The organism is Agromyces selenitireducens (genome assembly GCF_052748465.2).
Window position 1 is genome coordinate 676,510 of record NZ_CM188259.1, and the last position, 56,422, is coordinate 732,931.

The following is a 56,422-nucleotide window of genomic DNA, read 5'->3' on the forward strand; positions in this document are numbered from 1 at the left end:
ACCACCATCGATCGTCGCCGCGCCGAGCGCATGATGGTCGCCGCCAACAGCAACTGGGGGCTGCGGCTCACCACGGAAGCGCTCGAACCGGCGCCCGCGCCGGCCGAGCCGGTTCCGGCCACGATGCCGGCGGAGGCGATGGCCGCGGCTTCCTGAGTCCTCGCCGCGGGCCGGAAGGCCCGCGGCGCGGCATCCGCTCGCCGTAGCGTCGGAGCATGGAGATCGTCGACCTGAACGCCGTGGCGCCCTACGACCCCGACCGGTTCGTCGCGAAACCCGTCGTCTCACGGGAGCACGGCAACGTGCGCATCATCCGTCTTGCACCGGGGCAGACACTGCCGCCCCACACGCATGGCGTGTCCGACCTCTTCCTCTACGTCGCCGAGGGCGACGCGGTGCTCGAAGAGAATGCCGGGGAGCGGCCGTTCCGCGCCGGCGAACTCGCCGTGCTCGCGGGCGCCGAGGAGCTGCGCGTGTCGAACCGCGGGAACGGGGGAGTGACCCTGCTGGCCTTCCTCGCGCCGCCGTTCCCGCCCGCGTCGTAGCGGCGGCGCGCCAACCCGCCGACGTCAGGTTCGCAGGAGCAGGAGGCTCGCCAGGTACACGAGGTACGCGCCGACGAACACGCCGCCCTCGATCCGCTGCATCCGCCGGCCGGTGAGGAACACCGGCACGCACGCGATCGTGGCGGCCGCCATCACCGGCAGGTCGATCGCGAGGAGGTCGCGGTCGACGCCTATCCCGCTCTCGGGCAGGAGGGCGGCGATCCCGAACACGATGAGGATGTTGTAGACGCTGCTGCCGAGCAGGTTCCCGACGGCGATGTCGCGCTCACGGCGGATCGTCGCGACGATCGCGGTGGCCAGTTCGGGAGCGGACGTGCCGATCGCGACGATCGTGAGTCCGATCACCGAGACGGGGACGCCGAAGCCCATCGCGAGGTCGACCGCACCATCGACGAGCCAGTCGGCCCCGAGCACGATGATGCCGATGCCGGCGAGCAGGGCCGCGGTCGCCCGGATCGCCCGCGCGCGCGTCGCCTCGGGCGGCATGCGCCGCTCGCCGAACTCCCGGGCGAACTCCGCGCGGATGGCGAGCGACTCGCGCCTCGCCGCGGCGACGACCACGGCCGTGTAGATCACGCCCAGGATCACGAGCACCACGCCGTCCGCACGTGAGACGACCCCGTCGACCGCGAGCAGCAGCAGGATGACGGCGGCCGTCACCATCGCGGGCAGGTCGAGGCGGATCGCGTGCGACCGCAGCGTCAGCGGCCGGATCAGCGCCGCGATGCCCAGGACGAGCAGGAGGTTGAGCGAGTTGGTGCCGACGATGTTGCCGAGCGCGAGCGAGCCGTTGCCCGTCGCGGCCGCGTCGATGCCGATCGCGAGTTCGGGCGCGCTCGTCCCGAGCGACACGACGGTGACGCCGATCACCATCGGCGAGACGCCGAGCCGCGCCGCGAGGTGGGTGCCGCCGCGCACCACCAGCTCGGCGCCGGCGACCAGGGCGACGAGCCCGGCGAGCACGATCCAGATCGACGTCATGGTGCGGCATCCACTCCCGGCGGTCGGGGTCGGGCGATCGGGCGGTCGGTCGGTCGGCTCCAGTCTCGCGCATCGCCACGGAACCGACCGGGGCGAAGGTCCGGCACGTCGTTCGCAGGCGCTTCAAAGCAGATCCGCAGCCCGACGGGCCGGGCGGCCGCCTACCGTCGAGGTATGGGCGAGGGCGGCGGCGGTCGGGCGGGGGGCACTCGTCCGCGCCCCGTTCGCCGTCCGGGCGCCGAGCCCCCGGCGTGGGCGCGGGCGCTCGCCGCGGGCGACGACGCCGGATTCTTCGGTCCCGGAAGTGCCGTGTGGGCCGTCCACGGCGCGCTGCCCACGCTCGTCGCCGGCATCCGCGCGCTGCTGCTGCAGACCCTGCACCCGGGCGCGATGGCCGGCGTGCACGACCACTCGCGGTACCGCGAGGACCCGCTCGGCCGGCTCGACGGCACGATCCGCTGGGTCGCGACGACCTCGTTCGGCGACCGGCGGGCCGCGACCGAGGTGTGCGCGTTCGTGTCGCGGCTGCACGAGCGCGTGGAGGGCACCTACGTCGACGCGCGCGGCGTCGAACGCGACTACTCGGCCAACGACGCGGCGCTGCTGCGATGGGTGCACGACGCCTTCACCGAGGCGTTCATCGGCGCGCACGAGATCTGGGGCGGGCCGATCCCCGGCGGCCCCGACCGGTACGTGCGCGAGTGGGCGCAGGTCGGCCGGCTGATGGGCGTCGCCGACCCGCCGACGACCGTGGCGCAGTTGCGGGGCGAGATGGACGCGTTCCTCGCCGATGCCAAGCCCGACGAGCGCGTCGCCGAGGCCGTGCGCTTCATCCGGCGGCCCGGGCTGCCGGGGCTCACGGGGCGCGCGTATCCGATCCTGTTCGGCGGCGCCGTCGCGTCGCTCGACCCGCACTACCGCGAGCTGCTGGGGCTGCGGCGTCCGTGGTGGCCGGCGATCACGTTCACGCGCGTGCTGCTGTGGGCGGCGACGCGGGTGCTGGGCCGGATGTCGCCGAGCGAGCGCAACGCGCGGGCGCGCATCGCGCGGCTCGAGCGCGAGTCCGCAGCGGGTGGGGAACGCAACCCCTCGCCGGATCGGACGGCCGGCACGTAGCGTGGCCCGCGACCGAGAGGAGCACCACATGCGCACGTACCGGGTCGGCACCTTCATCGGCAGCCTGTCCTCCACGTCCATCAACCGCACGCTCGCGAAGGCGCTCATGCGCGCCGCGCCCGACGACCTCGAGTTCACCGAGATCCCGATCGGCGACCTGCCGCTGTACAGCCCCGACTTCGACGATCACTACCCGCCCGAGGCGACCGCGCTGAAGGAGGCGATCGGGTCGTCGGACGCGGTGCTGTTCGTCACGCCCGAGTACAACCGGTCGATCCCGGGCGCGCTGAAGAACGCGATCGACTGGGCCTCGCGGCCATGGGGGAAGAACTCGTTCGACCACATCCCCGCCGCGGTGATCGGCGCGTCGCCGGGATCCATCGGCACGGCGGTCGCGCAGCAGAGCCTGCGCGGCGTGCTGAGCTACTGCAACGCCCGGCAGATGACCGCGCCCGAGGCGTACATCACCTACCGCGCCGAGGTGTTCGGCGACGACGGCTCGGTCGCCGACGAGAGCACCGAGGAGTTCCTCACCGACTTCATGGGGGAGTTCCGCGATCACCTCGAGCGCGTGCTGACGGTGCTGCCGCGCTGAGCGGCCACGCGACGCAGACGACGGATGCCGCGGGCTCCACCCCCGCGGCATCCGTCGTTCGCTGCACCCGGCCCGACCGGTGGTTCGCACCGACCGGGCCGGGGGTCCTCGTCAGCCGCGGCCCTGCACGGCGTAGGGGTTGAGGATGGCCTCCTCGGTTCCGGGGACGATGCCCTCCTCGGTGGCGGTGGGCTTGCCCGCGTCCGGCGGGAACGACTCGGTCATCGACATCGGCATCGCACCGTTGCGGTAGATGCTGTTGGAGCCGGTGGACGGCTTCCACTCGCCGGGCTCCCAGTCGGGGACGTAGTTGCGGTAGCCGCCCGTGTTCCACTCGACGCGCATGCCGCTCGGCTCGCGGAAGTAGAGGAAGCTCTGCTCGCCGACGCCGTGGATGGAGGGGCCGTACTCGATGTCGGTGCCGTGCTCCATGAGCACGTCGGCCGCCTGGAGGAGTTCCTCGCGCGAGTCGACCCAGAACGCGAAGTGGTTCACGCGACCGGGACGGTCGGAGCTGTCGAGCACGACGCCGAGGTCGTGGGACTTCTCGTTGGTGGTGATCACGCCGAAGACCGTGACGGGGTACTCGTCGAGGGTCGTGTAGGCCATGATGCGGAACCCGAGCACGTCGCGGTACCACTCGGTGAAGGCGCGCACGTCGGAGGCGGCGACGGTGACGTGGTCGAGCTGGCGCGGACCGACGGCGTGCTGCGTGCGCTTCTCGGGACGGTCGGGGAAGATCGACCGGAGCTCCTCGGGCGCCTGGTACCGCTCGACGTCCCAGAACAGCTCCATGGTGTGCCCCCAGGGGCCGGTGAAGCGGTACGCGCGGCCGTGGCCGTGGCCCGCATCGATCCATTCGCCGGTCACGCCGGCGTCCTCGACGCGCTTCGCGGCCTCGTCGAGCGCCTCGGGGCTCGAGGTGCGCCACGCCATGACGTTGAGCGCGGGCTCGGCGCCCTCGGCGAGCACGAGCGAGTAGTTGTAGTAGTCGCCCCACGAGCGCAGGTAGACCTTGCCGTTCGCGCGCGACTGCACGCGAAGCCCGACCTGCTCCTCGTAGAAGCGGACGGAGGCCTCGAGGTCGGGCGTTGAGAGCTCGAGGTACGAGAGGTGGGAGAGGAGTTTGATCATCGTCGATCCTTCGGTCGGAGTGCGGTGATGACGACCGCGTGGTACGGGGTGCCGTTCGGGGGCACGTCTCCACTGTCGGCGCTCGCCGGGTATCAGGGAAGCCGAATCTCTTGATGACGTTCATCGCTCCGATCGATACGGATGCCGCGGGGGCTAGCATGTGCGCATGTCGGGAGGCGCTGCGGATTCGCGCTCGGTCGCGGAGAAGCTCTTCGCGATCGCCGATGCGTTCGCCGGCCGGGAGGACCTCAGCCTCACCGAGATCGCATCGCGCGCCCGGCTGCCGCTCTCGACGGCCCACCGGCTCGTGGCCGAGTGGGTCGAGTGGGGCGGGCTCGTGCGCGGCGACGACGGGCGGTACCGGGTCGGCATGCGCCTCTGGCGGCTCGGCGTGCGCCAGCCGACGGCGCTCCGGCTCCGGCGCATCGCGATGCCCTACCTGGAGGACCTGCTGGAGTCGACCGGCGAGCACGTGCACCTCGCGGTGCGCGAGGGGATCGGCGCCGTCTACCTCGAACGGCTCTCCGGGAAGGGCGCGGTCGCGGCGATCTCGGACGTCGGCTCGCGCCTGCCCCTGCACGCGACCGGCGTGGGCCTCGTGCTGCTCGCGCACGCGCCATCCGAGGTCTTCGACGAGGTGGTCGCGTCGCAGCCGCGGAAGTTCCTTCCGAACACGCTCACCGAGGAGCGGGAGCTGCGTCGCCGGCTCGCGGAGATCCGCTCGTTCGGCCTGTCGACGTCGGTGGAGGCGCTGACGAGCGGCGCGTTCTCGGTGGCCGCACCCGTGCGGGACGCCTCGGGCGAGGTGGTCGCGGCGGTGTCGATCGTCGCGCACGCCGATCGGGTCGGGGAGCCGCAGTTCGCGCTGGGCGTGCGCATGGCCGCGCGCGGCATCTCGTCAGCGCTCGGGTATCGGCCGCAGGGCGAGTAAGTTCTTCCACTGGGTGGAATGTCCGCTGCGGTCCGCCCGGGAAGCGAGGATCCTTGACACGTCCACCCCGACGACGTGAGAGGCATGCCACTTTGCGAACGACCACTTCCGTGGCCATCATCGGCGCGGGCCCCGCGGGCCTGATGCTCGGGCACCTGCTCGCGCAGGCCGGCGTGCCCTTCACCATCCTCGAGGCGCAGACCCGCGAACACGTCCTCGGCCGCATCCGCGCCGGCGTGCTCGAGCAGGGGTCGGTCGACCTCCTCGCCGAGCACGGCCTCGACGCCGACCTCCGCGACCGCGGCCTCACCCACCACGGCATCTACCTGCAGTACGAGGGCCAGCGCCACCACATCGACTTCGTCGACCTCGTCGGCCGGACCGTCACGGTGTACGGGCAGCAGGCGCTCGTGACGCACCTGCTCGCCGAGCACGACCGCATCGGCTCGAACGTCGTCTTCGAGGCGAAGGACGTCGAACCGGTCGGCGTGACCGGCACGCGGCCGACCGTGATCTACACGAAGGACGGCGTCACCGAGGAGCTCGAGTGCGACTTCGTGGTGGGTGCCGACGGCTACCACGGCGTGTGCCGCCGCAGCATCCCCGACGGCGGCATCGAGGTCTTCGAGCGCACCTACCCCTTCGGCTGGCTGGGCATCCTCGCCGACGTGGCCCCCTCGACCGACGACCTCATCTACGCCCTGCACCGCGACGGCTTCGGCATGCACTCGATGCGTTCGCTCGAGGTCTCGCGCCTGTACGTCCAGGTGGCGCCCGACGAGTCCATCGACGACTGGAGCGACGCCCGCATCTGGGACGCCCTGCAGACCCGCCTGGGCGTCGACGGCTGGGAACTCCAGGAGGGACCGATCACCGAGAAGTCGATCACCCCCATGCGCAGCTTCGTCGTGTCGACCATGCAGCACGGCCGCATGTTCCTCGCCGGCGACGCCGGGCACATCGTGCCGCCGACCGGGGCGAAGGGCCTGAACTCGGCCATCGCCGACGTCGCCCTCCTGGCGCGCGCGATCCTCGACCACCGCGCAGGCGACGACACGGGCCTGCAGCGCTACAGCGACCGGGCGCTCGCCCGGCAGTGGAAGGTGCAGCACTTCTCGCAGTGGATGACCGAGATGCTGCACGTCCACCACGAGGTGCCGGATGCCGCGGCGCGCGGCTTCCGCTACCGAAGCCAGGTGGGCCAGCTCGAGTACGTCACCGGCTCGCACGCGGCCCGCCAGAGCCTCGCCGAACAGTACGCCGGCCTTCCCTTCACGACGGAGTGACCATGCAACGACCCGTACCCCAGCCCGAGACGGTCCAGCAGACCATCACCGACGAGATCGTCGAACGGCACCGCACCGAAGCGGATGCCGCGGCATCCGGCGGCCGGTCGATGCCGTCGCACCCGCGGCGCGACTTCGCGCCGTACCGGTCGACCGTGCTCCGGCATCCCACCCACGAACTGGTGCGCGCAGACCCGGAGGAGATCGAGCTCGTCTCGCCCGCCTTCGGCCACACCGATGTCGCGCCCGACGAGTCCGACCTCACCATCCAGCACGCCGGCGAGCCGCTCGGCGAGCGGATCATCGTGACCGGCCGCATCCTCGACGGCGACGGCCGCCCCGTGCGCAACCAGCTCGTCGAGGTCTGGCAGGCGAACGCGTCGGGCCGCTACGTGCACAAGCGCGACCAGCACCCGGCGCCGCTCGACCCGAACTTCACGGGCGTCGGCCGCATCATCACGGGCGACGACGGCTCCTACCGGATCACGACGATCAAGCCGGGCGCGTACCCGTGGAAGAACCACCGCAACGCGTGGCGCCCCGCGCACATCCACTTCTCGTTCTTCGGCACGGCGTTCACGCAGCGGCTGATCACGCAGATGTACTTCCCGGGCGACCCCCTGTTCGCCCTCGACCCGATCTACCAGTCGATCGTCGACCCGGCCGCGCGCGAGCGGCTCGTCGCGACGTACGACCACGACGTGACCGAGCCCGAGTGGGCGCTCGGCTACCGCTGGGACGTCGTGCTCACCGGCCCGAAGTCGACCTGGATGGAACCGGAGGACGCCGACCATGCCTGAGCAGCAGCAGCACCCCCACGACACCGCCGAAGAGGCCTGGGACGCCGAGGACCTGCCCGGCGCCCACGTCCACGCGGGCGCGCACACCGGCGGGTTCGCCCAGACCCCGTCGCAGACCGTCGGCCCGTTCTTCGGGTTCGCCCTCCCGTACGCGGGCGGCCCCGACGTGCGGGCACCGTGGCATCCCGACGCCATCCGGCTCCACGGCGTCGTGTACGACGGCGCCGGTGACGCCATCCCCGACGCGTTCGTCGAGATCTGGGGCGCCGACGCCACGGGCGCGGCATCCGCCCAGCGCGGCTCCCGTGCGCGCGACTCGCACGGCTTCACGGGATTCGGCCGCGCGGCGGTCGACGGCGACGGCCACTACGCGTTCACCACGATCAAGCCCGGCGCGATGCGGGAGGGCTCGGCGCCGTACCTGCTCGTGACGCTCTTCGCACGCGGCGTGCTCCACCACCTGTTCACGCGGGCGTACTTCGGCGACGAGACCGAGGCGAACGCGGGCGACCCGCTGCTCGGCCGCATCGACGAGGCCCGGCGCGGCACGCTCATCGCCGAGCCCGACGGCCCGGGCTCGTACCGGTTCGACATCCGGCTGCAGGGCGAGGGCGAGACCGTCTTCCTCGACTACGGCCAGGAGGGCTGAGCAGGATGGGGCGATGACCGACTGGGGACTGATCGACCCCGGCGCGACCGACACGACCGGCAGCGACGACGACGCCGTGCTCGCCGCGATGGTCGAGGTCGAACGCGCCCTCCTGCGCGTGTGGGGCGACATCCTCGACGAGTCCCTCGACCCGCAGGCCGACGCGCTCGACGCGGCGTCGCTCGACCGCGACGCGCTGCGCGACGGTGTGGCGCGCGACGGCGTGCCGGTCGTGGCGCTCGTCCCGGCGCTGCGCGCGCAGCTCGAGTCGGCGGGGCTCGCGGCCGACCGGCTGCACCTGGGCGCGACGAGCCAGGACGTGGTCGACACGTCGCTCATGCTCGTGACGCGCGATGCGCTGCACGCCGCGCGAGTCTCGCTCGTCGAGGCGGGCCGCCGGCTCGCCGAGCTCGCCCATACCGCGAGGCAGAGCCCGCGCATCGCCAGGTCGCTCGCGCGGCACGGCGAGGCCACGACGCTCGGGGTGCTCGCCGCCGGCTGGCTCGACGGCGTGACCGCGGCGATCGCGGCGATCGAGGCGCTCGAGTTCCCGGTGCAGTTCGGTGGGGCCGTGGGCACGGGTGCGGGTGCGGATGCCGCCGCCGGGCGTTCCGGCGCGGCGGACGACGTCCGCGCCGGGCTCGCCTCCCGGCTCGGGCTCGCCGATCCCGGACGGTCCTGGCACACCGAGCGCACGCCCGTGCTCGCGGCGACCGCCGCCGCCGCGACCGTCGTCCTCGCGCTCGGTCGGATCGCCGGCGACGCGATCCTGCTCTCCCGCGAGGAACTCGGCGAGGTGCGGCTCGCCGGCGGGGGCGGCTCCTCGGCGATGCCGCACAAGCGCAACCCGGTCGACGCCGTCGCGATCACGGCCGCGGCCGTCGAGGCGCCCGGACTGCAGCAGGTGGTCGCGAGCGCGGCGATCGCCGGCGACGAGCGATCGGCCGGCCGCTGGCACGCCGAGTGGTCGGCGTCGCGGCGACTCGCCCGACTCGCGCGCTCCGCCTCCGGCTCCGCGGCACGACTCGTCGCGGGCCTCGAATTCGACGCGCACCGGGCCGCCGCGATCCTCGAACAGGCCGGCGCCGCCGGCAGGCGCCCCGACGCCGACGTGCTGGCCGCGGCATCCGACCGCATCGTCGACCGGGCCGTCGCCCGCTTCACCCGACTCGCCGATCCGGAGGCCTCCCGATGACCGTTCCCCGTCTGCTCGGATCGTTCGCGCCCGGCGCCGCGCCGGGGCCCGCGAACCCGCTGCTCGTGCTGCTGCCCTCGCTCGGCACGTCGGCGGCGCTGTGGGACGGCGTGGTCGCGCGCCTGCGGTCGGACCCGCGCACGGCGGGCCTGCGGATCCTGCGCATCGACCTTCCCGGTCACGGGGTCTCGCCCACCGCGGCCGAGCCGTTCACGATCGCCGAACTCGCCGAGGCCGTGCTCGCCGTGGTCGACGAGGCCGGCGGTGGGGCGTTCCACGTCGCGGGCGTCTCGCTCGGCGGCGCGATCGCCCTCGAGCTCGCGGTCGCCCACCCCGACCGGGTCCGGAGCCTCGTGCTGAGCTGCAGCGGATCCCGCATCGGCACGCCGCAGGGTTGGGCCGAGCGGGCCGCATCGGTGCGGGCCAGCGGCACCGCCTCGCTCGTGACCGGCAGCGCCTCGCGGTGGTTCGCCCCCGGCTTCCTCGAGCGCGAGGGCGGCGGGCCGGGAGCCCGGTCGCTCACCACGCTCGTCGACGTCGACGACGAGTCGTACGCGCGGTGCGCCGAGTCGCTCGCGGACTTCGACCGCACCGCCGACCTCGACGCAGTCGGCGTCCCGACCCTCGCCATCAGCGGCGAGCACGACGCGGTGACGAGTCCCGCCTCGATGGAGGACCTCGCCGACGCCGTCCCGGGCGCCCGGCACGTCGCACTCGACGGGGCGTCGCACCTGGCCGTGCTCGAGGAGCCCGCCGCGGCCGCCGAGCTGATCGCGCAGCACGTCGACGCCTCGGAGCGCGAGGCCGCGGCATCCGTCGCCAACGACCGCGGCATGCGCGTGCGCCGCGGCGTGCTCGGCGATGCGCACGTCGACCGTGCCGTCGCCGCGACCACGCCCGAGACCGCGGCGTTCCAGGACTTCCTCACGCGGTATGCGTGGGGCGACGTCTGGGCCCGCCCCGGGCTGTCGCGCCGCGAACGCTCGATCGTGACGCTCACGAGCCTGACCACAGGCGGGCACGAGAACGAGATCGCGATGCACGTGCGCGCCGCGCTGCGCAACGGCCTCACGCGCGACGAGATCGCCGAGGTGCTGCTGCACACCGCCCTCTACGCCGGACTGCCGGCGGCGAACTCGGCGTTCGCGATCATGCGCGAGGTGTTCGCCCAGCAGGATTCCGCGGCATCCGCCTCGGACGCATCCGCCCCGGACGCACCCGCCCCCGAGACCCCCTGAACCCGGAGGAGACCATGGACAAGACCTTCGCGTCGGCCGAGGAGGCCGTCGCCGACATCCCCTCGGGCGCATCGCTCGCCGTCGGCGGCTTCGGCCTGTCGGGCGTGCCGATCACGCTCATCCGCGCCCTGCTCGAACGCGACGTCGACGAGCTCGAGGTCGTCTCGAACAACTGCGGCGTCGACGGGTGGGGGCTCGGGCTGCTGCTCTCCGAGGGCCGCATCCGCCGCATCATCGCGTCGTACATCGGCGAGAACAAGGAGTTCGCCCGCCAGTACCTCTCGGGCGAGGTCGAGGTCGAGCTCACGCCGCAGGGCACGCTCGCCGAGCGCATGCGGGCCGGCGGCGTCGGCATCCCCGCGTTCTACACCGCGACCGGCGCCGGCACGGCCGTCTCCGACGGCGGGATGCCGCTGCGCTACGCGCCCGACGGATCGGTCGCGCTCACGAGCGAGCCCAAGGAGATGCGGCCCTTCGACTCGTTCGGCAAGAACCGCGAGTACGTGCTCGAGCGCGCCATCCGCACCGACTACGGGCTCGTGCGCGCCGCGGTCGGCGACCGGCACGGCAACCTGCGGTTCGAGAAGTCGACCCGCAACTTCAACCCGCTCGCCGGCATGGCCGGCAAGGTCACGATCGCCGAGGTCGACGAGCTCGTCGAGCCCGGCGAGCTCGGACCCGACGACATCCACCTGCCGGGCATCTACGTCGACCGGGTCGTGCAGCTCACGCCCGAGCAGTCCGCCGACCTGCCCATCGAGAAGGTCACGGTCCGTCCGCGACCGGAGGGGAACTGACATGCCGCTCACCCGCGACGAGATGGCCGCCCGCGCCGCCCGCGAACTCGAGGACGGCACGTACGTCAACCTCGGCATCGGGCTGCCCACGCTCATCCCGAACCACCTGCCCGAGGGGGTCGAGGTCGTGCTGCACTCCGAGAACGGCATCCTCGGCGTCGGCCCGTACCCGTGGGAGGGCGAGGAGGACCCGAAGCTCATCAACGCCGGCAAGGAGACCGTGACGGTGCTGCCGGGCTCGGCCTACTTCGACTCGGCCGCGAGCTTCGGCATGATCCGCGGCGGGCGAATCACGACCGCGGTGCTCGGCGCCATGCAGGTGTCCGCCGGCGGCGACATCGCCAACTGGGCGGTGCCCGGCAAGATGGTCAAGGGCATGGGCGGCGCCATGGACCTCGTGAACGGCGCCGAGCGCGTCATCGTGGTCATGGAGCACGTGGCGAAGGACGGCTCGGCGAAGCTCGTCCAGCAGTGCACCCTGCCGCTCACGGGCCGCGCGTGCGTCGACCGGATCATCACCGACCTGGCGGTCTTCGACGTCACCGACGACGGATTCGTGCTCGTCGAGCTGGCGCCCGACGTCACGGTCGAGCAGGTGACGGATGCCACGGGCGCCCCCTTCGCGGTCGCCGAATCGCTCGCGCAGGAGACCTCGTGACCGAGCTCCGAGACGTCGTCGTCTGCGCCCCCCTGCGCACTCCCGTCGGGCGCATGGGCGGCGTTCTCGCGCCCGTGCCCGCCCTCTCGCTGGCGACGACCGTGCTCACCGCGCTCCTCGAACGCTCGGGCGTCGACCCCGCCGCGATCGACGGCGTCGTCGCCGCCCAGGGGTACCCCACCATGGAGGCGCCCGCGATCGGGCGGGTCGCCGCGCTCGACGCCGGCTTCCCCGTCGAGACGACCGGGTACCAGCTCGACCGCCGCTGCGGTTCGGGCCTGCAGGCCGTGCTCAACGCCGCGATGGAGGTGCAGACCGGCGTCTCCGACGCGGTCGTGGCGCTCGGCGTCGAGTCGATGTCGAACGCGCCGCTCTACACCGTCGAGGGTCGACGGGGCCTCTCCGGCGCGGGGCTCATGCTCCACGACGCGCTCTCGCGCGGCCGCGAGACCGTGGGCGGGCGGCGCTTCCCGACCCCCGACGGCAACGTCGGGTCGGCCGAGCTGCTGCGCGCCGACTACGGCATCTCGCGCGAGGCGCAGGACGCGTTCGCGCTGCAGTCGCACCAACGCGCGGTCGCCGCGCAGGAGTCCGGCGCGTTCGACGCCGAGCTCGTGCCCGTCGAGGTCGCCGGGCGCCGGGGGAGCGTCACGGTCGACCGCGACGAGCACCCGCGCGCCGACACCTCGCTCGAGGCGCTCGGCGGGCTGCGCGCGATCATGGGCCGGCGCGACCCGTCGGCCACGGTGACCGCCGGCAACTCGAGCGGGCAGAACGACGCGGCGGCCGCGTGCATCGTCACGACCGCCGAGCGGGCCGCCGAGCTCGGACTGACCCCGATGCTGCGACTGGTCTCGTGGGCGGTCGCGGGCAACGACCCGCTTCGCTTCGGCGTCGCGCCCGTGCCGGCGGCGAACCTCGCGCTGCAGCGCGCCGGCATCCGCTTCGACGACCTCGACGTCATCGAGCTCAACGAGGCGTTCGCCGTGCAGGTGCTCGCGTGCCTCGCCGACTGGGGGCTCGACGCCGAGGACCCGCGCCTCAACCCGCGCGGGAGCGGCATCTCGATCGGGCACCCGATCGGCGCCACCGGCATCCGCATGCTCGCGACGCTCGCGCACGAGCTGCCCGACCTCGACGGGTCGCTCGCGCTCGAGACGATGTGCATCGGCGGCGGCCAGGCGCTCGCGGCGGTGTGGGCGCGCGCCTGACCGCCCCCCGCTTCGCTCGCCCGCTCCTGTAGACGGGCGGGCGGCCTCGGGCAGCGAGTCGGTCGTGGCCCGCGCCGGCAGCCGGCGCCCGCGCCTCAGCGGGCGCGCTCGGGCCCGCCGGTGCTGTCGATGCCCGTGACGGTCGTCAGCAGGAAGACGGAGTCCTCGAGGGCGAGCACCGCGTGGCGCGCATGGGTGAGTACGTCGAGCCGCCCTGCGGCGACCTCCGTGGGGTCCTGCCCCGTCACGCGCACCCGCCCCGCCAGTACGTGGATGCTCGCGGCCGCGGGCGAGTTGTGCTCGGCGAGCTCGACCCCCGAGCGCAGGGCGATGATCGATTGGCGCAGCGGCCCGTCGCGGAGGATCAGCTCCGCGCTCCGGCCGTGCTCGTCGGCGAGCGCGGCGGCGAGGTGGGTGCGAGCGAGATCGATGAGGTCGGCCACGGGAGTCCTCCGTCGAACGTGATGCCGTCCAGTATGCCAACCGCGTGCGCGGGGCGGAGTCAATCTGCGACGAGCGTCCCGCCATCGATGACGAGGTACTGGCCGGTGGTGAAGGCGCCCGCGGATGACGCGAGCCAGACCACCGCGCCCGCGACCTCCTCGACGCGGCCGAACCGGCCGAGCGGCGTCCGCTCCCGGCGGCGGGCCGCGGTGGCCGAGTCGTCGGTGATCGGCCGCGCGAAGTCGGTCGCGATCACGCCCGGCGAGATCGCGTTCGCGCGCACGCCCGCGTGCCCCCATTGGACGGCGAGGTTGCGGGCGAGCTGCGCGTTCGCGGCCTTCGTCATGCCATAGCCCGACAGCACGCGATTGCCGCGAAGGCCGGCGAGGCTGGACATGACGAGGAACGCCCCGCCGCCGCCCTCGGCGATCAGCGGCACGGCGGCGTTCGCCAGCTCGGCGACCGAGCGCAGGTGGAGTGCGTACATGCGATCGAGCGCGTCGAGGTCGATCGGGCCGGTCGCGTCGAGCGCGGCGCCGGCGTTCGCGACGACCGTGTCGAGGCGGCCCCAGCGTTCGACGGCTGCGGCGACGACCGCGGCCGCGGACCCGGGCGCCGCGAGATCGACGCCGACGGCCTCGACATCGAGCCCGAGCTCGCGCATCCGTCGGGCGGCCCCCTCCGGGTCGGCGTCGGGCAGCGCGGCGACGAGCACGCGGGCCCCCGCGGCGGCGAGCGCCTCCGCGCAGGCCCGCCCGATTCCGGAGGATCCGCCCGTGACGATCGCGACCTGCCCGGCGCACGAGAACAGGCGTGCAGGGTCGAGCGCCGAACGCGGTTCGTCGTCGATATCGGCCATGCGCGCCATCTCCCGAGGTCTCAGGCCAGCGTAGGGACGGTGCACGGGCGTGGTCATCGCCATCCGTGATGCGACGCATCACGCGCCGTCCGAGGCGACACGATGGAAGCTCGGGCGTTCGCAGGGAGGGGGGCCGCCGATGGCTTCGCATGAGGGTCGTACGTACGTCGTCACCGGCGCGGCATCCGGGATCGGGGCGGCGACGGCCGCGGCGCTCGCCGAAGCGGGAGCCCGCGTGATCGCGGCCGACCTCGCCCGGGACGCCGCACCTCCGGACGCCCATGACCTCGAGCGGGTCTCGCTCGACGTGAGCGACGCGGCATCGTGGACGTCGGTCGCCGAGCGCCTGACCGGCGCCGGCACCGCGCTCGACGGCCTCGTCAACGCCGCCGGCATCACCCGCCGCGCCCGCCTGGGCGACGCCACCGCCGACGACTTCGCGGCGGCGTTCGCCGTCAATGCGACCGGCCCGGCGCTCGGCATCCAGGCGCTCGCGCCGCTCATGCCGACGGGGAGCTCCATCGTGAACGTCGGCTCGGCCGCAGGCGCGATGGCGCACTACGGCGTCGCGTACGGCGCGAGCAAGTGGGCGCTGCGCGGCATCACGAAGACCGCGGCGATGGAGCTCGCTCCCCGTGGCATCCGCGTCAACCTCGTGAGCCCGGGCTTCATCGAGACGCCGATGACAGCGAGCGCCCCGGACGCGTTCCGCGCCGTGAATTTGGCGTCCACGCCGCTCGGCCGAACCGGCACCCCGGAGGAGGTCGCCGCCGTCATCGTGCACCTGCTGTCGACGGATGCCGCGTACGTGACCGGAACCGAGATCGCGGTCGACGGCGGCCTCACCGGCCACGGCGGCGGGCTGCCGATCGCGCGGGCGATGGGGTCGGCGCATCCACCGGAGTGATGAAGTCCATCATGCATCGACCCTTCACTGATATCCGCCGAGACGGTTGACTGGAATCACGCCGCCCACCGCCGCGCGCGTGATTGGAGACCCACCCGTGACATCGTCGTCCGACGGACTGACCGCCCCCTACGCCATCGTCCGCTTCCGCGAGATCGCGAGCGCGGATGCCGAGCCGGTGCTGGGCCTCGTCGTGGGCGACCGGGTCCGCGAGATCGGCCCCGACGAGCTGGGAGCGCCCGACCTCAACGCCTTCCTGGCCGAGACGCCCGATTCGTGGGACCGGCTGCGCCGGGTCGCCGAGCAGGCGGATGACACGTGGCATCCGCTCGCCGACGTCACCATCACGGCGCCGGTCACGCCGCGCCAGGTGCTGCAGACCGGAGCCAACTACCGCACGCACGTCATCGACCTCGTGGCCGCGGGCCGCGCGAAGAACGACCCGCGCCCCATCGAGGAACTGCGCGAGTGGGCCGCCGACATGATGGACCGCCGTGCGCGCGAGGGCATCCCCTACTTCTTCATCGGCCTGCCCGCGGCGGTCGTCGGCGACGACGTCGACCTCGTGCTGCCGTCGTACAGCGAGCAGCACGACTGGGAGCTCGAGCTCGCGATCGTGATCGGCAAGGAGGCGTTCCGCGTCGACCGCGAGCACGCCATGGAGCACGTCGCGGGCTACACGATCGTGAACGACGTCACGACCCGCGACCTCGTCTTCCGCGAGGACATGAAGGAGATCGGCACCGACTGGTACCGCGGCAAGAACGCGCCCGGCTTCCTGCCGACCGGCCCGTTCCTGGTGCCGGCGCCGTTCGTCGAGAACCCCGGCGACCTGCACCTGCGGCTCACGCTCAACGGCGAGACGATGCAGGATGCCACGACCTCCGACCTGCTCTTCGACCTGCCCGCGCTCATCGCCGGCGCCTCGCAGAACATGCCGCTGCTGCCCGGCGACCTGCTCCTCACGGGCAGCCCGGCCGGCAACGGCATCGTGCACGGACGCATGCTGCGCGACGGCGACGTGATGGTCGGCGCGATCGAGGGTCTCGGCGCGCAGACCGTGCGCGCGGTGGCCGAGGGGGTGGCCCGATGAGCTCGCCGGACGTGCGGGTCGAGCAGGCGCGCCAGCGCCGTCTCGAGACCCACCCCACCCCCGCCGAGGACCCCGCCGAGCTCGACCGCAGCGATCCCGAGCGCCACATCGCCGAGGCCGCCGAGGCGTACCGCAACTGGGGCCGTTGGGGCGAGGACGACCGCCTCGGCACGCTGAACTTCATCGGCGACGCCGAACGCGCCCGCGCGGCCGGCCTCGTACGCCGCGGCGCGAGCTTCTCGCTGTCGCAGCCGTTCGACATGAACGGCCCCCAGCAGGGCTGGCGCCGCCGCACCAACCCCGTGCACACCATGCTCGACACGGGCACGGATGCCGCGGCCGGGAAGCAGGGCTTCCCCCACGGCATCGGCGGCGCCGACGACGTGATCGCGATGCCGCTGCAGTGCTCCACGCAGTGGGACGGCCTCGGCCACATCTTCGACCGGGGCGTGGCATGGAACGGGCGCCCCGCCGGCGAGGTGGTCACGAGCGACGGCGACCTCGTCACGGGCATCGAGCACGCGGCATCCGCCATCGCCGGTCGCGGCGTGCTGCTCGACCTGGGCCGGTTCCTGAGGCCCGACGATGGCGAGTTGCCCGACGGCTACGCGATCACGACCGCCGAGCTCGAGGCGTGCATCGAAGCGCAGGGTGCGACGAGCGCCGTCGGCCGCGGCGATCTCGTCCTGGTCCGCACCGGCCGGTATGCGCGCGCCCTCCGCGAGGGATGGAACGGCTACGCCGGCGGCCCCAGCGCGGGCCTGTCGTTCACGACCGCCGGATGGCTGCACCGCACCGAGGTCGCCGCGATCGCGACCGACACGTGGGGCTTCGAAGTGCGGCCGAACGAGTTCGACGACGCCTTCCAGCCGCTGCACCAGGTCGTCATCCCGAACCTGGGCCTCACCATCGGCGAGATGTGGAACCTCGAGGCGCTCGCCGCGGACTGCGCCACCGACGGCGTCTACGAGTTCCTCCTCGTCGCGCCACCGCTGCCGATCACCGGCGCCGTCGGCTCACCCGTCAACCCCATCGCCCTCAAGTAGTCCAACCCGAACCGAATCCCAAAGGAGGGATCCACCATGACCGCAGTCTCCCGTGTCGCGATCGTCGGCTCCGGCGTGGCCGGCAACGCCGCCGCCATCCTGCTCGCCGAGGGCGGCGTCGACGTCGACGTCTTCGAGATCAAGCCCGACCTGTCCGCGCTCGGCTCGGGCATCACGCTGCAGGGCAATGCCCTGCGCGTGTTCGACCGGCTCGGCGTGTGGGAGCAGGTCAAGGAGGCCGGCTACACGTTCGACGTGCTCGGCCTGCGGGCGCCCGGCCCCGACGCGAAGGTGATCGCGCAGATCCCCGACGCGCCCACCGGCGGGCCCGAGTACCCGGCCACGGCGGGCATGTACCGGCCCGACCTCGCGCGCATCCTCGCGGACCGGGCGACCGAGGTCGGCGCCCGCATCCGCTTCGGCACGACCGTGACGAGCTTCACGCAGGACGACAGCGGCGTCGACGTCACGCTCAGCGACGGCACGACCGGCCGGTACGACCTGCTCATCGGCGCCGACGGCCTGAACTCGTCCATCCGGAAGCAGCTCGGCGTCGAGGTCGAGCCCGAACGCACCGGCATGGGCATCTGGCGCGCGTTCGTGCCGCGGCCGAAGGACGTCACCAACACCGACCTCTACTACGGCGGACCCGTCTACATCGCCGGGTACTGCCCGACGAGCGACGAGATGATGTACGCCTACCTCGTCGAGCCCGCGCAGGACCGCCACCTGCTCTCGCCCGAGGAGGGCGTGCAGGTCATGAAGGAGCTGTCGCAGGCGTACGGCGGCCCGTGGAACGAGATCCGCGAGTCGCTCGACGACGCGTCGCGCGTCAATTACACGTGGTTCACCAAGCACGTCGTGCCCGACGCGTGGAACCGCGGCCGGGTCGTGCTCATCGGCGAGGCCGCCCACAGCTGCCCGCCCACCATCGCGCAGGGCGCCGCGCAGGCCGGCGAGGACGCTCTCGTGCTCTCCGAGCTGCTGCTCTCGCACGACGCCGTCGACCAGGCGCTGTGGGACGAGTTCCACGCACGCCGCCTGCCGCGCGCGACCGAGGTCGTCGAGGCATCGGTGCAGCTCGGCCAGTGGCAGATCGACCACGTGCAGGACGCCGACGTGCAGGGCCTCATCCGCCGCATCGCCACGCTCGTGAGCCAGCCGGCATGAGCGGCGAGCACCCGACGGTGACGGATGCCGCGGCGCCCGCCGACGGCGCGCCCGTCGTCGACGTGCACGCGCACCTGCTGCTGCCCGCGCTGCAGCAGGCGGTCGGTGCGCGCGATCCCGAGGGGTTCGGCGCCGCCCAGGCGCTCGAGGCCCGCCGCAACGGGCCCGAAAGCCTCGCGGCATCCGGTCGCATGATCGGCGAGCGGATGCCGCTGCTCACCTCGCTCGACGCGCGCCTCGCCGAGATGGACCGGCAGGCCGTCGACGTGCAGGTCGTGTCGCCGTCGCCGTCGCACTACTACCCCTGGGCGGGCGAGGAGCTCGCGGCGTGGGCCGCGCGGGAGGCGAATCGTGCGATCGCCGAGCACGTGGCGGGCGCGCCCGACCGGCTGCTCGGACTCGGGCTCGTGCCGCTGCAGCATCCGCACCTCGTCGTCGACGCGCTCGAGGACGCGGTCGTCGGCAACGGCCTCGCGGGCGTCGAGCTCTCGTCGTTCGCGGGCGACGTCGAGCTCTCCGACGAGCGGCTCGAGCCGTTCTGGACCCGCGCCGAGGAACTCGACGCGATCGTCTTCCTGCACCCGTTCGGCTGCAGCCTCGACGAGCGCCTCGACCGCTTCTACCTGTCGAACACGGTCGGCCAGCCCGTCGAGAACGCGGTCGCGCTGTCGCACCTCATCTTCTCGGGCGTGCTCGACCGGCACCCGAGGCTGAAGCTCGTCGCAGCGCACGGCGGCGGATACCTGCCGACGTTCCTCGGTCGCTCCGACCACGCGTGGCAGGTGCGGCCCGAGGCGCGCGGATGCCGCGAACTCCCGTCGTCGTACCTGCGACGCCTGCGCTTCGACTCGCTCGTGCACACGCCGGGCGCGCTGCGCGCGCTCGTCGACGCGGCGGGCGCCGACCGCGTGCTGCTCGGGACCGACTACCCCTTCGACATGGGCGTCGACGACCCGATCGATCGCGTGCGCGAGGCCGGACTCGCCGGACAGGACGCACGGGCCGTCCTGTCGGGAAACGCCGCCGAACTGCTCGGGTCCCGCCTGTCGGCGCGAGCCGCCGCCGCGGCGGGGAGCACCGGGGGAGCCGCATGAGGATCGCGAGGTGGACCCACCGCGGAGCAGTCGGCGAGGGTTTCGTCATCGGCGACGGCGTCGTGCCGTTCCCGCGGGGCCTCACCGTCTCCGACATCCTCGTCGCGGGGCTCGCAGGGCTGCCCGCGCTCGCGGCGGAAGTCGAGGGGGACGCCGCGGCATCCGTCACGCCGCTCGCCGATGTGGAACTGCTCGCGCCGGTCGTGCCCGCGAGCGTGCGCGACTTCGTCGCGTTCGAGGAGCACGTCGAGGGCGTCACCGCGGCGGTCGACGGCGCGAGCCACGTCGCCGACGAGTGGTACACGTACCCGACCTTCTACTTCACCAACCCGCACTCGATCGTCGCGACCGGCGCCGAGGTGCGTCCGCCCGCGAGCGAGCGCCTCGACTTCGAGCTCGAGGTCGGTGCCGTGATCGGCGGGGTCGCCGGTTCCGACGGCCGCGACCTCTCGCCCGCGGATGCCGCCGGCCACGTCTTCGGCTACACGATCTTCAACGACTGGTCGGCGCGCGACATCCAGGGTCGCGAGATGAAGGTGAAGCTCGGTCCTGCGAAGGGCAAGGACTTCGCGACGACGCTCGGGCCCTGGATCACGACCGCCGACGAGTTCGCCCATCTCGTCGACGACGAGGGGTTCCTGCCGATCCGCATGGAGGTCTTCGTCAACGGGGAGCGCGTCGGGCACGACCTGCTCGCGAACATGGGCTGGCCGTTCGGCGACCTCGTCGCGTACGCGTCGCGCGACGCGCGGGTGGTGCCGGGCGACGTGCTCGGATCGGGTACGGCCGGCAACGGCGGATGCCTCGCGGAGCTCTGGGGCCGCGCGGGCGAGCTCACGCCGCCCCCGCTCGCCGAGGGCGACGAGGTCGTCATGCGCGTCGAGGGCATCGGCGAGATCCGCAACACGGTCGGGCGTGCCCGCCCGGTGCCGGAGATCCCCCCGGCGCGCCGGCGTTCGCGCGCTCGCGAACGCGCGTGAGCGGCTGACCCGGCGGCGTCCGTCGACGCGAACGGATGCCGCGGCTCAGGCCGCCGGCTCGCCGAGCCCTGCCGACGCCTCGACGAACAACCCGCGCAGCCATTCGTGCTCCGGGTCGCGGCGGTGCACCGGATGCCACCACATCGCGTTGTGGATCGGCGTCGCGTCGAACGGCGGCTCGAGCACGCGCACGCCCGCCGCGTCGCGGGCGTAGTCCGCGAGGCTCGCCTGGATGAGGGCGAGCCGGTCGGTGCCGGCGACGAACATCGGCAGCAGCAGGAAGCTCTCGACGACGGCCTCCACGCGCGGCTCGATGCCGAGCTGCTGGATCTGCCGCGTCGCCGAGGTGAACGCCGACCGGGACTGGTAGGTGAACACCCAGGGCAGCCGCGCGACGTCCTCGAGCGTGACCTCGTCGGCGATCGCGTCGTTGCCCTCCGAGGCGAGGACCACCCACCGGTCGTTCCACAGGTCGGTGAACGGCAGGTCGGTGAGGAAGCCGTGCGGCATGAGCAGTGCGTCGGCGCTGCGGAGCCGGTTCACTGCGTCTTCGACGATCTGCGGGTTGTGCATCATGAAGCGGAACCGCACGCCGGGCGCTCGCTCGGCGGCGAGCGCCGCGACCCGCCGGCCGGTGGTCGCGACGCTGTAGTCGGAGCCGTAGATGGCGAAGTCGCGCGTCGACTGGCTCGGGTCCCATTCCGCGGAACTCTCGAACACGCGCCGGGCGGCGTCGAGCGCCGCGGCGGTGTGCTCCGCGAGGCGCGAGGCGAGCGGGGTGAGCTCGTAGGTGTTGCCGGTGCGCGCGAGGATCGGGTCGTTGAAGTGCGTCCGGAGCCGCGCGAGCGATGCGCTGAGCGCGGGCTGGCTGAGGTGCAGCCGCTCGGCGGCGCGCGTCACGCTGCGCTCGGTGAGCAGCGCGTCGAGCGACACGAGCAGGTTGAGGTCGAGCCGGGAGAGGGGAGGCTGGGGATCGGACACGTCGCTGTGTTCCTTCGCTGGGTCGGATTCCCCAGTCTATCCACGCGGTCTATCCCGAGCGCTAGGGCATCGCGTCGCGTGATGCCTCATCGTGATCCCTCGCCGCGCCCTCCGCGAGCGAATCGGACGCGAGCGCGAGGTGGCGCCGGGTCATGTCCGCGGCATCCGCGTCGAGCCACTCGTGCCCGCCCCACTCGCTGCACAGCGTGCCGGTGAAGTCCGAGCCGGCGAGCACGGTGCCGAGGTCGCGGATCGGCTGCGTGATACGCCCGTCGGCGTCGTCGAGGTCCCAGAACTTGAGGTGGAACGCGCCCACGAGCGGCAGGATGTCGCGCAGCACCGCCGCGTCGGAGCGGCCGAAGCGCACGAGCATGTCCATGAACAGCGCGTGCGCGTGCGGCGGCACCGCGCCGGCGCGGAGCGTCGACATGAGCAGGCCGACGGTGGCGGGGTCGTGCCATCCGGCGGCCAGGCGATCGATGAGCGAGCGGTCCAGGCCCGCGGCTTCGAGTGCGTCGAGGTAGGTGACCGGCAGCGCGGGCATGAGCATGCTGCAGTCGACGAGCACGCGGACGTGCGGGTCGTCGAGCGCCGCGATCGCGTCGAGGGCGCGCGCGGTCTCCGGGTCGTCCGGCGTCTGGCGTCCCTGCGCCTCCTCGTAGAGCACGAGGTCGAGCTCGTGCAGCACGGGCAGCACGCGAGCGAGGAGCGCCGGGCCGGCCTGGCCGATCGGGAGGCGCACGCCGGATGCGCCCACGCGCTGTGCCGCGTGCAGCTGGGGGAGGAGGAACGCGAGGCGGTCGTCGTCGTCGCGGCGGCGGCGATCAGGAGTCCAGTCGTCGAGGCTCGCGCCGGCGATGCTCACGGTGCCGCCGGCCGCGTCGAGCGCCGTGCGGAACGCGTCGACCTCGTCACCGGCGGGGACGGGGAAGCTGCGCCACATCTGGCCCGGCTCGATCTCGATGACGGATGCCACGCCATCGCGCACGACACCGACCGCGATGTCGGCGGCGGGCTGTTCGGCTCGGACGACCTCGGGCGTCCAGTTGAAGGCGCTCGCAGCGAGGGTCCATCCCGTGGGGAGGTGTCGAGACGCGACCCGCAGTCCTCGACCCGCAGAGGGGTCTCGTGACGCGCTTCGCGCCCCACGACCTGCGTCCGGGGAGGCGACGAGGGTGCGCTGGGCGTGGAAGGGGAGCGTGAGCGGACCATCGGGGCCGGCCTGGAGGTAGGGGATCGTCAGCCGGAACGACACGGCCACCTCGTGAGCGCCGTCGCCGAGCGGCCCGGCGCCGTCGACGAGGAGGCGGTCCTGCACGAACCACCACTCGCCGTCCGGCCGGGGACGGAGGTCCGGCACTGCGGCACCGTCCAGCGACACCTCGAGGTCCGACAGGCTCGCGAACGGCAGCGAACGGATCCACGGCAGGCTGAGGCGCACCGCGAAGCCGTCCGGGGTGCGCGCGAGCGCGTCGTCGAGCAGGATCGGCAGGCTCATCAGGCGACCGCCGTCACTTCTGGGTGGCGGGCTCGCCGGCGGCGACCCACTCGTCGAACATCTGCCGCACCATCGGCTCGAGCGTGGTGGGCCACCAGTCGCCGCCCTCCACGGCATCACCGAGGTCGGCGGGCGTGGGAAGGGTCACCTGTCCGGTGGCCGCCCACTCGGCGCTGCGCGGGAACAGCGCCCGGAACGCCGGGTGCCCGATCGCGGCCACGTTGTGCCCGATGCCGATCGAGACCGAGCGGCCCTCGCCGTACTCGACGGTCCAGGCCACCGGGTGCTCCTCGCCCATGCCGGGCAGCGCGCGCCACTGCGACGGCACCTGCGTGTAGCGCAGCGGGTTGTCCCATCCGGTCAGCAGGATCGTCTTCCTCACGCCCTCGGGCCACTTGAGGCCGACATAGAGGTCATCGCCGTAGTGCGGGAACTCGGCGGGCCAGCCCGTGGTGATCGGGTGCGCTTCGGCGGTGTGGATCATGAAGTCGTTGTTCGGCGCTCGGCGCGAGGTGTCCTCTCGCATGACGCCGCCGAGCAGGCGCTCGTACTCCGGATCCCAGCCGACGCCGCCGGCGAGGGTCGGGTGGTACGCGATCAGCCCATTGCCGTTCGCGACGAAGTCGAAGAGGGCCCGCTCGGCCTCCTCGCCGAAGCGTTCCTCGGGCACGTCGCGCCACGGGTCGCGCCGGCCGTAGTAGTTGAGCACCACGAGGTCGTACGGTTCGAGCGTCTGCGCGGTGGCACCGCGGAACTCCTCGGTCACGCGCACCTCGAACCGGCCCGTGCCCTCGAGCAGCTCCTTCAACGCAGGCGTGGTCGCGCGCCAGTCGTGGTGGACGTCCGTCATCCCGGTGACGATGAGCGTGCGGATGGTCTGCTCGGGCATGGCACTCCTTCGTGTCTCATTGAGACTGAAAGATACGCCCTTATGTCTGAAAACGGAAGAAGTGGGTCAGGATGCTACGGGCATGACGTCGCGCACGAGCGGCCGGCCCTCGGCGAACCAGCGCGGGAACGTGGTCTCGAACAGCTGCTCTCGCACCATCTCAGCGCCACCGCGCAACGGCTCCTTCTCGTCGCCGAGCGAGCGCACGATGCTGAGGTCGCGAGTGGCGAGCGGCAGTGAGAGCTCGTAGACGCGCTGCCGGACCTCGGCGAGGAACACCTCGCCTGCCGACGACACGGCTCCGCCGACGACGATGACCGCCGGGTTGAACATGTTGACCAAGGCCGCGATCGACTCGCCGACGAGGCGCGCCGAGCGCTGGATGAGCGAGATCCCGAGGGCGTCGCCGTTCATCGCCGCGACCGCGATGAGCTGGGGCGTGATCGGCGTGCCCTCGGCGACGTGATTCGCCAGCGCGCCGGTCGCACCTTCTTCCACCGCGCGCTCGGCGTCGCGGACGAGGGCCCAGCCGCCGGCCTCCGCCTCGAGGCAGCCGACCTTGCCGCAGCGGCACGGCGTCTCCGAGTCGCGCACCCGAACATGTCCGACATCCCCCGCCGCGCCGTTCGCGCCGCGGTGGATCCGGCCCTGTGACAGCAGACCGGCGCCGATGCCCGTGCCGACCTTGAAGAAGATGAGGTCGAGCCGCTCGTCGGGCCGCCGCGATCGCTCGCTGAACGCGAGGAGGTTGACGTCGTTGTCGACCCAGACCGGAGCGTCGAAGCGCTCCTCGAACCGACGGCGCATGTCGAAGCCGTTCCACCCGGGCATGATCGGTGGAGCCACCGGGCGGCCGCTGTCGAAGTCGACCGGACCCGGGATGCCCACGGCGACGCCCCAGACCGGCACGTCCTCGTGGTCGGCGAGGATCTCGTCGAGCATCGCGAGGGCCCGGTCGATGGTCTCCGCGGGCCCGCGCGCGATGTCCCACCCGACGTGTCGATCGTCGACGATGTCGCCGTCGAGCGAGGCGATGCCGACGCGGATGTGCAGTGCGCCGAAGGCGGCCACGATGATCCGACCCTGCTCGGACCGGAAGCGCAGGGTGCGCGGCGCGCGGCCGCCGGACGACGGAGCGTACTCGCCGTCGGCGAGGAAGCCCATCTCGATGGCCTGGTCGACCCGCTGGGTGACGACGCCGCGGCCGAGGCCGGTCAGGCGGCCGATCTCGGGGCGGGTGGTGGCCTCGCCGGTGCGGACCAGGTTCACGATGCGCAGGAGGCTCGTGACCTCATCGGTCTGGGCCCCGAACCGGAGGGTGGACTCGCGTGTCATGCACTGAATTCTGACACAACGAAAGTCATCAGACACCGATTTCACACATCGATAGACAGAAGTCGCGCCAACTTTTGTATAGTCGAGGCCAAAGTCGGAACGGCGGGAGAACGGATGGCATGGGGCGTCGGCGTGATCGGGGCGGGGCCGGGGGTCGCGGCACTGCACCTGCCCACCCTCGATCGCCTGGCCGACCGGTTCCGGGTGGTCCACGTCACCGACGCCGGGTCCGGGCGCGCTGCAGGACTCGCCGCGCGCAGCGACGCCGCCGCATCGAGCGGTACGGGCGCACTCCTCGCCGACCCTGCCGTCGAGGTCGTCGCGATCTGCAGTCCTCCCGCCGAGCACGCGCGGCACGTGCGCGAGGCGATCGCCGCGGGCGCCCGCGGCATCCTGTGCGAGAAGCCGCTCGCGACCGACGCCGACGACGCGCGTGCGATCGTCGACGCGTGCCAGGAGGCCGGGGTCCCGCTCGTCGTCGCGACCAACCACCTGTACGACCCGGCCTGGAGCCGGGCCACGCACCATCTGGTCTCGCTCCGTTCCGAGGTCCGCGCGATCTCGGCAACCGTCGCGCTGCCACCGAACGAGCGGTTCCACGACGCGGTGACCGAACCCGAATCGTCCGCCGCCCCCGGACGCGGCCTTCCCGATCTGGCTGAACCCGAGCTCGCCGCCGGTGTCGTCCGGCAGCTCGTCCTCGGCCTCGCGGTCCACGACCTGCCCGCCGTACGCGATCTCGCGCCCGGACTCGACGGCGTCGACTTCGCCGTGCCGGTGCCCCCGATCGGATACGCGATCGGCTTCCGGGCCGGCGGCATCCCGGTGCTGCTGGTCGCCGTCATGGTGGCCGAAGGCCCCGACCCGGTCTGGCGGATCACGATCGACACGTCGACCGACCGCCTCGATGTCGAGTTCCCGCCCGCCTTCGTGCACTCGGGCAGCGCCGACGTGCGAGTGCGCGGTGGGGATCTGCGCACGACGAGCTACCCGCGCGAGGGTGAGGACGGCTACCTCCGCGAGTGGCGTGCGCTCGCCGACCTGGTCGACGGCGCGGCCACCACGGAGTACCACGAGATCCTCGACGATGCGCTGTTCGCGATCGAACTCGCCGACGCGGCCGCCGCCGCAGTTCGCGCCGGAGCCGGCGCATGACCGCGCGCGTGGTCGTGCCCACGACCCTGCCGGCGTTTCGCGCGGCGGTCGCGGGGCTGCCCCGCAGCGCCGAAGCCGTCGCGGCCCCGAACGGCGCGGTCGTCGTCGTCGACGGCCGCGGTACGTGGTGGGAGGCCGCGGAGCAGGCTGTCGACCACGGCGCCGGCGCCGTGCTGGTCGCCGATCCCTCGCGAGCGCCGCTCGAGGAGATCGATGCCATGACGGCGCGAGCGGGCGCCCCCGTGCTGGTCCATCGATCACGCCTGCGCCACGATCTCGTCACGCGGGCGCTGGACGCGCGACAGGGGGTGACACCCCGGGTGGTCGTCGCCGAGTGCCGCGCCGAACCCGCCGACCTGCTTGAGCTCGCGCGCGACGCGGTGGGCTGGATCCGTCTGCTCCTCGGCGGTCCGCTCGAGATCGCCGCGGCCGGGGGTGCCGCACTGCTGCGCACGCCCGGACGGGCCCATCCCGTCGGAACGCTGCTCCCGACGGTGACCACGGCGGGCGGGCCGGTCCTGAGAGTCCGAGCCCTGGGAGAGACGACGACCGAACTGGAGATCGACGACCCGCTCGGGCGGCGCGAGCTCTCGACGATCACGGCGAGCGGCCGGACCATCGCCCCGACCCTGTACGAGTCTGCAGCACGCGCCGCGCTGCGTCGTGCGATCGACATCCTGGCGGCGGGTGGGGCGGTCGGCGATCTGACCGACCTGGCTCAGGACGTCAGGCTCGCCGCCGACGTCATGCCTGCGTCAGCACGCGATCTTTAGTTGCTTTCCAACTAAAGATCGCTTAGAATCGACATGACGTCGGGACCCTCTGGGGTCCGATCTCCGCCGTGAGGTTGCGTGCGGGGGCACATCCGGTCGCGTCGACGGTCCGATCGTTCGGGCATCACACGAATGTCGCTCTCACCATTCCGCCTTCGCATCCTCGTCGCCTCCCTCCTGACCGTCGCCTTCCTCGGCGCGCTCGACCACACGATCGTCGCGACCTCGCTCGCCACCGTCGCGGGCGAGCTCGGCGCGCTCGAGCACATGAGCTGGGTCGTCGTCGGCTACACCCTGGCCGGCACCGCGCTCTACCCCGTACTCGGCAAGCTCGGCGATCTCGTCGGACCGCGGCTGGTGTTCCTCACCTCGGTCGCGGTGTTCCTCGCCGCGTCCCTCGCGTGCGGCTTCGCCCAGGACATGACGCAACTCGTGATCGCTCGCATCGCCCAGGGCATGAGCGCCGCAGGCGTGCAGCTGATGTCGCAGACGATCGTCGCGTACGTCACCACCCCTCGGCAGAGACCTCGCTACATGAGCATCATCGGTGCCGCCTTCCCCATCGCCATCCTCGTGGGCCCGGTGCTCGGCGGGCTCATCACCGACTACTGGGGCTGGCCGTGGGTGTTCTGGATCAACCTGCCCTTCGGCCTCGCCGCACTCGCGCTGGCCGCGTTCGCGGTGCCGCACATCGAGACCGGCGCGCCCCGGCGATTCGACTACCCGGGAGCCGTGACCTTCACGTTCGCGCTCGTCGCCCTCGTGCTCGGGGTCACCTGGATGGGCGACCCCGAGTCGGCGCTCGCTGCGATCGTGGCGTTCGCCGTCGCCTGCATCGGCCTCGCGGCGTTCCTCGCGATCGAGGTGCGGGCGCCCGAGCCGATCGTGCCGCTCGGCTTCTTCGCCGACCGCACCGTCGCCGCCGGCGTCGCACTCTCGGCGATCATCGGCATCGGCCTCTTCTCGGTCACCGCGTACCTGCCCACGTACTTCCAGATGGCGTACCGCACCAGTGCGACGGTGTCCGGCTTCGTACCGATCGCCACTGTGTTCGGCATGCTCGTCGCGAACCTCGCGACCGGTTGGCTCGCGAGCCGCACCGGCCGCTACCGCGGGTACACGATCTTCGGCACGAGCCTCGCCGCGGTCGGCCTGTCCGTCATGGCGCTCCTGCCCGTCGGGACTCCGCTGTGGGTGCCCATGGCCGTCATGTTCTTCGTCGGCGTCGGGACGGGCTCGTTCATGAGCCTCATCATCGCCGTCGTGCAGGGCGCCGTGCCGCGCAACGAGACGGGGACGATCACCGCGACGACCAACCTCGTGCGCCAGATGGGGTCGACGCTCGGCACCGCCGTGATCGGCGGCGTCATCGGGGCCGGGGTCGCGGCGCGGCTTCCCGCCTCGCTCGATCCGTCATCGCTCACCCCGAGCCTCGTGCACGGTTCCGTACCCGCAGTGCAGACCGAAGTCGCCGACATCTACGGTGCCGTGTTCGTCCCCGTCTTCGCCGCGCTCGCGATCACCTACGCGATCGGCATCGTCGCGGCGATCCTGCTGCCGCCCGGCCGGCTCTCCGACGAGCCGGCGCCATCCACCACCGAACCTGCAACCGAACCCGCCAACGCGTGAGACTCGAAGAGGAGACGCACATGTCGCACCACCCCACCATCGCCGTCGTCGGCAGCGGACCGATCGGCTCCGCCTACGCCCGCCTGCTCCTCGAGGGACTGCCCGACGCGCGCGTCATCATGTTCGAGGCGGGCCCGCAGCTGACCGAAACGCCCGGCGAGAGCGTCCGCAACATCGTCGATCCCGACGAGAAGGCCCGCGCCCGCGAGATGTCGCAGGGTCCGCAGGCCGGCGACCACCGCGAGTCGCTCGGCATCCCCGCCGCGACCGTCGTCGAGGGCATGTTCACGGCCCGCCAGGGCACGCACCTCTTCGACTTCGGCGGCGACGGCTCCGCCCACGCGCCGACCTTCCCGGCCGCCGCCGGCGCGACGAACGTCGGCGGCCAGGGCGCGCACTGGACCTGCGCCATCCCGCGCCCGGCGTTCAGCGAGAAGGTCGACTTCATCGCCGACGACGAGTGGGACGAACTCATCCGGACGGCCGAGGGGCTGCTGCACGCGCAGAGCGCGGCGTTCGCGGACTCGGCCGTCGGCCGCGGCATCCGTTCGCTGCTCTCCGAGGAGTTCAGCGCCGAACTGCCCGAGGGCTACGGCCCGAGCACGCTGCCCGTCGCGGGCGACCCGCAGCCCGACGGCACCATGCGCTGGGCCGGCGCCGACGCCGTGCTCGGCCCGCTCATCGAGCCCGGCAACCCTCTCGCCGAGCGGTTCGAGCTGCGCGACCTCTCGCTCGTGCGTCGCGTCGAGCGCGACGGCGACCGCGTCACGGGCGTCACGGTCGAGGACCTGCGCACCCGGGAGACCACGTTCGTGCCCGCCGACCTCGTGGTGGTCGCTGCCGACGCGTTCCGCTCGCCGCAGCTGCTCTGGGCGTCGGGCATCCGGCCGAAGGCGCTCGGCCACTACCTCACGGAGCACCCGGTCGTGATCTCGACCGTCGCGCTCGACGGGGAGCGCATGGGACGGTACGCGACCGAGGACGAGCTCGACGCCGAGCTCGCCCGCCGTTCGACCAACGCCGCCGACCCGGTCGCGGCCGTGAACCGCATCCCGTTCTCCGAGCCCCACCACCCGTACTCCCTCCAGGTCATGTACTCCGAGACGACGCCGTTCCCGATGGACCCCGAGCACCCGCTCGCGAAGAACCGCTGGGGGTACGTGAACATGGGCTACGGAATGCGCAAGTTCCCGCGCTACGAGGACGCCGTGACGTTCGACGACGGCGAGCCCGACTACCGCGGCTTCCCGAACATGACGATCGAGTACGAGCTCACCGAGCGCGAGCTCGCCGAGATCGAGGCCGCAACCGAGCGCCTGCGTCGCGCCGGTGAGGCCCTCGGCACGTTCGTCGCCGAGCCGCGGCTCATGCCGAACGGTTCGAGCCTGCACTACCAGGGCACGATGCGCATGGGCGCGGCCGACGACGGCACCTCGGTGGCCGACCCGTGGTCGCGCGTGTGGGGCATCGACGGCCTCGTCGTCGGCGGCAACGCGCTCATCCCGACCGCGACGGCCATGAACCCGACGCTCATGAGCGTCGCGATCGCGGTGCGAGGGGCGCGCAAGGCCGTCGACGAGCTGTCGACCCGCACCGCGGCATCCGTCACCGCCTGACCGAACGACACCGACCCACGAGAGAGAGCGACGATGCTGCTCGAGCGAGACCTCATCCAGTCCACCGGCTTCCGCAACGTCCGCGACGGCGACCGCGTGACGGGCTTCCAGCTCCGCGTGCGCATGCCGTCCTACCGCGGCATGGCGGCGTCCCTCATCGACGGCATCGCCGTGAAGGTGGGCGACCTCGTCGACGTCGGTCCCGAGGTGCCGCTCTGGACCTTCGGCGGCCGCACCTCCACGCTCGCCGAGCTCTGGGACGCCGACGGCGTGCGCTGGCCGCTCGAGGAGGCCGCGGTCGTCACCGTGCCGCTCGAGGGCGGGCTCCCGCAGGGCGTGCATGAGGTCTCGATCGAGCTGCGCCTGCGGATGTCCTACATCCCCGAGGAGCACCAGCCCAGCACGTATCGGGTGACGCGGCACATCACGCTCTCGCCCGACGGCGACGGGGGGCCGTTCAAGTACGGCGTCTCGCTCTACAGCTACATGACCGACTACGGCACCGTGCTCGACCTCGAGACCGCGCTCGCGCACGTCGCCGACGTCGGTGCGACGGGCGTCGAGATCCTCGGCGAGGGCCACGTCGACGGCTACCCCGAACCGACCACGGAGTGGACCGACCGCTGGTTCGCACTGCTCGACCGGTACGGCCTCGAGCCGACCAACTACGGCTCGTGGATCGACACGCGCCTGCACTCCAGCGGACCGAACGCGCGGCGGCTCAGCGCCGAGGAGGGCGCGGGCATGCTGCAGCGCGACCTCAGGCTCGCGAAGCGACTCGGGTTCCGCTTCGTGCGGCCGAAGATCGGCGTCGTGTCGGGCGACCTCGTGCCCGACCCGATCTGGACCGAGTCGGTCGAGCGCTCGCTCGACCTCGCCGCCGAACTCGACGTCGTGATCTGCCCCGAGATCCACTCGCCGACGCCGATCAAGCACCCGGTCGTCGACGACTACATCGACCTCATCGAGCGCACCGGCACGAAGCACTTCGGGCTGCTGCTCGACACGGGCATCTTCCAGGACCGCCCGATCCCGCTGCGTCCGGGCGAGCTGCCGGGGCAGCGCCCGGCGTTCCTCGACGGCATCGGCGTCGACCCGGCCGACATCGCCGACATCGCGGAGTACGTCGTGTTCATCCAGGCGAAGTTCCACGACATCGACGAGCACCTCGAGGACCAGCAGATCCCGTGGGAGCCCGTGCTCCGCGCGTTGAAGGACGCCGGGTACACCGGCTACCTCTCGAGCGAGTACGAGGGCGAGCGCGAGCCGTGGCGCTCCATCGAACAGGTGCGCCGACAGCACTCGCTCATCCGCCGGATCGCCGCCGGGCTCTGAGCCGAGGCATCCGCTTCTCGCACCACCCAGGACAGGACAGGACCCATGCCGAACGGACTCATCCAGGCCGACAGCCTGCGCACCCACCCCGAGGGCCTCGCCCTCTCGCTCACCCTGCCGTGGTACCGCAGCCTGTGGCTGTCGTCGGTGTCGACGCTGCGCCTCACGGTCGACGGCGAGGAGCTCGAACCCGAGGACCTCGCGCTCGAGCTCGGCGGCGTCCGGTACGCGCTCGACGAGCTGCCCGAGCAGAGCGAGGTGCTCTGGTACCTGCAGGCGCACCCGCTGCTCATCGCCACCCGCGAGCAGCCCGTCGCGCTCGGCGAGACCCACGAGGTCGAGATCTTCGGCGAGCTGCGCCTGCCGTACATGCAGATCGCGCCCGGCGCCGACGGCGGGCCCGGCATGTACGTCCCGAACGTCGTGCGGCAGACACTCGAGCTCACGGTCACCGACCGCGACGCGCCGCCCCCGGCGATGGTGACGGATGTCGCGGCTCCGCCGCCCGCGACGGACGCCGACCCCTTCACGCTCGGCCTCACGCTCTACTCCGCGAGCGCCGAGTTCCGCGCCGGCTGGTACGACTTCGCCGGGCTGCTCGACCGGGTTGCCGAGCTCGGCATCGGCCCCGGCATCGAGATCGTCGCCTCGCAGGTGCTGCCGACCTACCCGGTCGTCTCGGACGAGTTCGTGCGCACGTGGCGCGACGCGTTCGACCGGCACGGCTTCGACGCGAGCTCGTTCGGCGCGAACCTCGACATGGGCCGCCGGCGCGACCGCGACATGACGCCCGACGAGGAGTTCGAGTTCAGCGAGACGCTCTTCCGCGGCGCCGCGAAGCTCGGCTTCCCGCTCGTGCGCATCCAGTCGGCGAAGCCCGAGCTGCTGCGCCGGCTGCTGCCCGTCGCCGAGGAGCTGGACCTGAGGCTCGGGTACGAGATCCATGCGCCGATGGGCCCGAACGCCGAGCCGATCATGAAGGTGCGCGAGACGTACGCCGAACTCGACTCGCCGCTCCTCGGCTTCGTCGCCGACTTCTCGTCGACCATGCGGCGGATGTCGCCGACGCTGCTGCGCGCAGTGCGCCGGGCCGGCCTCGACGATGCGGCGATCGATCGCCTGCAGGCGATCTGGGCGACCGACGCGCCCATGCGGGAGCGCCAGGAGGAGTTCATCGGCTACCTGCGCGGCCGCGACTTCGACCCGGGCCGGCTGGGCTCGTTCGCGCACCTCGCGTTCAACATGCACGGCCACGTCGACCCGCGTGAGTGGGCCGACATCATGCCGCAGATCCTGCACGTGCACGCCAAGTTCTACGACATCGACGAGCAGGGCCAGGAGCCGGCGATCGACTACCCCGAGCTCGTGCGCGTCTTCGTCGAGGGCGGGTACCGCGGCTACTGGTCGAGCGAGTGGGAGGGCCACGCCTTCGCCGAGCTCGGCGAGGTCGACCCGCTGCTGCTCGTCCGGCGCCAGCACGACCTGATCCGGGCGAGCATGCGGGCGGTGCAGCCGACATGACGAGTGCACGGAGGGCGGAGAGTGCGGACTTCCGGAGCATGCCCATCGCGGATGCCGTCCGCTGGCTCGCCGAGCACGGCGAACCGGCCGACCCCCGCACCGACATCGACACGGCGTCGCTGAAGCGCCGCTTCCCGCATTTGTCCTCCGTGGAGACCGCCGACATCCGCATCGACGGGCCGCACGGCAGGCTCGTCCCGGCGAGGCTGTATCGGGATGCCGCGGCGGCGGCATCCGGCCGCGCCCTGGTGTGGGTGCACGGCGGTGCGTTCATCGGAGGGCATCTCGACATGCCCGAGGCGAACTGGGTCGCGCTCGAGCTCGCCGCGCGCGGCATCCCGGTGCTGTCGGTCGACTACGTCAAGTGCCTCGGCGACGTGCACTTCCCCGAGCCGACCGACGAGGTGCGCACGGCGTGGGAGCACGCGCGCACGCACGCGGGTGAGCTGTTCGGGGTCGACGCCGGTGCGGTCCTGCTGGGCGGCGCGAGCGCGGGTGGCAACCTCACCGCGGGTGCGGTCGCGCAGCTGCAGGACGCCGGCGAGCCGGTGCCGGCGGGGCTCGTCCTCGTCTACCCCGTCGTGCACCCGAACGACCCCGAGGCATCAGCCGAGGTCGACCCCGCGTCACCGCACGGGCAGCTCGCGCTGAACTTCGCAGGGTCGGAGGAGGCCCTGCGCGACCCGCACGCGTTCGCCGCTCTCGGGCGGGTCGAGGGCTTCCCTCCGACGCTCGTCATCGTGTGCGAGAAGGACGGTCTCCGTCCCTCGGGGGAGGCGTTCGCGCGTCAGCTCGAGGCCGGCGGCATCGACGTGACCCTGCGCACGGAGTCGGGTGCCGATCACGGTCACATCAATGAACCCGCCGACCCGACCGCGTTCCCGACGGTCGAGGCGATCGCAGAGTGGATCAGGGCCCGAGCATGACGACGTTCACCAACCCGATCCTGCCGGGCGACCGACCCGACCCGGCGGTCATCAAGGTCGGTGACGAGTACTGGCTGACGTACTCGTCGTTCGAGGCGGCGCCGGGTCTCCCGCTGTTCCGCTCGACTGACCTCGTCACCTGGACATACGAGACCTCGGCCCTGCAGAACCCGGTCGGCACCACGTTCGCCGTCGACATCGCCGAGCACGATGGCCGGTTCTTCATCTACATCCCGTTCATCCCGACCCCGTGGTCGACGCTGACGGATGCCTCGATCTTCGTGATCCACGCCGACGCGATGGCAGGCCCGTGGTCGGAGCCGATCGACCTCGGGATCCGCGGGGCGATCGACCCCGGTCATGTCGTCGGCGAGGACGGCACGCGGTACCTGTTCACGAACGGAGTTCGCCGCATCCAGCTCGCTGACGACGGGCTGTCGACGGTGGGCGACCTCGAGAAGGTCTACGACGGCTGGCGGTACCCGGACGAGTGGATCACCGAGGCGTATGCGCTCGAGGGTCCGAAGTTGTTCCGTCGCGGTCCATGGTTCTACCTGGTCAGCGCCGTCGGCGGCACCGCCGGCCCGCCCACCGGACACATGGTGATCGTCGCGCGCTCGCGGTCGGTGCACGGCCCCTGGGAGAACCACCCCCGCAACCCGATCGCCCGCACCGAGGACGCGTCCGAGGCGTGGTGGTCGCGCGGGCACGCGACCCTTGTGCCCGGGCCTGCTGCTCGCACTGCGGACGACGAGTGGTGGATGATCTCGCACGGATACGAGAACGGGTACCGCACCCTCGGCCGGCAGATCCTGCTCGAGCCCATCCGCTGGGGCGAGGACGGCTGGCCCGAGGCGGTCGTCCGCGACCTCGGCAAACCGATCGACGCGCCCGTCGGGGCAGTCGCCCAGACCCCTGCGGCGGACATCGACGACGACTTCTCGCAGCTCGAACTCGGCAAGCGCTGGACCTTCCACGCCCCCGGTCGGGGCGAGGCCGAGCGCATACGGGTCGACGACGGCCTGGCGCTGCGGGGCAAGGGCACCTCGCCCGCCGACACGTCGCCGCTCGCAATGCTGACCGGCGACCACTCGTACGAGATCGAGGTCGACGTGACCGTCGAGCCCGGCGTCGAAGCCGGCATGCTCCTCTTCTTCAACAACCGGCTGTTCTGCGGCATGGGAATCGACGGGGAGCGGATGCTGAGCTATTCGGGCGGTGTCCGCACGCACTGGCGCGAGCCCGCGCCGACCAGGGAGCGCATGACGCTCCGCATCCGCAATGACGAGCACATCGTGACGGCCTGGTACCGCGTCCCGGGTGGAGAGTGGATCCGCCACGGCATCCGCTACGAGACCTCCGGTTATCACGTCAACACCGTGGGCGACCTGCTCAGCCTGCGCCCGGCGCTGTACGCGACGGGTACGGGCGAGGCACGGTTCCGCGACTTCCATCACCGCTCGCTGCGCTGACCGGACCTCCTCCATCAGGATCGCGCCGGCGTGAACGCCGGGCAGAACAGGACGCATCATGAGCGACACCGTCTCTCCGGCCCCGCGCCCGTGGGCCTTCTCGGCCGAGGCGCCCTTCGCGCTCCTCCGCGCCGGCGCGCCGGCGCTGCTCGTCGGCGGCCAGGTGTTCAATTCGGCCTCGTCTTCGCCGAAGGCGATCGTGGACTCGTTCGCGCACGTCCGCCGCGTCGGGAGCAACGTCGTGCTCTCGCCCGTGAGCTGGGCCATCAGCGAGCCCGCCGAGGGTGCCTTCGACTTCACGCTCGTCGATGTCATGCTCGCGGAGGCCCGCAGGAACGATCTACGACTGGTGCTGCTGTGGTTCGGCGCATTCAAGAACGCGGCGTCGACCTACGCGCCGACGTGGGTGCGTGGCAACCCCGAGCGGTTCCCGCGCGCGGTGGTGGAGCCGAAAGGCATGCAGGCCTTCACCTACGAGGGGGCGACGGCCAAGCCGGTGCTCTCGGTCTTCAGCCCGGAACTGCGCGAAGCCGATGCGAAGGCCTTCGAGGCGCTCGTCCGGCACCTCGTCGATGCCGATCCCGACGGCACGGTCGTGATGGTGCAGGTCGAGAACGAGTCCGGAATCCTCTCCGACAGCCGGGACCGCAACGCTCTCGCGGAGGCGGCGTGGGCCGCACCCGTACCGTCCGAGCTGGTCGCGCACGTGCGCGCGACGCCGGCGGGCAGCACCTCCGCCCGATCGCTCTGGGACGCCAACGGCAGCGCCGAGAGCGGATCGTGGTCACAGGTCTTCGGCGACACGCCCGCGGCGGAGGAGGTCTTCATGGCCTGGGCCATCGCCACCTACGTCGAGCACCTCGCGGCTCGCGGCCAGGCGATCGCAGACATCCCGATGTACGCAAACGCGTGGCTCGGGCCGCAGCCCGGCCAGGACACCCCCGGCCAGTACCCGAGCGGGGGTCCGGCATCCACCGTGCTCGATGTCTGGCGGGCCGCGGCTCCGTCGCTCTCCTTCCTCGGACCGGACATCTACGTGCGCGATGCCGACGCGGCGATGAAGCAGTACTCGACCGGCATCCAGCCCTTCTTCGTTCCGGAGTCCCAGCTCAGAGCTGCCGAGCTGGTCCGCGCGATCGGCGCGTACGGCGCCGTCGGCTGGTCGGCGTACGGGCTCGACGCTGCGAATCCCGACGGGCAGCTCTCGGCCACGATCACCTTCATCCCGGGGCTCGAGGACGAGATCGCAGCGGCGGCCCTCCGAGGCAGCCTCCGAGCAGTCGTGCTCGAGCCCGGCATCGGGCTCGAGAACCGGAGCATCGACGGCATCGACATCACGGCGCGCGGGGCACGCGCGCTGCTTCAGCGGATGCTGCTCGATGTCGGCGTGAGCATCCCCGACACCGAGCTGGCGGTGCCCGACGAGACGGTTCCGCACGCGCAGATCGCCGCACCTGGGGAGACGCGGCCGTTCGCGCTGATCGCCGGCACCGGCGACGACGGCTTCCTCGTGATCGGGCGAGCTCACCCTGGACTACTTCGCCGCCGATGCCCGGATCGAGATCGATTCGGTGCAGGAGCTGCTCGTCGAAGACGGCGAGGTCGTCCCGGGCCGCGTGCTGAACGGTGATGAGCGACTGATGATCCTGCCGAACGATCGTGTCGGCGCGGCCCGCATCCGCCTCGTGCGGCTCTGACACGAACGGGGCGGGTGATGACTCCGGAACACCGGCCGTTGCGCTGGGGCGTGGTGGGCACCGGCGCCATCAGCCGCCAGATGGTCGCGGACTTCGCCCTCGTGCCGGATGCGACGGTCGGTGCGGTCGCCTCGCGCCAGGTCGAGCGCGCCGACGCGTTGGCGGATGAGTTCGGCATCGCCGAGCGCTACTCGAGCCGGCGCGAGATGTTCGCTTCCGACATCGATGCCGTGTACCTCGCGACGCCCCACGTGACGCACTTCGAGATCGCCTCCGAAGCGATCGCAGCCGGGAAGCACGTCCTCTGCGAGAAGCCGCTCGGCATGAACGAGCGCGAAGTCCGCGAGCTCTCGGCGCACGCAATCGATGCCGGCGTCTTCCTGATGGAGGCGATGTGGATGAAGTTCAATCCCCTGTATGCGCGCCTCTCCGAACGCATCGCCGAGGGCGTGCTGGGTGACGTGCGCAGCGTGAGGGCCGCGTTCGGCGCCGCCTTTCCCCGCGATGGCAGCAGCAGGTGGAAGCCGGGTGGGAGCGCGCTGCTCGACCAGGGCATCTATCCCGTCACGCTGGCGCACATGCTTCTCGGTCGTCCCGACACCGTCCACGCACGGGGGACGGTGCGCCCCGACGGTGTCGACCTGCGCGAGGAGTTCTCCCTCGGTTATGAGGATGACCGTTTCGCGCACGGCGCCAGCTCGATGGTCGAGTGGATCGATCCCTCTGCGGCGGTCAGCGGAACCGAGGCGTACGTGACGATCACGGGAGGGTTCTGGTGGGGATCGCAGCTGACCGTCCACCACCCTCTCCCGTGGGAGCAGCGTCGGCAGGAGGTCATCGAGGTCGAGCGGGAAGGCAACGGATACGTGCCGATGCTTCGCGCGGTCGTCGGAGCGATCCGCGCGGGTGAGCTCGAGCATCCCCTGCACACGGCGGCCGCGACCGCCGCGATCTACTCGACACTGGACGAGATCAGGCGTCAGATCACTCGGTGACGGTGAGCGTCACGGGCTGGGTGCGATCGAGCGCACCGCCGACGTGCAGCACGAAGGCTCCCGGCTCGACCGTGGACCGACCGTCGGCGAGCCGGAAGCCGAGCTGCTCCGGCCCGATCGAGAACTCGAACGTCCCGGTCTCACCCGGCACCAGGGTGCGCCGTTCGAACGCGACGAGCCGCCGCACCGGCGGTGCGATGCTCGCGACGAGGTCCTCGAGGTACACCTGGACGACCTCGTCGCCCGCGCGTGCCGACGTGTTCGTCACGTCGAGCGAGAGCACGATGGTCTCGCCGGCACCGACCTCAGCCGCCGACACCAGGGGCTCGCCGTGCACGAAGCTCGCGTAGCCCGACCCGTGCCCGAACGCGAACTGCGGACCCAGCTCGAGATCGAGGTACTTCGAGGTGTACCTCTCCTGCACGTTGTCGGGGCCGTGCAGGCCCACGTCGACGGCCGTGTCGGTGAGCGTGCCGCCGGTGGTCGCCGGGCGTCCGGTTCGCTCGTGCGCGTAGTACACCGGCACCTGGCCGACCGAACGCGGAAACGACATCGGCAGGCGTCCGGCGGGGTCGGCCTCGCCGAGCAGCACGTCGACGATCCCCGCGGAGGCCTCGGTGCCGCCGTGCCACGCCTCGAGCACGCTCGGCGCCTCGTCGATCCAGTCGGCGACGACGAGCGGGCGTCCGTTCTCGAGCACGACCGCGAACGGGGTGCCCGTCGCGGCGATGGCCCGGATGAGGTCGGCCTGCAGCCCGGGCAGGCGGAGGTCGCTGCGCGAGGCGGCCTCGCCGGACAGTGAGCTCGGCTCGCCGACCAGGACCAGCACCACGTCGACGTCGCGCGCCGCCGCCGCGGCTTCTGCGATGCCGTTCGCGTCGTCGTCGAGGAAGCCGACGCCGGGGACGACGCGCACGTCGGCGTCCGGGCGCCGCTCGCGGAGCTCGTCGGCGATGCTCCGGGCCGGAGCCGCGAACGACTGCGTCCACGCGCCGAGGTGGTCGGTCGACTCGGCGTACGGGCCGGTGAGCAGCACGCGCCGAGGTTCGCGCAGCGGCAGCGTGCCGTCGTTCTTCAGCAGCACGCACGACCGGGCGGCCGCCTCGCGCACCATCCGCCGCGCCTCGGCGGTCGGCTCCGTGCGTTCGTCGGCCTCGGAGACGTACGGGTCGTCGAAGAGTCCGAGCGCCTCCTTGAGGGCGAGCACGCGCGCGGCCGCGTCGTCGACGCGGGCCGGGTCGAGCCGCCCCGGGGCGAGTTCGGACGGGTCGAGGTCGGCGGGTGCCCCGCCCATCTCGACGTCCAGGCCGGCCGCGTACGCGAGGCGCACGGCGTGGGCGAGGTCCTCCGCGACGCCGTGGGGGATGAGGTTCCGCACGCCGTCGGCGTCGCCGACGACCACCCCCGCGAACCCCCACTCCTCCTTGAGCACACCGCTCAGAAGTCGCCGGTTGGCGTGCATCGGACGCCCCGCCACCGTGTTGAACGAGGCCATGACGGATGCCGCGCCCTCCTCGACCACGGCCCGGAACGGTTCGAGGTGCACGTTTCGCAGGCGGTGTTCGGAGACATCCGCCGCGTCGTAGTCGCGACCGCCCTCGGGCTGGCCGTACGCGACGTAGTGCTTCGCCGTCGCGGCGATGGCATCGGATGCCGCGAGCGAGTCGCCCTGGTAGCCGCGCACCATCGCGCGGCCCAACTCGGCGGTGAGATGGACGTCCTCGCCGAACCCCTCGACCGCGCGACCCCAGCGCGGGTCGCGTGAGACGTCGAGCATGGGGGAGAACGTCCAGTTCGCGCCGCCCGAGCGTGCCTCGGCCGCCGCGAGGCGCGCGAGGCGCTGCACCATCCGCCGGTCGAAGCTCGCCCCCTGGGCGAGCGGGACGGGCGCGATGGTGCGCTGTCCATGGATCACGTCGAGCCCGACCAGGAGCGGGATGCCGAGCCGGGTCTCCTCGACGGCGACGCGCTGCAGCGCGTTGGTCGCCGCGGCCGACCGCGGCCAGAACACCGAGCCGACGCCGTCGCGCACGAGCTGCGCGGCATCCTCCGCTCGAGGGCGGAACACGATCTGGAGCTGGCCGAGCTTCTCGGCCCAGGTCAGTCCGTCGAGCAGGGCTCGGACGCGGGGGCTCGGGGACATGGGTTCTCCTTCGGCGGGGACGCGGATCGCCGCCCGGGGCGCGAGGCCCCGAGCGGCGATCTGTCGGTGAGTGGATGGTGCGACCGGGTCACTGGTCCCAGGCGGCGTCCATCTCCTCGAGGATGCTGTCGACCGTCGTCTGGCCTGTCAGCAGGCCCTGCACGCCCGCGCCGAGCGCGTCGTACACGGCGGGGTTCGGCCACGTCGAGTTCGGGAGGCCCGTGAAGGCGCCCGACTCGAGGAGGCCGCCGATCGGCTGGTAGATCGGGAGCAGCTCGTCGGTGGCCGCGTCGCCGATCGGCACGGCGCCGAAGGTGTCGGCGAAGAACTTCGCCTGCTCGGGCTCGGCGGCCCAGTCGAGGAACTCCTGCACGGCGGCCTTCACGTCGTCGTCGGACGCGGCGTTGATCGCCCAGGCGTAGTTCGCCGAGGCCAGCGTGAACTCGCCCTGGCCGTCGGCCGGCGGGAACGCGCGCACGTCGGTCTCGAGACCGGCGCCGGCGTTGATCGAGTTCGCAGCCGAGCCGGGGACGGGAGCCGCGAGCGAGGAGCCGCCGCCGATGCCGTTGGTGATGTTGTCGAACGTGCCGCCCGCGGCGCCGTCCTGGAAGCAGCCGGCCTCGTTCAGCTCGACGAAGTCCTCGAGTGCGTCGCGCCATCCGCTGTCGGCGAAGGTGACGTCACCGGCCGCGCGCTGCTCGTTCCAGTCGGGGGTCTCCTCGTACACGCGGGTCGCGGAGAGGATCTGCGAGAACAGGCCGGTGTTGAACGGGATGGAGCCGGCGAGCACGAGGAAGCTCTTGCCGCCCTCGCGCGCCGTGGCGCAGGCCTCGAGCAGGTCCTCGTACGTCGCCGGGAACTCGTCGATGCCGACCTCCTCGGCCGCCGCCGGGTTGTAGACCAGGCCGACCGGCTGCAGTGAGGTGGGCTGGGCGTAGATCTCGCCGTCGACCTCGTACAGCGACTCGGTGCCCTCGGGGATCACGCCGACCGAGGTCTCGCCGACCGGCTCGAGGAAGCCCGCCTCGGCGAGCGTGATGACGGAGATCGGCTGGCCGGTGCCGGGGGAGAGGATCATCGCGTCGGCCGCGTTGCCGCCCTGCAGCTGCGTCGTGACCTGCGTGTTGTACGCGTCGGACGGGTAGGGGATGACCTCGACCTCGACGCCGGTCTCCTCCGAGTACTGCTCGAGGAGCTGGGCGTAGGCGTCGTCGTTGTCGTTGGCCTGGGCGACCATGACCGAGAAGCTGTCGGCGGAGCCGCCGTCGGCGCTGTCGCCGCCGTCGTCCGAACCGCCGCCGCCGGCGCAGCCGGCGAGGACCATGACTCCCGCGACGGGAGCGGCGAGGAGCGACCACCGGAACTTGTTCGCGGGGTGCTGTGCGTGCTGTGGCATTTCGACCCTTTCGTGACGTCGTTGTCGCCAGCTCTGGGGGCTGGCACGGCGCTCGGCCGTGAAACCAGACTGGCACACATTCGCACAATTCTGACATTAGTATCGGTTATGTGGGGCAATAGTCCCACTGATCCGGGATCGCGCCCCGTCAGTCGTGCCACTCGGCGATCAGCGTCACGGGGCCCGCGAGACCGGCCCGAAGCGGCTCCGCGGTCGGCTCGAACACCGTCGTCAGCGGGGAGGGGATGCCACCGCTCGGCGAGTCCGCCTCCGCGATGAGTCGATTGCGCCACGGCGTCGCCACGTCGACCTCGAGCACGTTGCGGCCCGGGCGGACCGCGGCGGTGACGTCGAGCCGGAAGGGCTCGGTCCACGCGACTCCGCAATCGAGGTCGTTGAGGCGCACTCGCGCGATGTCGCGAACGGTGCCGAGGTGGAGCACGAGACGATCGGCGGTGGGGCGTTCGGCCAGGTCGAACTCCATCCGGTACGTGCCGACGCCGGAGAAGCCCCGCCCACCGTCGACGGCGTCTGCGTCGGCGTCGGCGTCGGCGTCGGCCCAGAGTCGAGGGCCGGGCGAGACGGATGACGCTGATCGGCCGGGCAGCTCGATCGTCCACTCTCCCGCGAGCGCCAGTGTCGTGGTTCGGGCCGGTGCGTCGACGGCGTCGTCGCGCGGCTCCGGCGAAGCGACCACGAAGACGGATCCGAACGGCTCGAGTGCGATCACGTGGGCGTCGTCACCCGGGGGCCGCTCGATCGGCGCGCGTCGAACCTCGACGGGATCCCATGCGACGAGTGTGCCCGGCTCAGGGGTCCGAAGTCGGAGTTCGATGGGCTCGCCCGAGGGATTGGCGACGAACGTCACCCGTCGCCCGTCGATCTCCCGCGCGATCCGCCGCACCGGTGTCCCGTCGATCTCGAGCGCGGGACGCCATCCGAGTCCCCGAAGGGCGTCGGCCAGGTCGGAGGTGCCGACGACGCGTCCGCGAGCGCGCTGCGTGCTCCAGATCCGTTCGCACGCCGCGTCGAACTCGTCGGGGTCGTCCGCGAGCGAGGGCGTGCCGGTCGGGCGCGTGCCGATCACGGTCGCGCCCGCGTCGAGCAGACGCTCGATCGCGCGCAGCGTCGGCAGCGTCATCCGCTCGCTCGACCCGCCCAGGTACAGCGCCCGATAGGACGCGCCCTTCGAGCGGATCGCGTCCGCCTCGACGCGGAGCACGTCGCGGAGGGCATCCGGCCCGACGTAGTCGAAGTCGAATCCCGGCGGTACTGCGTCGTCGAGCCGATGCTCGAACAGTCCGGTCACTGGCGCCTCCTCGCCGACGAAGACCGCGACGTCGACCGCCGCCGTGCCGGCTGCGAGCACCGCCGAGCATCGGGCGAGGTAGTCCATCCATTCGCGAGCCATGCCCGACCACGTCTCGTGCACCGTGAACGCCTGACCGAGGAACGGCGCCAGTGCGATGCCCGGCGCGGGCGCCGCGATCGGCTGGTGCGGCGACGTGTGGATGCAGAAGCGCGTCACGCCGAGCGCGAGCTGCAGGTCGGCGACGTGCTTCAGCGTGCGCGGGGTCCACGACCACGGGCGGTCGAACGACGTGAAGGCCTCGGCTCCGATCCAGCGGCGACCGTGCACGTGGGCGACCGAGGCGGCCCCCTTCAGGTCTGCGACGTAGGTCGGCCGCGGCCCCTCGGCGGGGTCGAACGTCCACATCGCCCCCATCGGCACGTCGGCAGGCGCACGCATCGCGAGGTCGTCGCCGAGCTGCGGCCGTCCGTCCTCGAGCGCTTCGGCGTAGTACGCCATGCCTCGTCGATGGGCCTCGGCGGCGAGGGTGCCGTAGTACTCGTCGGCGTAGAGCTCGGCGATCGTGCGCCGGTAGTCGTACAGGAACCGGTCGGAATCGTCAGGGGTGCCGACCAGCAGTCCGGTCAGTGCGGGAAGCCAGCTGGTCGGGTCGTATCCGCGCAGCCGGCGCAGGTGCTCGGCCATCGCGTCGGTCCAGTTCTGCGACCCGGCCTCGATGCTGTCGCTGAGCAGGGCCGAGAACCGAGGCGCGCCGGATGCCGCGCCATCGCGCTCCACGCCGAAGCGCTCGAGATGCGTGTCGAGGTAGGCCCGCACGCGCGCGCCGTCGAGCTTGTCGACCTCGAGCCCGGTGGCATCCGCCGGAGCCGGGCCGTTCGTCTGCCCGGTCAGCGAGCCCCCGAGGCGGAGCACCGCCCACTCGCCCGGCGGCGGCGTCCATCGCAGCACGCCCTCGCTGACGTGATCGGTCACGTCGAGGACGCTCGCGGGGTCGATCGCACCGACGGCGGCTGCCTCCGGCGTGGGGACCGCGTGGTAGTCGGACACGACACCGAACCCGGCCTTGGCCTCGGCGAAGTGCACGCGTCCTGCCGAACGCAATGCGAACTCGGACACATGGAACGCGTCGGACTTCCGCAGCACGGGCGGGAGCCGCACGCCGGGCGCGACGGGGGGCAGGGCCTCCGCGGCACTCGCGGCCGACAGGACCAGTCGGAATCGCCGAGCCGTCACGGCCGAGAAGCTGACCGTGCGCGAGGGGACGGCGGACGGCGGAAGCACCGCGACATCCCGATACTCGATGCCGTCGTCGCTCACCTGGAGCACGGCGTCCGCGGGCGGAGCTGCGCCGAAGCCATGCGGTCCGGGGAGGCCGACGGTGACCGAGCGCACCGTCGTCGCCTCGTCGAACTCCTGCTCGATCCAGGCCGACGAGTGATGGTCGGGGTCCCGGGGGAGCTGCAGGACGGGGCCGAATGCGCCGTCGGTGAGGCATGCGACATCGTCGAGTGGCGAGGACGCGTGCACCGAGGTCGGGGCGAGGATCGTCCGCGACGCGGCCGCCGGGAAGGCGAGGACACACCAGTCGACGGCGAACCCGCTCGCCGTGCCGTCGGCGCCCCAGCGCGGGCAGTCCTGGAAGGCGCCCGGAACCGCGGGCAACGGCGGCAGGACGACGTCGACGGGGCTGCCGCCCGTGATGTCGCGCTCCGACCAGACGACCTTCTTCATCGCGTCGGCCGGTGCCACCCATGGGCCGCCGGACGCGCTCCATCCGGACGACGTCGCGACGGCGAGTTCCATGGCGAGTTCGTTCGCCGTGGCGACGGCGGTGTCGACGGCCTCGTTCCAGTCGGGCGTCCCGGGGCGCACGGCCGAGGGCACCACGAGCGACCCGCCCATGCCGCCGTCGAACACCTGGGCGCCGCGCAACCCGGTCGCGTGCATCCAGCGCAGGTCGCGGTCGATGCCGACGGGGTCGACGTTGCCGTCCATCCAGTGCCACCACGCGCGCGGCCGGGCCTCGTCGGGCGGGTCCACGAACGCCTCCCACAGGGCGTCCCCGCCCGCGCTCGGTCTCGTCGACTCGTACGCGTCCATGGGATCGAATCCTTTCAGCCGTCGCTCCGGGCTCCCAGTGCAGGCCACTTATACGTGGCATCGGGATGACTAATGTGTGTTTTCGACACAAGCATGGGAGAGTTTTCTCAGCGCTCCACACGCCTCGAGAGCGCGCGACGACGATGTCAGGAAGCGAAATGACTGTGACGACGCAGGACAGCACCCGCACCATCACCGTGCCGCCCGATGCGCGCAACACGCCGCCGCCCCGTCGGGGCGGTCGCAAGCCGCTGATCTCCTTCGGGCACTGGTGGTGGGCGCTGCCCGCCGTCGTGCTCGTGATCGGGGTGCACTACCTCGCGACGCTCACCGGCGGCTTCTTCTCCCTGACGAACTGGACCGGACTCGGCGACTGGGACTTCATCGGCTTCGAGAACTTCCAGCGCATCTTCGAGGACCCGCTCCTGCTCGGCGCCGTCTGGAACACGCTGTTCCTGGCGTTCGGGTCGGTCATCCTCACCAACGTGTTCGGCCTCCTCTACGCGCTCGCGATCAACCGGATGCTGAAGACCCGCTACATCCTGCGGACGCTGCTGTTCATGCCGGTGGTGCTCAGCCCGCTGGCCGTGGCGTACGTATGGAAGTTCATCTTCCAGTTCGACGGACCGCTCAACGGCTTCCTGGCGCTCATCGGGCTCGAGGAACTCCAGAAGGTCTGGCTCGCCGACCCGACGTGGTCGATCTGGGCCATCCTCATCACCGTCGTCTGGCAGCAGACCGGCTTCGTCATGGTCATCTACCTCGCCGGCCTCGCGAGCGTGCCCGTCGAGGTCGAGGAGGCCGCCGCGCTCGACGGGGCGGGCATCTGGGGCCGCTTCTGGCACGTGGTCGTACCCGCCATCCGGCCGTCCATCGCCATCGCCACGACGCTCGGCATCATCCAGGGCCTCCGGATCTTCGACCAGATCCTCGCGCTCACCGGCGGCGGCCCCGCCGGGGCGACCGAGACGCTCGCGACCGAGGTCTACAAGCAGGCGTTCTCGCTGGGGCAGTTCGGCTTCGGCTCCGCCCTCGCCCTCGTTCTCACGGTGATCATCCTCGTGTTCGCCATCCTCCAGCAGTACGTCACTCGCGACCGCGAAGCCGGAAAGGCCTGACCATGTTCCGTTACACCAAGCTCACCGCGTTCCGCGAGGTGCTCGTCTGGATCGTGACCCTGATCGGGCTCCTGCCGCTCTACCTGCTGGTCGTCACGGCGCTGAAGCCGGACGCCGAGGTGCTCACCACGAGCGCCGTCGCACCACCCAGCACGGTCGACTTCAGCGCATTCGTCGAGGTGCTCACCTCCACGGGCCGCAACAGCATCCCGATGAGCATCCTGAACAGCGTGATCATCACGGTCGGCGCGATCGCGGGCCTCGTGTTCCTCGGCTCGGTGACCGCGTACGTCATCGCCCGGCGGACCCGCGCGTGGACGAACGCGACGTACTACCTCGTGCTCATCGCGATCATCCTGCCCGCTCAGCTCGGTACGGTGCCGCTGTACATCGGCGCGCGCTCGGTCGGCCTCACGGGCAACGCGCTCGGGATGATCCTGCTCTGGATCGGCATCCTGCTTCCGCTCGCGATCTTCCTCTACGCGAGCTTCTTCCGAGGGCTCACGACGGAGTACGAGGAGGCCGCCGTCATCGACGGCGCGACCCCGACGCAGGCCTTCTTCCGGGTGGTCCTGCCGCTCATGGCGCCGGCGACGGGCACGGTCGCGATCCTCGCGGGCCTCATCGTCTGGAACGACTTCTTCAACTCGCTGATCTTCCTCGGCGGTTCCGAGACGCAGACGCTGCCGGTCGCGATGTACACGTACGTCGGCGGCCTGGTCTCGGCGTGGAACAAGATCTTCGCCGTGGTGATCATCTCGATGATCCCGATCCTGGCCTTCTACATGTTCGCGCAGAAGCGCTTCATCCAGGGCTTCGCGGGCGGGCTGAAGGGCTAGGCGCCACCGCGGGCCTCCACCGATTCGAGAACGGCCGGATCGTCGAGCACCGGGACGTGCTGCCGCAGGTTCCCGTGCATGCCGTTCACGACCCATTCCCAACTCCGACCCAAGGAGGCGCGCGTGTACCAACTCGCACCCAACATCGAACTCCTCTTCACCGAAGCCGGCGACTACCACGACCGCGTCCGCGCGGCCGCCGCGGCGGGCTTCACCGCCGTCGAGATGTGGGGACCGACCGGCGTGGACGCCCCGGCGAAGCCGAAGGACCTCCCGGCGCTCAAGGCGGCGCTCGGCGAGACCGGCACGCAGCTGACGGCGCAGCTCTCGGAGCCCCGCACGCAGTTCATGATCCCGCCGTGGGACCACTCCGAGTTCTTCCGCAAGCTCGACGAGGGCGTCTCGATCGCGCAGGACCTCGGGTGCCCGCGCATCGTCGTCGGCAGCGGCACCGGATTCGGCGGATGGAAGCGCCAGGTGCAGCTCGACAAGCTCATCGAGATCTACGAGAAGGCCATCGCGCAGATCGAGGGCTCCGGCATCACGCTCGTCCTGGAGCCGGTGAACGTCCGCGTGGATCACCCCGGGTCGCTGCTCGACCGGACCGCAGAGGCCGTCTACGTCGCCCGCGGCGTGGACTCCCCCTACTTCGGCGTCCTGTACGACATCTACCACTCGGCCGTCGAGGGCGAGGACATGGCGGCCGAGCTCGCGAACGCCGGCGGGCTCGTCAAGTACGTGCAGCTCGCCGACACCCCGGGCCGCGGTGAGCCGGGCTCCGGTTCGCTCGACTGGGCCGCGACGCTCGGCATCCTGCGCGCGTCGGGCTACGACGGTCCGATCGGGCTCGAGTACTACCCGACGCAGGAGTCCGAGGCATCCGTCGCCCTCATCCGCGAGCTGGCGGTGTCGGCATGAGCCGCTACCCCGAGGCCGTCGACGTCGCGATCGTCGGCAGCGGCCCCACCGGCGCCGCGTACGCGCGCATCCTCTCCGAGGAGGCGGCGGGCGTCACGATCGCCATGTTCGAGGTCGGCCCGACGGTGTCGGACCCGCCCGGGGCGCACGTGAGGAACATCGAGGACCCGGCGGCGCGCGCTGCCGCGCAGCGCGCGTCAGAGGGTCCGGGCGCCGGCGCCGACACGGTGAGCCATCCCGGTGCGGTCAAGAGCGGCGAGCGCCGCGCTCGCCCCGGCACGTTCCTCCTCGACGACGGGTACGCGTTCCCCGGCGAGGACGGCCTGCCGGTCGCCGCCATGTCGAGCAACGTCGGCGGCATGTCCGCCCACTGGACCGGCGCCTGCCCCAGGCCCGGCGGCGGCGAGCGCATCGCGTTTCTGCCCGACCTCGACGAGCTGCTCGACGAGGCCGACCGGCTGCTCGGCGTCACGACCGACGCGTTCGACCAGGCGCCCTTCACGGGCCTGGTCCGTGAGCGGCTGGCCTCGGCCGTCGACGACGCTCGCGAGCCGGCGGCACGCGTGCAGCGGATGCCGCTCGCCGTGCATCGCCGGCCCGACGGTCGCCTCGTCTGGTCGGGCTCCGACGTGGTGCTCGGCGAAGTCACGCGCGCCAACCCGCGATTCGCGCTCCACGACGAGTCGCTCGTCACACGCGTGCTCGTCGAGGACGGCCGGGCCGCGGGGGTCCGGGTGCGCGACCTGCGCACGGGCGGGGAGCACGACGTGCGCGCCCGTGCCGTCGTCGTGGCCGCCGATGCGTTGCGCACCCCGCAACTGCTCTGGGCCAGCGGCATCCGCCCGCCGGCGCTCGGCCGCTACCTCAACGACCAGACGCAGGTCGTGTTCGCCTCGCGCATCCGCGACGCCCAGCCCGGTGAGGGAGCCGAGGAGTCGGCGCCCGCCGAGGGCGGACTCAGCGAGCAGAGCGGCGTGAGCTGGGTGCCGTACACCGACGACCAGCCCTTCCACGGTCAGATCATGCAGCTCGACGCCTCGCCCATCCCACTCGCAGAGGACGACCCGGTCGTCCCCGGCTCGATCGTGGGCCTCGGCCTGTTCTGCGCGAAGGACCTGCAGCGCGAGGACCGCGTCGAGTTCAGCGACGACGAGACCGACGCGTACGGCCTGCCCGCGATGCGCATCCACTACCGGCTCACGGAGCGCGACCACGAGGTGCTCGATCAGGCGCGCGAGGAGATCGTGCGCCTGGGCGCGGCGGTCGGCGAGCCCCTCGACCCGCGACCGTTCACGATGCCGCTCGGCGCGTCGCTGCACTACCAGGGCACGACGCGCATGGGCGAGCAGGACGACGGCGAGAGCGTCTGCAGCCCCGACAGCGAGCTGTGGGTGGCCCCCGGCGTCTTCGTCGCGGGCAACAACGTGATCCCGACGGCGACGGCGTGCAACCCGACGCTCACGAGCGTCGCACTCGCGATCCGCGGCGCCCGCGCCATCAGCCGCCAACTCAGCGCGAAGCTTGCTTCCGTCGAAAACAGACATTAGAGTGTAGGAATCATGACGAAGAAGTCGAGGAGGTCCGCATGATCGCCGACCGCATCATCGAGCAGGGCACATTGACCACTGACGGGGCACGCGCCTCGGTCGAAGTCCGCATCCCGTGGTACCGCGCCCTGCCGGGCTCGTGCATCGGCGGCGCGGCGCTCACCGTCGACGGCGTCCAGGCGCCCGCCGACTCGCTCCGCTGGAGCATGAACGGCCGCGAGTTCACGTTCGCCGACCTCGTCGACGAGACCGGCGAATGGTGGTTCCCCACCGACTCGGCGGTCCTCTCGGGCGAGATCGCGGTGGCGACGGATGCCGCGGAGCACGAGGTCCGCGTCGACCTGACGCTCTACATCCCCTACATCATCATCGGCGACGGCGAGACGCTCCACATCGAGGAGCACGACACCAAGACGATGCCGGCACGGAAGGCGGTGGCGGCATGAGCCCGCTCGGCACGCCCATCCAGGGCGTCACGCTCTACAGCTTCACCCGCGCCTTCCACGGTCGCGAATACGACCTCGAAGGCCTCATCCGCAAGGTCGCCGCAGAGGGCTACGGTCCGGGCCTCGAGATCATCGGATTCTCGAGCTTCCGGGGCTTCCCCGACATCGATGACCGGTTCGCGGGCGAGTTCCGCGACCTCGTCGACGAGGTGGGCCTCGTCACGACCTCGCTGGCCGTGAACGCCGACATCGGCATCCACCGCGATCGCCTGCTGACGCAGGACGAGCTCATCGAGTACATGCGTCGCCAGATCGAGGCGGCCGCCAAGCTCGGCTTCCCGATCGCGCGCGTGCAGATCTCGCTGACGCCCGACTCGATGGAGCAGCTCGCGCCCATCGCCGAGCAGTACGGCGTGACGCTCGCGCTCGAGGTGCACGCCGACCAGTATGCGAGCCATCCGCGCATCCTCGCCCTCCGCGACCGGTACGAGCAGGTCGGCTCGCCGTTCCTCGGCTTCACCATGGACTGGGGCGCGACGGTCTCCGGCTTCGCACCGTCGCTGCTCGAGGCGTATCGCCGCCGTGGCGCGTCGGACGAGCTGCTCGCGAAGGTCGTCGACCTGTGGAACACGTTCTACGAGCAGGGCCCGCCCGCCGACCAGACGGAGCACGGCCAGCGGTTCGGTGCGTTCATCGGCCTCGCCGCGCAGAACGGCCGGCCCGACCTCGGCATCGACTTCGGCATCAACGGCACGGGCCTCTTCGGCCCGGCGCGCGTGGACGACTGGCTCGAGATCATGCCGTGGATCCGCCACGTGCACGGCAAGTTCTTCGGCATCGACGAGCGCGGCGAGGAGCCCTCGGTCCCGGTGCGCGACCTCATCGGCCTCCTCGTCGAGAACGGCTACTCGGGCGCGATCTCGAGCGAGTACGAGGGGTGGCACTGGAACAACTGGCAGAGCCCCTTCGACATCATCGCGGCCGAGCAGGCCGTCCAGCGCTCGGCCGCCGAGGCATCCGGCTCCCGCATGATCACGGATGCCGCGGAGGCCCGCCGCATCCTCGACACCCACCTCGGAAAGGCGGTCCAGGCATGACCGACACCACCGCCGGCATCGCCGGCACCGGCATCAAGCTCGGGACGACCCTCTACTCGATGACCAGCGAGTTCGCGGCCGGGCTGTACACGCCCGAGACGCTGATCAGGGCCGTGCACGACGAGGGCATCGGCCCGGGCGTCGAGTTCAACATCGCCCAGCTGCTGCGCACCTATCCCGACGTGGACGCCGACTTCGTCAAGCTCTGGTTCGACTCCCTCGAGAAGTACGGCCTCGAGGCGAGCGCCGTCGGCACCAACCTCGACATGGGGCGCCGCAAGGAGCGCGACATGACGCCGGACGAGGAGCACGACTTCCTCGCACGGCAGCTGAAGACCGCGCACACGCTCGGCTTCAAGCGAGTCGTCATCCGGTCGCACGGCAAGGAGCTGCTGCGCAGCCTCCTGCCGCTGGCCGAGAAGTACGACCAGTACCTCGGCTACGAGATCCACGCCCCCTCGGGGCCGAACGATCCCGCGGTGCTGCAGATGCGCGAGATGTACGACGAGCTGCAGAGCGAGCGGCTCGGCTTCACCGCCGACTTCTCGTCGACCATGCACAGCCTCTCGCCCATGCTCCTGCGCACGCTGAACCGGATGGGCATGGACGAGAAGCACTTCCCTGTCATGGAGGAGATCTGGCACGAGCCGACTCCCATGCACGTGCGCAACCAGAAGTTCGAGGACTACCTCACCGGGGAGGGCGTCGACCCGCTCACGTTCGGACCGTTCACGCGCCTCGCGTTCAACATGCACGGGCTCGTGCCGCCGGAGGAGTGGCTGGACATCATGCCGCAGATCTTCCACGTGCACGCGAAGTTCTACGACATCGACGCGAACGGCGACGAGCCGGCGATGGACATCCCGCGCATCGTCAAGCAGTTCGTCGACGGCGGCTACACCGGCTACCTCTCGAGCGAGTGGGAGGGGCACGCGTTCGCCGACCTCGGCGAAGCCGACCCGATCGACCTCGTCAAGAAGCAGCACGCGCTCATGCGTCGCGCCATCGAAGAGGAAGCCTCCGCCCGTGTCTGAGCAGCTCACCGAGGCATCCGTCGCCGAATTGCTGGCCGAGATCGACCGGCTGCGCGGCCAGGTCGAGGACGCCACGCGCCTCGCCCGTCGCGCCGCCGACCGCGGCGACGTCGAGAACCTCTTCAACCGCTACATGTACCTGCACAACGCCTTCCAGGATGAGCAGATCATCCCGCTGTGGGTGAAGCGCGGCACGCCCGGCATCCGTGCGCGGTACACGAACGCGGGCCAGTACACCGACTACGACAGCGTCATCCGCTACCACCAGGGGCGGCCGACGCCGACCGGCAAGCTGATCCTGCACGCCACGACCACGCCGGTCATCGAGGTCGCCGCCGACGGCGAGACCGCCAAGGGCGTCTGGATCATGGCCGGCACCGAGTCCGGCCTCACCGACCCCGAGGTGGCGAAGGCCTTCCCCGACATGTACTCGCCCGGCGAGGTCCAGGGCAAGAAGGTCTGGGCGCACTGGGTGTGGTGCAAGTACGCGATCGACTTCCTGCGCCAGGACGGCGAATGGAAGATCTGGAAGTTCCGCTGCTACGAGCTCGCCCGCGCCCCGTTCCACGAGGACTGGATCAGCTTCGGCGAGAAGAACCAGGCCGCGTTCGACCTCGACCTCATGTACTTCGGCGACGACGGCAAGCCCGTCTTCATGCCGCCGGCCGACGAGCCGGTGCCGACCGAGTACCACCCGTACCACCCGTCGACGACGCAGGTGCTCGAGCCCGAGCCGCCTGTGCCGCACGAGACCTTCATCGACACGTTCAAGTAAGGCAGGCACCCATGGCCACCCATGATTCGCTCTTCTCCGAGCAGGACGTCCGGCGCGTCGAGAACGGCATCGCCGTCTCGGTGCAGCTGCCCTGGTATCGCAGCCTCTGGCTGTCGGCCGTCGACGACGTCGCCGTCACCGTGAACGGCGAGGCGATCCCGACCGATCGACTGCGCTTCGCGCTCCAGGGGCGTGAGTACCGCATCGAGGAGCTGCCCGAGCAGTGGGACACGCTCTGGTTCGTCGCCGACCGCCCCGACGTGCTGATCGACCTCGGCCGCACGCCCGAGGAGGGCGAGCAGCTCACCGTCGAGGTCGTGCTCACGATGCGCCTGCTCTACATGCAGATCATGCCCGGCGTCGACGGCGGCCCCGGCCGCTACGTGACCAATCGCGTGCCGGTCGAGCGCGAGGTCGTGCTGGCATGAGCCCCCGCCCGGTGCTCCGCGTCGCGATGGTGGGCTACGGCTTCATGGGCGCCGCGCACTCGCAGGCGTGGCGCACCGCCCCGCGGGTGTTCGACCTGCCGGCCGACGTCGAGATGTCTGTCCTCGTGGGTCGCAACGCCGACGCGGTGGCGGATGCCGCGGCGAAGTGGGGTTGGGCCGAGTCGGCGACCGACTGGCGCGAGGTGATCGCGCGCGACGACATCGACCTCGTCGACATCGTCACGCCGGGCGGCTCGCACGCCGAGATCGCGATCGCGGCGCTCGAGGCGGGCAAGCACGTGCTGTGCGAGAAGCCGCTCGCGAACGCGGTCGACGAAGCCGAGACGATGACGGATGCCGCGGATCGGGCGTCCGCGCGCGGCATCCGCGCGATGGTCGGCTTCACCTACCGGCGCGTGCCGGCCGTCACGCTCATGCGCGACCTCATCGCCGAGGGCCGGATCGGCCGCGTGCAGCAGGTGCGCGCGAGCTACCGCCAGGACTGGCTCGTCGATCCCGCGATGCCGCTCGGATGGCGCCTGCAGAAGGAGCACGCCGGTTCGGGCGCGCTCGGCGACATCGGCGCCCACGCGATCGACCTCGCGCAGTTCGTCACCGGACTCGACGTCACCGCCGTCTCCGGCGTGCTCGAGACGATCGTGGGCGAACGCCCGCTGCTGGGCTCCGGTTCGGGCCTGTCCGGGACGGCCGCCGAGGGCATGGGCGAGGTCACCGTCGACGACCTGGCGATCTTCACCGGCCGCCTCTCGTCGGGCGCGCTCGCCTCGTTCGAGGCCACGCGGTTCGCCACGGGCCGGAAGAACGCCCTCGCCATCGAGGTCTCGGGCGACCTGGGCGCGCTCGGGTTCGACTTCGAGGACCTCAACGTCCTCCACTACTACGACCGCACCGCGCCGAACGCGACGCAGGGCTTCACGCGCATCGTCGTCACCGAGGCCGAGCACCCGTACGTCGCGGCGTGGTGGCCGGCCGGGCACATGCTCGGCTACGAGCACGGGTTCAGCCACCAGGTGAAGGACCTCGTCGAGGCGATCGCCGAGGGCGCCGACCCGCACCCGACCTTCGCCGAGGGCCTGCACGTGCAGCGCGTGCTGGCCGCGGTCGAGGAGAGCTCCGCACACGATTCGAGATGGGTGCGCGTCGGCGCGCCCGCCGCCGACTAGAGGAGGACCCATGCCACGACCGATCACCCTGTTCACCGGCCAGTGGGCCGACCTGCCCTTCGAGGAGGTCGCGCGACTCGCCGGGGAGTGGGGCTACGACGGCCTCGAGATCGCCTGCTGGGGCGACCACATCGACGTCTCGCGCTGGGACGACGACGCGTACGTGCAGAGCCGCCGCGACATCCTCGAGAAGAACAGCCTGCAGGTCTGGACGATCTCGAACCACCTCGCCGGCCAGGCCGTGTGCGACGACCCGATCGACCAGCGTCACCGCGACATCCTGAACGACCGCGTCTGGGGCGACGGCGATGCCGAGGGCGTTCGGCGGCGCGCCGCGGAGGAGCTGAAGATGACGGCGCGGTTCGCGGCGAAGCTCGGCGTGAAGACGGTCACCGGGTTCACGGGCTCGTCGATCTGGAAGGCCGTCGCGATGTTCCCGCCCGCCTCCGACGAGTTCATCGACGCCGGCTACCGGGACTTCGCCGACCGGTTCCACCCGATCCTCGACGTGTTCGAGGAGGTCGGCGTGCGGTTCGCGCACGAGGTGCATCCGTCGGAGATCGCCTACGACTACTGGACCACGAAGCGCACGCTCGAGGCGATCGGCCACCGCGAGTCGTTCGGGCTGAACTGGGACCCCTCGCACATGGTGTGGCAGGACCTCGACCCGGTCGGCTTCCTCTGGGACTTCCAGGACCGGATCTACCACGTGCACTGCAAGGACACGAAGAAGCGCCTCGACAACGGCCGCAACGGCCGCCTGTCGTCGCACCTCGCCTGGGCCGATCCGCGCCGCGGCTGGGACTTCATCTCGACCGGGCACGGCGACGTGCCGTGGGAGAACGCGTTCCGCATGCTCAACGCGATCGGCTACGACGGCCCGCTGTCGGTCGAGTGGGAGGACGCGGGCATGGATCGCCTGGTCGGCGCGCCCGAGGCGCTCGGGTTCGTGCGACGGCTGTCGTCGTACGAGCCGTCGGCGGCGGCGTTCGACGCGGCATTCAGCACGCGATAGCGCAACGGATGCGACGCGGCGGCGGGCTCCTGCCCGGCGCCGCGTTCGCGTCCCGCAAACTGCGCTTCCCCTTATGCGCCGGATCGTAATCACTTATGTGCAAAACCGGCGCAACTCGGGGACACTGGTGGTGAGCGTTCATCACGACCAGAGGAGCAGCGCATGTCGGTTCGCGCAGGGATCATCGGCACCGGATTCATGGCGCGCGTCCACGCGCAGGCCATCGCCTCCGGTGGACACCACCTCGTCGGCGTCGCCGGCTCGAGCCGTGAGAGGGCCGAGGCCTTCGCCGCGACCCGACCCGCAACGGTCCCGTCGGCGAGCATCGAGGAACTGATCGGCCTGCGGCCCGACATCGTGCACGTCACGACCCCCAACGCACTGCACCGCGAACAGGCCGAGGCGATGATCGACGCGCGCATCGGCGTCATCGTCGAGAAGCCGCTCGCCACGAGCGTCGAGGACGCCGAGGCGCTCGCGCGACGACAGGCGGACGTG

The 56,422-nt window shown here is 71.8% G+C and carries 53 protein-coding genes (2 of these 53 running past the window's edge); 42 read left to right on the forward strand and 11 right to left on the reverse strand.

Annotated features, from left to right (window positions below):
- Both ACULK4_RS03160 and ACULK4_RS03165 read left to right on the forward strand, forming a co-directional pair.
- Window positions 1-156: the end of a DUF7882 family protein gene (locus ACULK4_RS03160; RefSeq protein WP_445965006.1), read on the forward strand. The gene continues 237 nt to the left of window position 1, outside the view; only the last 156 of its 393 coding nucleotides appear in the window; the start codon falls outside the window, past its left edge; its stop codon occupies window positions 154-156.
- 59 nt (window positions 157-215) lie between these two features.
- A complete protein-coding gene (locus ACULK4_RS03165) occupies window positions 216-545 on the forward strand; it encodes a cupin domain-containing protein (protein WP_445965007.1) in 330 nt (109 codons plus the stop codon).
- 24 nt (window positions 546-569) lie between these two features.
- On the opposite strand, the gene ACULK4_RS03170 is transcribed toward ACULK4_RS03165, so the two are convergent.
- Complete coding sequence (locus ACULK4_RS03170; protein ID WP_445965008.1) at window positions 570-1,547, reverse strand: calcium/sodium antiporter; 978 nt, start codon at window positions 1,545-1,547, stop codon at window positions 570-572.
- A gap of 174 nt (window positions 1,548-1,721) precedes the next feature.
- Here ACULK4_RS03170 and ACULK4_RS03175 point away from each other — a divergent pair, with 174 nt between their 5' ends.
- Both ACULK4_RS03175 and ACULK4_RS03180 read left to right on the forward strand, forming a co-directional pair.
- Window positions 1,722-2,663 (forward strand): oxygenase MpaB family protein, encoded by a 942-nt coding sequence (locus ACULK4_RS03175; RefSeq protein WP_445965009.1) that lies wholly within the window; start codon window positions 1,722-1,724, stop codon window positions 2,661-2,663.
- A 28-nt stretch (window positions 2,664-2,691) separates the two neighbouring features.
- Complete coding sequence (locus ACULK4_RS03180; protein ID WP_445965010.1) at window positions 2,692-3,258, forward strand: NADPH-dependent FMN reductase; 567 nt, start codon at window positions 2,692-2,694, stop codon at window positions 3,256-3,258.
- A gap of 111 nt (window positions 3,259-3,369) precedes the next feature.
- On the opposite strand, the gene ACULK4_RS03185 is transcribed toward ACULK4_RS03180, so the two are convergent.
- Window positions 3,370-4,392 (reverse strand): VOC family protein, encoded by a 1,023-nt coding sequence (locus ACULK4_RS03185; protein WP_445965011.1) that lies wholly within the window; start codon window positions 4,390-4,392, stop codon window positions 3,370-3,372.
- Between the two features lie 166 nt (window positions 4,393-4,558).
- Between ACULK4_RS03185 and ACULK4_RS03190 the strand changes: the two genes are divergently transcribed.
- The 9 genes from ACULK4_RS03190 (at window position 4,559) to ACULK4_RS03230 (ending at window position 13,157) form a co-directional block, all read left to right on the forward strand.
- Window positions 4,559-5,323, forward strand: coding sequence for an IclR family transcriptional regulator (locus tag ACULK4_RS03190; RefSeq protein WP_445965012.1), 765 nt, complete (start codon window positions 4,559-4,561; stop codon window positions 5,321-5,323).
- Window positions 5,324-5,433: 110 nt separating this feature from the next.
- Window positions 5,434-6,609 (forward strand): 4-hydroxybenzoate 3-monooxygenase, encoded by a 1,176-nt coding sequence (locus ACULK4_RS03195; protein WP_445965013.1) that lies wholly within the window; start codon window positions 5,434-5,436, stop codon window positions 6,607-6,609.
- A gap of 2 nt (window positions 6,610-6,611) precedes the next feature.
- Window positions 6,612-7,409, forward strand: a complete 798-nt coding sequence (gene pcaH / locus ACULK4_RS03200) for a protocatechuate 3,4-dioxygenase subunit beta (RefSeq protein ID WP_445965014.1) — start codon at window positions 6,612-6,614, stop codon at window positions 7,407-7,409.
- On the forward strand, window positions 7,402-8,058 hold the full coding sequence (pcaG, locus tag ACULK4_RS03205) for a protocatechuate 3,4-dioxygenase subunit alpha (protein ID WP_445965015.1): 657 nt from the start codon (window positions 7,402-7,404) through the stop codon (window positions 8,056-8,058). The genes pcaH and pcaG overlap by 8 nt, the downstream gene beginning before the upstream one ends.
- Before the next feature lie 13 nt (window positions 8,059-8,071).
- Window positions 8,072-9,253, forward strand: coding sequence for a lyase family protein (locus ACULK4_RS03210; protein ID WP_445965016.1), 1,182 nt, complete (start codon window positions 8,072-8,074; stop codon window positions 9,251-9,253).
- A complete protein-coding gene (gene pcaDC, locus ACULK4_RS03215; RefSeq protein WP_445965017.1) occupies window positions 9,250-10,491 on the forward strand; it encodes a bifunctional 3-oxoadipate enol-lactonase/4-carboxymuconolactone decarboxylase PcaDC in 1,242 nt (413 codons plus the stop codon). The genes ACULK4_RS03210 and pcaDC overlap by 4 nt, the downstream gene beginning before the upstream one ends.
- 14 nt (window positions 10,492-10,505) lie before the next feature.
- On the forward strand, window positions 10,506-11,288 hold the full coding sequence (locus ACULK4_RS03220; protein WP_445965018.1) for a CoA transferase subunit A: 783 nt from the start codon (window positions 10,506-10,508) through the stop codon (window positions 11,286-11,288).
- Between the two features lies 1 nt (window position 11,289).
- Complete coding sequence (locus ACULK4_RS03225; protein WP_445965019.1) at window positions 11,290-11,946, forward strand: CoA transferase subunit B; 657 nt, start codon at window positions 11,290-11,292, stop codon at window positions 11,944-11,946.
- The gene (locus ACULK4_RS03230; protein ID WP_445965020.1) at window positions 11,943-13,157 is read left to right on the forward strand and encodes an acetyl-CoA C-acetyltransferase; all 1,215 of its coding nucleotides are present in this window, start codon (window positions 11,943-11,945) and stop codon (window positions 13,155-13,157) included. The genes ACULK4_RS03225 and ACULK4_RS03230 overlap by 4 nt, the downstream gene beginning before the upstream one ends.
- A 95-nt stretch (window positions 13,158-13,252) precedes the next feature.
- Here the strand turns inward: ACULK4_RS03230 and ACULK4_RS03235 are convergent, their stop codons facing one another.
- Window positions 13,253-13,600, reverse strand: coding sequence for a cupin domain-containing protein (locus ACULK4_RS03235; protein ID WP_445965021.1), 348 nt, complete (start codon window positions 13,598-13,600; stop codon window positions 13,253-13,255).
- Between the two features lie 59 nt (window positions 13,601-13,659).
- Entirely contained in the window at window positions 13,660-14,460 is an 801-nt protein-coding gene (locus ACULK4_RS03240) for an SDR family NAD(P)-dependent oxidoreductase (RefSeq protein WP_445965022.1), read from the reverse strand.
- A 139-nt stretch (window positions 14,461-14,599) separates the two neighbouring features.
- On the opposite strand from ACULK4_RS03240, the gene ACULK4_RS03245 reads away from it, so the two are divergent.
- The 6 genes from ACULK4_RS03245 to ACULK4_RS03270 all read left to right on the forward strand — a co-directional run bounded on the left by ACULK4_RS03245 (window position 14,600) and on the right by ACULK4_RS03270 (window position 20,750).
- Window positions 14,600-15,367 carry an SDR family oxidoreductase gene (locus ACULK4_RS03245; protein ID WP_445965023.1) on the forward strand — a complete coding sequence of 256 codons (768 nt, stop codon included), beginning with the start codon at window positions 14,600-14,602 and terminating at the stop codon, window positions 15,365-15,367.
- Between the two features lie 97 nt (window positions 15,368-15,464).
- On the forward strand, window positions 15,465-16,460 hold the full coding sequence (locus tag ACULK4_RS03250) for a fumarylacetoacetate hydrolase family protein (protein WP_445965024.1): 996 nt from the start codon (window positions 15,465-15,467) through the stop codon (window positions 16,458-16,460).
- Complete coding sequence (locus ACULK4_RS03255; RefSeq protein WP_445965025.1) at window positions 16,457-17,506, forward strand: cyclase family protein; 1,050 nt, start codon at window positions 16,457-16,459, stop codon at window positions 17,504-17,506. The genes ACULK4_RS03250 and ACULK4_RS03255 overlap by 4 nt, the downstream gene beginning before the upstream one ends.
- Window positions 17,507-17,542: 36 nt before the next feature.
- The gene (locus ACULK4_RS03260) at window positions 17,543-18,676 is read left to right on the forward strand and encodes an FAD-dependent oxidoreductase (protein WP_445965026.1); all 1,134 of its coding nucleotides are present in this window, start codon (window positions 17,543-17,545) and stop codon (window positions 18,674-18,676) included.
- Complete coding sequence (locus ACULK4_RS03265; RefSeq protein WP_445965027.1) at window positions 18,673-19,770, forward strand: amidohydrolase family protein; 1,098 nt, start codon at window positions 18,673-18,675, stop codon at window positions 19,768-19,770. The genes ACULK4_RS03260 and ACULK4_RS03265 overlap by 4 nt, the downstream gene beginning before the upstream one ends.
- Entirely contained in the window at window positions 19,767-20,750 is a 984-nt protein-coding gene (locus ACULK4_RS03270) for a fumarylacetoacetate hydrolase family protein (RefSeq protein WP_445965028.1), read from the forward strand. The genes ACULK4_RS03265 and ACULK4_RS03270 overlap by 4 nt, the downstream gene beginning before the upstream one ends.
- A 45-nt stretch (window positions 20,751-20,795) precedes the next feature.
- Here the strand turns inward: ACULK4_RS03270 and ACULK4_RS03275 are convergent, their stop codons facing one another.
- From ACULK4_RS03275 to ACULK4_RS03290, 4 genes are all read right to left on the reverse strand, one after another.
- Window positions 20,796-21,731, reverse strand: coding sequence for a LysR family transcriptional regulator (locus ACULK4_RS03275; RefSeq protein WP_445965029.1), 936 nt, complete (start codon window positions 21,729-21,731; stop codon window positions 20,796-20,798).
- Window positions 21,732-21,792: 61 nt separating this feature from the next.
- Window positions 21,793-23,229 carry a hypothetical protein gene (locus ACULK4_RS03280; protein ID WP_445965030.1) on the reverse strand — a complete coding sequence of 479 codons (1,437 nt, stop codon included), beginning with the start codon at window positions 23,227-23,229 and terminating at the stop codon, window positions 21,793-21,795.
- A 13-nt stretch (window positions 23,230-23,242) separates the two neighbouring features.
- Window positions 23,243-24,118, reverse strand: coding sequence for a ThuA domain-containing protein (locus ACULK4_RS03285; RefSeq protein ID WP_445965031.1), 876 nt, complete (start codon window positions 24,116-24,118; stop codon window positions 23,243-23,245).
- Window positions 24,119-24,184: 66 nt separating this feature from the next.
- A complete protein-coding gene (locus tag ACULK4_RS03290; protein ID WP_445965032.1) occupies window positions 24,185-25,453 on the reverse strand; it encodes an ROK family protein in 1,269 nt (422 codons plus the stop codon).
- A 114-nt stretch (window positions 25,454-25,567) separates the two neighbouring features.
- Here ACULK4_RS03290 and ACULK4_RS03295 point away from each other — a divergent pair, with 114 nt between their 5' ends.
- The 11 genes from ACULK4_RS03295 (at window position 25,568) to ACULK4_RS03345 (ending at window position 38,572) form a co-directional block, all read left to right on the forward strand.
- Window positions 25,568-26,608 carry a Gfo/Idh/MocA family protein gene (locus tag ACULK4_RS03295; RefSeq protein ID WP_445965033.1) on the forward strand — a complete coding sequence of 347 codons (1,041 nt, stop codon included), beginning with the start codon at window positions 25,568-25,570 and terminating at the stop codon, window positions 26,606-26,608.
- Window positions 26,605-27,381 carry a hypothetical protein gene (locus tag ACULK4_RS03300; protein ID WP_445965034.1) on the forward strand — a complete coding sequence of 259 codons (777 nt, stop codon included), beginning with the start codon at window positions 26,605-26,607 and terminating at the stop codon, window positions 27,379-27,381. Before ACULK4_RS03295 ends, ACULK4_RS03300 begins: the two co-directional genes overlap by 4 nt.
- 132 nt (window positions 27,382-27,513) lie before the next feature.
- Complete coding sequence (locus tag ACULK4_RS03305; RefSeq protein WP_445965035.1) at window positions 27,514-29,010, forward strand: MFS transporter; 1,497 nt, start codon at window positions 27,514-27,516, stop codon at window positions 29,008-29,010.
- Window positions 29,011-29,030: 20 nt separating this feature from the next.
- Entirely contained in the window at window positions 29,031-30,626 is a 1,596-nt protein-coding gene (locus tag ACULK4_RS03310) for a GMC oxidoreductase (protein WP_445965036.1), read from the forward strand.
- Between the two features lie 33 nt (window positions 30,627-30,659).
- Entirely contained in the window at window positions 30,660-31,961 is a 1,302-nt protein-coding gene (locus ACULK4_RS03315; protein ID WP_445965037.1) for a C-glycoside deglycosidase beta subunit domain-containing protein, read from the forward strand.
- A 45-nt stretch (window positions 31,962-32,006) separates the two neighbouring features.
- Window positions 32,007-33,482, forward strand: coding sequence for a C-glycoside deglycosidase beta subunit domain-containing protein (locus ACULK4_RS03320; RefSeq protein ID WP_445965038.1), 1,476 nt, complete (start codon window positions 32,007-32,009; stop codon window positions 33,480-33,482).
- A 38-nt stretch (window positions 33,483-33,520) separates the two neighbouring features.
- A complete protein-coding gene (locus tag ACULK4_RS03325; protein WP_445965039.1) occupies window positions 33,521-34,408 on the forward strand; it encodes an alpha/beta hydrolase in 888 nt (295 codons plus the stop codon).
- Complete coding sequence (locus tag ACULK4_RS03330; RefSeq protein ID WP_445965040.1) at window positions 34,405-35,880, forward strand: family 43 glycosylhydrolase; 1,476 nt, start codon at window positions 34,405-34,407, stop codon at window positions 35,878-35,880. Before ACULK4_RS03325 ends, ACULK4_RS03330 begins: the two co-directional genes overlap by 4 nt.
- Window positions 35,881-35,938: 58 nt before the next feature.
- Window positions 35,939-37,510 carry a beta-galactosidase gene (locus tag ACULK4_RS03335; protein WP_445965041.1) on the forward strand — a complete coding sequence of 524 codons (1,572 nt, stop codon included), beginning with the start codon at window positions 35,939-35,941 and terminating at the stop codon, window positions 37,508-37,510.
- The gene (locus tag ACULK4_RS03340; RefSeq protein WP_445965042.1) at window positions 37,452-37,577 is read left to right on the forward strand and encodes a hypothetical protein; all 126 of its coding nucleotides are present in this window, start codon (window positions 37,452-37,454) and stop codon (window positions 37,575-37,577) included. Before ACULK4_RS03335 ends, ACULK4_RS03340 begins: the two co-directional genes overlap by 59 nt.
- Before the next feature lie 17 nt (window positions 37,578-37,594).
- Window positions 37,595-38,572 carry a Gfo/Idh/MocA family protein gene (locus ACULK4_RS03345; protein ID WP_445965043.1) on the forward strand — a complete coding sequence of 326 codons (978 nt, stop codon included), beginning with the start codon at window positions 37,595-37,597 and terminating at the stop codon, window positions 38,570-38,572.
- Here the strand turns inward: ACULK4_RS03345 and ACULK4_RS03350 are convergent.
- The 3 genes from ACULK4_RS03350 to ACULK4_RS03360 form a co-directional block, all read right to left on the reverse strand.
- Window positions 38,562-40,715 (reverse strand): glycoside hydrolase family 3 N-terminal domain-containing protein, encoded by a 2,154-nt coding sequence (locus tag ACULK4_RS03350; RefSeq protein ID WP_445965044.1) that lies wholly within the window; start codon window positions 40,713-40,715, stop codon window positions 38,562-38,564. The genes ACULK4_RS03345 and ACULK4_RS03350 overlap by 11 nt on opposite strands.
- 88 nt (window positions 40,716-40,803) lie before the next feature.
- Complete coding sequence (locus tag ACULK4_RS03355; RefSeq protein WP_445965045.1) at window positions 40,804-42,111, reverse strand: ABC transporter substrate-binding protein; 1,308 nt, start codon at window positions 42,109-42,111, stop codon at window positions 40,804-40,806.
- Between the two features lie 148 nt (window positions 42,112-42,259).
- Window positions 42,260-45,523, reverse strand: coding sequence for a glycosyl hydrolase (locus ACULK4_RS03360; RefSeq protein WP_445965046.1), 3,264 nt, complete (start codon window positions 45,521-45,523; stop codon window positions 42,260-42,262).
- A gap of 158 nt (window positions 45,524-45,681) precedes the next feature.
- Here ACULK4_RS03360 and ACULK4_RS03365 point away from each other — a divergent pair, with 158 nt between their 5' ends.
- The 12 genes from ACULK4_RS03365 to ACULK4_RS03420 all read left to right on the forward strand — a co-directional run.
- Complete coding sequence (locus ACULK4_RS03365; RefSeq protein ID WP_445965047.1) at window positions 45,682-46,641, forward strand: carbohydrate ABC transporter permease; 960 nt, start codon at window positions 45,682-45,684, stop codon at window positions 46,639-46,641.
- Between the two features lie 2 nt (window positions 46,642-46,643).
- On the forward strand, window positions 46,644-47,480 hold the full coding sequence (locus ACULK4_RS03370) for a carbohydrate ABC transporter permease (protein WP_445965048.1): 837 nt from the start codon (window positions 46,644-46,646) through the stop codon (window positions 47,478-47,480).
- A 123-nt stretch (window positions 47,481-47,603) separates the two neighbouring features.
- A complete protein-coding gene (locus tag ACULK4_RS03375) occupies window positions 47,604-48,398 on the forward strand; it encodes a TIM barrel protein (RefSeq protein ID WP_445965049.1) in 795 nt (264 codons plus the stop codon).
- A complete protein-coding gene (gene carA / locus ACULK4_RS03380; protein ID WP_445965050.1) occupies window positions 48,395-49,945 on the forward strand; it encodes a c-glycoside 3-oxidase CarA in 1,551 nt (516 codons plus the stop codon). Before ACULK4_RS03375 ends, carA begins: the two co-directional genes overlap by 4 nt.
- A 38-nt stretch (window positions 49,946-49,983) precedes the next feature.
- A complete protein-coding gene (locus tag ACULK4_RS03385; RefSeq protein ID WP_445965051.1) occupies window positions 49,984-50,391 on the forward strand; it encodes a C-glycoside deglycosidase beta subunit domain-containing protein in 408 nt (135 codons plus the stop codon).
- A complete protein-coding gene (locus ACULK4_RS03390; protein WP_445965052.1) occupies window positions 50,388-51,488 on the forward strand; it encodes a sugar phosphate isomerase/epimerase family protein in 1,101 nt (366 codons plus the stop codon). The genes ACULK4_RS03385 and ACULK4_RS03390 overlap by 4 nt, the downstream gene beginning before the upstream one ends.
- On the forward strand, window positions 51,485-52,522 hold the full coding sequence (locus ACULK4_RS03395) for a sugar phosphate isomerase/epimerase family protein (protein WP_445965053.1): 1,038 nt from the start codon (window positions 51,485-51,487) through the stop codon (window positions 52,520-52,522). Before ACULK4_RS03390 ends, ACULK4_RS03395 begins: the two co-directional genes overlap by 4 nt.
- Window positions 52,515-53,297 carry a nuclear transport factor 2 family protein gene (locus ACULK4_RS03400; RefSeq protein WP_445965054.1) on the forward strand — a complete coding sequence of 261 codons (783 nt, stop codon included), beginning with the start codon at window positions 52,515-52,517 and terminating at the stop codon, window positions 53,295-53,297. The genes ACULK4_RS03395 and ACULK4_RS03400 overlap by 8 nt, the downstream gene beginning before the upstream one ends.
- 11 nt (window positions 53,298-53,308) lie before the next feature.
- Window positions 53,309-53,725 (forward strand): C-glycoside deglycosidase beta subunit domain-containing protein, encoded by a 417-nt coding sequence (locus tag ACULK4_RS03405; RefSeq protein ID WP_445965055.1) that lies wholly within the window; start codon window positions 53,309-53,311, stop codon window positions 53,723-53,725.
- Between the two features lie 26 nt (window positions 53,726-53,751).
- Complete coding sequence (locus ACULK4_RS03410; RefSeq protein ID WP_445965196.1) at window positions 53,752-54,909, forward strand: Gfo/Idh/MocA family protein; 1,158 nt, start codon at window positions 53,752-53,754, stop codon at window positions 54,907-54,909.
- A gap of 10 nt (window positions 54,910-54,919) precedes the next feature.
- Window positions 54,920-55,924: a sugar phosphate isomerase/epimerase family protein gene (locus ACULK4_RS03415; protein WP_445965056.1), complete on the forward strand. Its 1,005-nt coding sequence runs from the start codon at window positions 54,920-54,922 to the stop codon at window positions 55,922-55,924.
- A 162-nt stretch (window positions 55,925-56,086) separates the two neighbouring features.
- A protein-coding gene (locus tag ACULK4_RS03420; RefSeq protein ID WP_445965057.1) for a Gfo/Idh/MocA family protein crosses the window boundary here: on the forward strand, window positions 56,087-56,422 show its 5' end (the start). 786 nt of this gene lie beyond the right edge of the window; 336 of the gene's 1,122 nt are visible here — the first part of the coding sequence; it begins with the start codon at window positions 56,087-56,089; its stop codon lies beyond the right edge, outside the window.

What these genes read in the sequence shown, in the direction of transcription:
- ACULK4_RS03165 (WP_445965007.1), top strand. Translation starts at nt 216, where the DNA reads ATGGAGATCGTCGACCTGAACGCCGTGGCGCCCTACGACCCCGACCGG.
- ACULK4_RS03170 (WP_445965008.1), bottom strand. Translation starts at nt 1,547, where the DNA reads ATGACGTCGATCTGGATCGTGCTCGCCGGGCTCGTCGCCCTGGTCGCC.
- ACULK4_RS03175 (WP_445965009.1), top strand. Translation starts at nt 1,722, where the DNA reads ATGGGCGAGGGCGGCGGCGGTCGGGCGGGGGGCACTCGTCCGCGCCCC.
- ACULK4_RS03180 (WP_445965010.1), top strand. Translation starts at nt 2,692, where the DNA reads ATGCGCACGTACCGGGTCGGCACCTTCATCGGCAGCCTGTCCTCCACG.
- ACULK4_RS03185 (WP_445965011.1), bottom strand. Translation starts at nt 4,392, where the DNA reads ATGATCAAACTCCTCTCCCACCTCTCGTACCTCGAGCTCTCAACGCCC.
- ACULK4_RS03190 (WP_445965012.1), top strand. Translation starts at nt 4,559, where the DNA reads ATGTCGGGAGGCGCTGCGGATTCGCGCTCGGTCGCGGAGAAGCTCTTC.
- pcaH (WP_445965014.1), top strand. Translation starts at nt 6,612, where the DNA reads ATGCAACGACCCGTACCCCAGCCCGAGACGGTCCAGCAGACCATCACC.
- pcaG (WP_445965015.1), top strand. Translation starts at nt 7,402, where the DNA reads ATGCCTGAGCAGCAGCAGCACCCCCACGACACCGCCGAAGAGGCCTGG.
- ACULK4_RS03210 (WP_445965016.1), top strand. Translation starts at nt 8,072, where the DNA reads ATGACCGACTGGGGACTGATCGACCCCGGCGCGACCGACACGACCGGC.
- pcaDC (WP_445965017.1), top strand. Translation starts at nt 9,250, where the DNA reads ATGACCGTTCCCCGTCTGCTCGGATCGTTCGCGCCCGGCGCCGCGCCG.
- ACULK4_RS03220 (WP_445965018.1), top strand. Translation starts at nt 10,506, where the DNA reads ATGGACAAGACCTTCGCGTCGGCCGAGGAGGCCGTCGCCGACATCCCC.
- ACULK4_RS03225 (WP_445965019.1), top strand. Translation starts at nt 11,290, where the DNA reads ATGCCGCTCACCCGCGACGAGATGGCCGCCCGCGCCGCCCGCGAACTC.
- ACULK4_RS03240 (WP_445965022.1), bottom strand. Translation starts at nt 14,460, where the DNA reads ATGGCCGATATCGACGACGAACCGCGTTCGGCGCTCGACCCTGCACGC.
- ACULK4_RS03245 (WP_445965023.1), top strand. Translation starts at nt 14,600, where the DNA reads ATGGCTTCGCATGAGGGTCGTACGTACGTCGTCACCGGCGCGGCATCC.
- ACULK4_RS03255 (WP_445965025.1), top strand. Translation starts at nt 16,457, where the DNA reads ATGAGCTCGCCGGACGTGCGGGTCGAGCAGGCGCGCCAGCGCCGTCTC.
- ACULK4_RS03260 (WP_445965026.1), top strand. Translation starts at nt 17,543, where the DNA reads ATGACCGCAGTCTCCCGTGTCGCGATCGTCGGCTCCGGCGTGGCCGGC.
- ACULK4_RS03265 (WP_445965027.1), top strand. Translation starts at nt 18,673, where the DNA reads ATGAGCGGCGAGCACCCGACGGTGACGGATGCCGCGGCGCCCGCCGAC.
- ACULK4_RS03270 (WP_445965028.1), top strand. Translation starts at nt 19,767, where the DNA reads ATGAGGATCGCGAGGTGGACCCACCGCGGAGCAGTCGGCGAGGGTTTC.
- ACULK4_RS03280 (WP_445965030.1), bottom strand. Translation starts at nt 23,229, where the DNA reads ATGAGCCTGCCGATCCTGCTCGACGACGCGCTCGCGCGCACCCCGGAC.
- ACULK4_RS03285 (WP_445965031.1), bottom strand. Translation starts at nt 24,118, where the DNA reads ATGCCCGAGCAGACCATCCGCACGCTCATCGTCACCGGGATGACGGAC.
- ACULK4_RS03290 (WP_445965032.1), bottom strand. Translation starts at nt 25,453, where the DNA reads ATGACACGCGAGTCCACCCTCCGGTTCGGGGCCCAGACCGATGAGGTC.
- ACULK4_RS03295 (WP_445965033.1), top strand. Translation starts at nt 25,568, where the DNA reads ATGGCATGGGGCGTCGGCGTGATCGGGGCGGGGCCGGGGGTCGCGGCA.
- ACULK4_RS03300 (WP_445965034.1), top strand. Translation starts at nt 26,605, where the DNA reads ATGACCGCGCGCGTGGTCGTGCCCACGACCCTGCCGGCGTTTCGCGCG.
- ACULK4_RS03305 (WP_445965035.1), top strand. Translation starts at nt 27,514, where the DNA reads ATGTCGCTCTCACCATTCCGCCTTCGCATCCTCGTCGCCTCCCTCCTG.
- ACULK4_RS03310 (WP_445965036.1), top strand. Translation starts at nt 29,031, where the DNA reads ATGTCGCACCACCCCACCATCGCCGTCGTCGGCAGCGGACCGATCGGC.
- ACULK4_RS03315 (WP_445965037.1), top strand. Translation starts at nt 30,660, where the DNA reads ATGCTGCTCGAGCGAGACCTCATCCAGTCCACCGGCTTCCGCAACGTC.
- ACULK4_RS03320 (WP_445965038.1), top strand. Translation starts at nt 32,007, where the DNA reads ATGCCGAACGGACTCATCCAGGCCGACAGCCTGCGCACCCACCCCGAG.
- ACULK4_RS03325 (WP_445965039.1), top strand. Translation starts at nt 33,521, where the DNA reads ATGCCCATCGCGGATGCCGTCCGCTGGCTCGCCGAGCACGGCGAACCG.
- ACULK4_RS03330 (WP_445965040.1), top strand. Translation starts at nt 34,405, where the DNA reads ATGACGACGTTCACCAACCCGATCCTGCCGGGCGACCGACCCGACCCG.
- ACULK4_RS03335 (WP_445965041.1), top strand. Translation starts at nt 35,939, where the DNA reads ATGAGCGACACCGTCTCTCCGGCCCCGCGCCCGTGGGCCTTCTCGGCC.
- ACULK4_RS03345 (WP_445965043.1), top strand. Translation starts at nt 37,595, where the DNA reads ATGACTCCGGAACACCGGCCGTTGCGCTGGGGCGTGGTGGGCACCGGC.
- ACULK4_RS03350 (WP_445965044.1), bottom strand. Translation starts at nt 40,715, where the DNA reads ATGTCCCCGAGCCCCCGCGTCCGAGCCCTGCTCGACGGACTGACCTGG.
- ACULK4_RS03355 (WP_445965045.1), bottom strand. Translation starts at nt 42,111, where the DNA reads ATGCCACAGCACGCACAGCACCCCGCGAACAAGTTCCGGTGGTCGCTC.
- ACULK4_RS03360 (WP_445965046.1), bottom strand. Translation starts at nt 45,523, where the DNA reads ATGGACGCGTACGAGTCGACGAGACCGAGCGCGGGCGGGGACGCCCTG.
- ACULK4_RS03365 (WP_445965047.1), top strand. Translation starts at nt 45,682, where the DNA reads ATGACTGTGACGACGCAGGACAGCACCCGCACCATCACCGTGCCGCCC.
- ACULK4_RS03370 (WP_445965048.1), top strand. Translation starts at nt 46,644, where the DNA reads ATGTTCCGTTACACCAAGCTCACCGCGTTCCGCGAGGTGCTCGTCTGG.
- carA (WP_445965050.1), top strand. Translation starts at nt 48,395, where the DNA reads ATGAGCCGCTACCCCGAGGCCGTCGACGTCGCGATCGTCGGCAGCGGC.
- ACULK4_RS03385 (WP_445965051.1), top strand. Translation starts at nt 49,984, where the DNA reads ATGATCGCCGACCGCATCATCGAGCAGGGCACATTGACCACTGACGGG.
- ACULK4_RS03390 (WP_445965052.1), top strand. Translation starts at nt 50,388, where the DNA reads ATGAGCCCGCTCGGCACGCCCATCCAGGGCGTCACGCTCTACAGCTTC.
- ACULK4_RS03395 (WP_445965053.1), top strand. Translation starts at nt 51,485, where the DNA reads ATGACCGACACCACCGCCGGCATCGCCGGCACCGGCATCAAGCTCGGG.
- ACULK4_RS03405 (WP_445965055.1), top strand. Translation starts at nt 53,309, where the DNA reads ATGGCCACCCATGATTCGCTCTTCTCCGAGCAGGACGTCCGGCGCGTC.
- ACULK4_RS03410 (WP_445965196.1), top strand. Translation starts at nt 53,752, where the DNA reads ATGGTGGGCTACGGCTTCATGGGCGCCGCGCACTCGCAGGCGTGGCGC.
- ACULK4_RS03415 (WP_445965056.1), top strand. Translation starts at nt 54,920, where the DNA reads ATGCCACGACCGATCACCCTGTTCACCGGCCAGTGGGCCGACCTGCCC.